Annotated in this window: 54 protein-coding genes and 1 pseudogene (2 of these 55 running past the window's edge); 24 read left to right on the plus strand and 31 right to left on the minus strand. The window is 43.8% G+C overall.

All coding sequences use genetic code 11. The annotated features are described in order from the left end of the window. The 5 genes in view from RIG66_RS25745 to rfbF are tightly spaced (at most 3 nt apart) and all read right to left on the minus strand, a layout consistent with a single transcriptional unit that may run on beyond the window. Window positions 1-99, minus strand: the start of a protein-coding gene (locus RIG66_RS25745) for an NAD-dependent epimerase/dehydratase family protein (protein WP_446381684.1). 738 nt of this gene lie to the left of the window's left edge; 99 of the gene's 837 nt are visible here — the first part of the coding sequence; the start codon lies at window positions 97-99; its stop codon lies off the left edge, out of view. Window positions 100-101: 2 nt separating this feature from the next. Continuing rightward, window positions 102-1,331: a class I SAM-dependent methyltransferase gene (locus RIG66_RS25750; RefSeq protein WP_446381686.1), complete on the minus strand. Its 1,230-nt coding sequence runs from the start codon at window positions 1,329-1,331 to the stop codon at window positions 102-104. Further along, complete coding sequence (gene rfbC / locus RIG66_RS25755; RefSeq protein ID WP_446344997.1) at window positions 1,328-1,894, minus strand: dTDP-4-dehydrorhamnose 3,5-epimerase; 567 nt, start codon at window positions 1,892-1,894, stop codon at window positions 1,328-1,330. The genes RIG66_RS25750 and rfbC overlap by 4 nt, the downstream gene beginning before the upstream one ends. A gap of 3 nt (window positions 1,895-1,897) precedes the next feature. Next, complete coding sequence (rfbG, locus tag RIG66_RS25760) at window positions 1,898-2,980, minus strand: CDP-glucose 4,6-dehydratase (protein ID WP_446381688.1); 1,083 nt, start codon at window positions 2,978-2,980, stop codon at window positions 1,898-1,900. After that, on the minus strand, window positions 2,971-3,744 hold the full coding sequence (gene rfbF, locus RIG66_RS25765) for a glucose-1-phosphate cytidylyltransferase (RefSeq protein ID WP_446381690.1): 774 nt from the start codon (window positions 3,742-3,744) through the stop codon (window positions 2,971-2,973). Before rfbF ends, rfbG begins: the two co-directional genes overlap by 10 nt. Window positions 3,745-4,106: 362 nt before the next feature. On the opposite strand from rfbF, the gene RIG66_RS25770 reads away from it, so the two are divergent. Beyond that, entirely contained in the window at window positions 4,107-4,436 is a 330-nt protein-coding gene (locus RIG66_RS25770; RefSeq protein ID WP_446381692.1) for a hypothetical protein, read from the plus strand. Between the two features lie 59 nt (window positions 4,437-4,495). Here the strand turns inward: RIG66_RS25770 and RIG66_RS25775 are convergent. The 6 genes and pseudogenes from RIG66_RS25775 to RIG66_RS25800 all read right to left on the minus strand — a co-directional run. Further along, window positions 4,496-4,597 (minus strand): annotated as a pseudogene (locus RIG66_RS25775) (Uma2 family endonuclease); the annotation flags it as partial. 43 nt (window positions 4,598-4,640) lie between these two features. After that, window positions 4,641-5,135 (minus strand): DUF3368 domain-containing protein, encoded by a 495-nt coding sequence (locus tag RIG66_RS25780; RefSeq protein ID WP_446381694.1) that lies wholly within the window; start codon window positions 5,133-5,135, stop codon window positions 4,641-4,643. A 2-nt stretch (window positions 5,136-5,137) separates the two neighbouring features. Continuing rightward, the gene (locus RIG66_RS25785) at window positions 5,138-5,413 is read right to left on the minus strand and encodes a UPF0175 family protein (protein ID WP_446381695.1); all 276 of its coding nucleotides are present in this window, start codon (window positions 5,411-5,413) and stop codon (window positions 5,138-5,140) included. 446 nt (window positions 5,414-5,859) lie between these two features. Continuing rightward, window positions 5,860-6,303: a DUF29 domain-containing protein gene (locus tag RIG66_RS25790; protein ID WP_446381871.1), complete on the minus strand. Its 444-nt coding sequence runs from the start codon at window positions 6,301-6,303 to the stop codon at window positions 5,860-5,862. Between the two features lie 363 nt (window positions 6,304-6,666). Continuing rightward, the gene (locus RIG66_RS25795; protein WP_446381697.1) at window positions 6,667-7,458 is read right to left on the minus strand and encodes a DUF4058 family protein; all 792 of its coding nucleotides are present in this window, start codon (window positions 7,456-7,458) and stop codon (window positions 6,667-6,669) included. Window positions 7,459-7,738: 280 nt separating this feature from the next. Beyond that, window positions 7,739-8,170: a DUF29 family protein gene (locus tag RIG66_RS25800; RefSeq protein ID WP_446381699.1), complete on the minus strand. Its 432-nt coding sequence runs from the start codon at window positions 8,168-8,170 to the stop codon at window positions 7,739-7,741. Window positions 8,171-8,695: 525 nt separating this feature from the next. Here RIG66_RS25800 and RIG66_RS25805 point away from each other — a divergent pair. The 4 genes from RIG66_RS25805 to RIG66_RS25820 all read left to right on the plus strand — a co-directional run bounded on the left by RIG66_RS25805 (window position 8,696) and on the right by RIG66_RS25820 (window position 12,502). Next, window positions 8,696-9,550, plus strand: coding sequence for a hypothetical protein (locus RIG66_RS25805; protein WP_446381701.1), 855 nt, complete (start codon window positions 8,696-8,698; stop codon window positions 9,548-9,550). A 105-nt stretch (window positions 9,551-9,655) separates the two neighbouring features. Continuing rightward, a complete protein-coding gene (locus tag RIG66_RS25810; protein WP_446381703.1) occupies window positions 9,656-9,925 on the plus strand; it encodes a hypothetical protein in 270 nt (89 codons plus the stop codon). Next, a complete protein-coding gene (locus tag RIG66_RS25815) occupies window positions 9,925-10,368 on the plus strand; it encodes a type II toxin-antitoxin system VapC family toxin (protein ID WP_446381872.1) in 444 nt (147 codons plus the stop codon). Before RIG66_RS25810 ends, RIG66_RS25815 begins: the two co-directional genes overlap by 1 nt. Before the next feature lie 220 nt (window positions 10,369-10,588). Continuing rightward, window positions 10,589-12,502 carry a polysaccharide biosynthesis protein gene (locus RIG66_RS25820; protein ID WP_446381705.1) on the plus strand — a complete coding sequence of 638 codons (1,914 nt, stop codon included), beginning with the start codon at window positions 10,589-10,591 and terminating at the stop codon, window positions 12,500-12,502. Window positions 12,503-12,559: 57 nt separating this feature from the next. On the opposite strand, the gene RIG66_RS25825 is transcribed toward RIG66_RS25820, so the two are convergent. Next, on the minus strand, window positions 12,560-14,893 hold the full coding sequence (locus RIG66_RS25825) for an O-antigen ligase family protein (RefSeq protein ID WP_446381707.1): 2,334 nt from the start codon (window positions 14,891-14,893) through the stop codon (window positions 12,560-12,562). 404 nt (window positions 14,894-15,297) lie between these two features. Between RIG66_RS25825 and RIG66_RS25830 the strand changes: the two genes are divergently transcribed. The 11 genes from RIG66_RS25830 (at window position 15,298) to RIG66_RS25880 (ending at window position 30,392) form a co-directional block, all read left to right on the plus strand. Then, the gene (locus tag RIG66_RS25830; RefSeq protein WP_446381709.1) at window positions 15,298-16,590 is read left to right on the plus strand and encodes an ABC transporter ATP-binding protein; all 1,293 of its coding nucleotides are present in this window, start codon (window positions 15,298-15,300) and stop codon (window positions 16,588-16,590) included. 48 nt (window positions 16,591-16,638) lie between these two features. Beyond that, window positions 16,639-17,850 carry a methyltransferase domain-containing protein gene (locus tag RIG66_RS25835; RefSeq protein WP_446381711.1) on the plus strand — a complete coding sequence of 404 codons (1,212 nt, stop codon included), beginning with the start codon at window positions 16,639-16,641 and terminating at the stop codon, window positions 17,848-17,850. Then, window positions 17,847-20,186: a glycosyltransferase gene (locus RIG66_RS25840; RefSeq protein ID WP_446381713.1), complete on the plus strand. Its 2,340-nt coding sequence runs from the start codon at window positions 17,847-17,849 to the stop codon at window positions 20,184-20,186. Before RIG66_RS25835 ends, RIG66_RS25840 begins: the two co-directional genes overlap by 4 nt. A gap of 3 nt (window positions 20,187-20,189) precedes the next feature. After that, window positions 20,190-21,128 carry a methyltransferase domain-containing protein gene (locus RIG66_RS25845; RefSeq protein ID WP_446381715.1) on the plus strand — a complete coding sequence of 313 codons (939 nt, stop codon included), beginning with the start codon at window positions 20,190-20,192 and terminating at the stop codon, window positions 21,126-21,128. Further along, window positions 21,128-22,306, plus strand: coding sequence for a glycosyltransferase family 4 protein (locus RIG66_RS25850; protein ID WP_446381717.1), 1,179 nt, complete (start codon window positions 21,128-21,130; stop codon window positions 22,304-22,306). The genes RIG66_RS25845 and RIG66_RS25850 overlap by 1 nt, the downstream gene beginning before the upstream one ends. 86 nt (window positions 22,307-22,392) lie before the next feature. After that, on the plus strand, window positions 22,393-24,735 hold the full coding sequence (locus RIG66_RS25855) for a hypothetical protein (RefSeq protein WP_446381719.1): 2,343 nt from the start codon (window positions 22,393-22,395) through the stop codon (window positions 24,733-24,735). 113 nt (window positions 24,736-24,848) lie between these two features. Next, the gene (locus RIG66_RS25860) at window positions 24,849-25,601 is read left to right on the plus strand and encodes a glycosyltransferase (RefSeq protein WP_446381721.1); all 753 of its coding nucleotides are present in this window, start codon (window positions 24,849-24,851) and stop codon (window positions 25,599-25,601) included. Window positions 25,602-25,619: 18 nt separating this feature from the next. Next, window positions 25,620-26,633 (plus strand): STELLO glycosyltransferase family protein, encoded by a 1,014-nt coding sequence (locus RIG66_RS25865; RefSeq protein WP_446381723.1) that lies wholly within the window; start codon window positions 25,620-25,622, stop codon window positions 26,631-26,633. A gap of 45 nt (window positions 26,634-26,678) precedes the next feature. Further along, a complete protein-coding gene (locus RIG66_RS25870) occupies window positions 26,679-28,043 on the plus strand; it encodes a hypothetical protein (protein WP_446381725.1) in 1,365 nt (454 codons plus the stop codon). A gap of 376 nt (window positions 28,044-28,419) precedes the next feature. Beyond that, complete coding sequence (locus tag RIG66_RS25875; RefSeq protein ID WP_446381727.1) at window positions 28,420-29,220, plus strand: glycosyltransferase family 4 protein; 801 nt, start codon at window positions 28,420-28,422, stop codon at window positions 29,218-29,220. 26 nt (window positions 29,221-29,246) lie between these two features. Then, entirely contained in the window at window positions 29,247-30,392 is a 1,146-nt protein-coding gene (locus RIG66_RS25880) for a glycosyltransferase family 4 protein (protein ID WP_446381731.1), read from the plus strand. Window positions 30,393-30,465: 73 nt separating this feature from the next. On the opposite strand, the gene RIG66_RS25885 is transcribed toward RIG66_RS25880, so the two are convergent. The 5 genes from RIG66_RS25885 to RIG66_RS25905 form a co-directional block, all read right to left on the minus strand. Continuing rightward, window positions 30,466-31,437, minus strand: a complete 972-nt coding sequence (locus RIG66_RS25885) for a 30S ribosomal protein S1 (protein ID WP_446381733.1) — start codon at window positions 31,435-31,437, stop codon at window positions 30,466-30,468. Between the two features lie 262 nt (window positions 31,438-31,699). After that, the gene (nrdR, locus tag RIG66_RS25890) at window positions 31,700-32,272 is read right to left on the minus strand and encodes a transcriptional regulator NrdR (RefSeq protein WP_446381735.1); all 573 of its coding nucleotides are present in this window, start codon (window positions 32,270-32,272) and stop codon (window positions 31,700-31,702) included. 200 nt (window positions 32,273-32,472) lie between these two features. Next, window positions 32,473-32,568 carry a photosystem II reaction center protein T gene (locus RIG66_RS25895; protein ID WP_063712032.1) on the minus strand — a complete coding sequence of 32 codons (96 nt, stop codon included), beginning with the start codon at window positions 32,566-32,568 and terminating at the stop codon, window positions 32,473-32,475. Window positions 32,569-32,716: 148 nt separating this feature from the next. Further along, window positions 32,717-34,246, minus strand: coding sequence for a photosystem II chlorophyll-binding protein CP47 (gene psbB / locus RIG66_RS25900; protein ID WP_446381737.1), 1,530 nt, complete (start codon window positions 34,244-34,246; stop codon window positions 32,717-32,719). 251 nt (window positions 34,247-34,497) lie between these two features. Then, window positions 34,498-34,833, minus strand: coding sequence for a hypothetical protein (locus tag RIG66_RS25905; protein WP_044210415.1), 336 nt, complete (start codon window positions 34,831-34,833; stop codon window positions 34,498-34,500). Between the two features lie 275 nt (window positions 34,834-35,108). On the opposite strand from RIG66_RS25905, the gene RIG66_RS25910 reads away from it, so the two are divergent. Together RIG66_RS25910 and RIG66_RS25915 are read left to right on the plus strand one after the other, a co-directional pair. Then, window positions 35,109-36,287 (plus strand): AI-2E family transporter, encoded by a 1,179-nt coding sequence (locus RIG66_RS25910; RefSeq protein ID WP_446381739.1) that lies wholly within the window; start codon window positions 35,109-35,111, stop codon window positions 36,285-36,287. A gap of 138 nt (window positions 36,288-36,425) precedes the next feature. After that, the gene (locus RIG66_RS25915) at window positions 36,426-37,625 is read left to right on the plus strand and encodes a homocysteine biosynthesis protein (RefSeq protein WP_446381741.1); all 1,200 of its coding nucleotides are present in this window, start codon (window positions 36,426-36,428) and stop codon (window positions 37,623-37,625) included. 181 nt (window positions 37,626-37,806) lie between these two features. Here RIG66_RS25915 and RIG66_RS25920 read toward each other — a convergent pair whose 3' ends face one another. Next, on the minus strand, window positions 37,807-38,793 hold the full coding sequence (locus tag RIG66_RS25920; protein ID WP_446381743.1) for a hypothetical protein: 987 nt from the start codon (window positions 38,791-38,793) through the stop codon (window positions 37,807-37,809). A 323-nt stretch (window positions 38,794-39,116) separates the two neighbouring features. On the opposite strand from RIG66_RS25920, the gene RIG66_RS25925 reads away from it, so the two are divergent. From RIG66_RS25925 to sigC, 5 genes are all read left to right on the plus strand, one after another. After that, the gene (locus RIG66_RS25925) at window positions 39,117-39,587 is read left to right on the plus strand and encodes a tetratricopeptide repeat protein (RefSeq protein WP_446345698.1); all 471 of its coding nucleotides are present in this window, start codon (window positions 39,117-39,119) and stop codon (window positions 39,585-39,587) included. Between the two features lie 389 nt (window positions 39,588-39,976). Further along, on the plus strand, window positions 39,977-40,951 hold the full coding sequence (locus tag RIG66_RS25930) for a S66 peptidase family protein (RefSeq protein ID WP_446381874.1): 975 nt from the start codon (window positions 39,977-39,979) through the stop codon (window positions 40,949-40,951). Between the two features lie 65 nt (window positions 40,952-41,016). Further along, window positions 41,017-42,078, plus strand: a complete 1,062-nt coding sequence (hemE, locus tag RIG66_RS25935; protein ID WP_446381745.1) for a uroporphyrinogen decarboxylase — start codon at window positions 41,017-41,019, stop codon at window positions 42,076-42,078. Between the two features lie 111 nt (window positions 42,079-42,189). After that, window positions 42,190-43,167, plus strand: a complete 978-nt coding sequence (locus tag RIG66_RS25940) for an NAD-dependent epimerase/dehydratase family protein (RefSeq protein WP_446381747.1) — start codon at window positions 42,190-42,192, stop codon at window positions 43,165-43,167. A 987-nt stretch (window positions 43,168-44,154) separates the two neighbouring features. Further along, complete coding sequence (sigC, locus tag RIG66_RS25945) at window positions 44,155-45,405, plus strand: RNA polymerase sigma factor SigC (protein WP_446381749.1); 1,251 nt, start codon at window positions 44,155-44,157, stop codon at window positions 45,403-45,405. A 63-nt stretch (window positions 45,406-45,468) separates the two neighbouring features. Here sigC and vapC read toward each other — a convergent pair whose 3' ends face one another. Beyond that, on the minus strand, window positions 45,469-45,876 hold the full coding sequence (gene vapC, locus RIG66_RS25950) for a type II toxin-antitoxin system tRNA(fMet)-specific endonuclease VapC (protein WP_446381751.1): 408 nt from the start codon (window positions 45,874-45,876) through the stop codon (window positions 45,469-45,471). Further along, window positions 45,873-46,148 (minus strand): ribbon-helix-helix domain-containing protein, encoded by a 276-nt coding sequence (locus RIG66_RS25955; protein WP_446381753.1) that lies wholly within the window; start codon window positions 46,146-46,148, stop codon window positions 45,873-45,875. Before RIG66_RS25955 ends, vapC begins: the two co-directional genes overlap by 4 nt. A gap of 114 nt (window positions 46,149-46,262) precedes the next feature. Here RIG66_RS25955 and RIG66_RS25960 point away from each other — a divergent pair, with 114 nt between their 5' ends. Continuing rightward, entirely contained in the window at window positions 46,263-46,886 is a 624-nt protein-coding gene (locus RIG66_RS25960) for an acyltransferase (protein ID WP_446381755.1), read from the plus strand. A gap of 409 nt (window positions 46,887-47,295) precedes the next feature. Here the strand turns inward: RIG66_RS25960 and RIG66_RS25965 are convergent, their stop codons facing one another. The 11 genes from RIG66_RS25965 to RIG66_RS26015 form a co-directional block, all read right to left on the minus strand. Next, complete coding sequence (locus RIG66_RS25965) at window positions 47,296-48,519, minus strand: glycosyltransferase family 2 protein (RefSeq protein ID WP_446381757.1); 1,224 nt, start codon at window positions 48,517-48,519, stop codon at window positions 47,296-47,298. Window positions 48,520-48,573: 54 nt separating this feature from the next. Next, window positions 48,574-49,134 (minus strand): serine O-acetyltransferase, encoded by a 561-nt coding sequence (locus RIG66_RS25970; RefSeq protein ID WP_446381759.1) that lies wholly within the window; start codon window positions 49,132-49,134, stop codon window positions 48,574-48,576. After that, on the minus strand, window positions 49,127-49,708 hold the full coding sequence (locus tag RIG66_RS25975; protein ID WP_446381761.1) for a serine O-acetyltransferase: 582 nt from the start codon (window positions 49,706-49,708) through the stop codon (window positions 49,127-49,129). Before RIG66_RS25975 ends, RIG66_RS25970 begins: the two co-directional genes overlap by 8 nt. Window positions 49,709-49,778: 70 nt before the next feature. Then, window positions 49,779-50,735, minus strand: coding sequence for a sulfotransferase (locus RIG66_RS25980; RefSeq protein ID WP_446381763.1), 957 nt, complete (start codon window positions 50,733-50,735; stop codon window positions 49,779-49,781). A 78-nt stretch (window positions 50,736-50,813) separates the two neighbouring features. Then, window positions 50,814-51,809: a glycosyltransferase family 2 protein gene (locus tag RIG66_RS25985; protein ID WP_446381765.1), complete on the minus strand. Its 996-nt coding sequence runs from the start codon at window positions 51,807-51,809 to the stop codon at window positions 50,814-50,816. Window positions 51,810-51,889: 80 nt separating this feature from the next. Further along, window positions 51,890-52,360 carry a sulfotransferase family protein gene (locus tag RIG66_RS25990; RefSeq protein WP_446381767.1) on the minus strand — a complete coding sequence of 157 codons (471 nt, stop codon included), beginning with the start codon at window positions 52,358-52,360 and terminating at the stop codon, window positions 51,890-51,892. Between the two features lie 69 nt (window positions 52,361-52,429). Beyond that, on the minus strand, window positions 52,430-53,260 hold the full coding sequence (locus RIG66_RS25995) for a sulfotransferase domain-containing protein (RefSeq protein ID WP_446381769.1): 831 nt from the start codon (window positions 53,258-53,260) through the stop codon (window positions 52,430-52,432). 453 nt (window positions 53,261-53,713) lie between these two features. Further along, entirely contained in the window at window positions 53,714-54,538 is an 825-nt protein-coding gene (locus RIG66_RS26000) for a sulfotransferase domain-containing protein (RefSeq protein WP_446381771.1), read from the minus strand. A gap of 186 nt (window positions 54,539-54,724) precedes the next feature. Then, window positions 54,725-55,579, minus strand: coding sequence for a PEP-CTERM sorting domain-containing protein (locus tag RIG66_RS26005; protein ID WP_446381773.1), 855 nt, complete (start codon window positions 55,577-55,579; stop codon window positions 54,725-54,727). Between the two features lie 527 nt (window positions 55,580-56,106). Beyond that, a complete protein-coding gene (locus RIG66_RS26010) occupies window positions 56,107-56,787 on the minus strand; it encodes a CatB-related O-acetyltransferase (RefSeq protein WP_446381775.1) in 681 nt (226 codons plus the stop codon). Window positions 56,788-56,936: 149 nt separating this feature from the next. After that, a protein-coding gene (locus RIG66_RS26015) for an alkaline phosphatase family protein (protein WP_446381777.1) crosses the window boundary here: on the minus strand, window positions 56,937-57,671 show its end. Its footprint extends 954 nt past the window's final position; only the last 735 of its 1,689 coding nucleotides appear in the window; its start codon lies beyond the right edge, outside the window; the stop codon is at window positions 56,937-56,939.

Below are 57,671 nucleotides of genomic sequence, written 5' to 3' on the forward strand. Positions count from 1 at the left end.
GTTAGAATCACGAACCAGTGCCACAACATCTACTGGATATCGGTACAGTTGGGCAAGAACATGACGACCGATAAAGCCAGTGGCGCCAGTCACAGCCACCTTCACTTTATCACCTCCAGTTGAGGAACTGCCGTTACAAACTGCCCACCCCACTCCCGAATATACCCTAGCTGATTCATGACCTCAGTCTTCAGATTCCACGGCAAAATAACAATATAATCTGGTTTCATTTCTTGAATAGATAATTCTTCCACAATTGGAATTCGACTACCGGGCATAAACTTCCCTTGCTTTACAGGATTACGATCCACCACAAACGATAGTAAATCCGGACGAATTCCTGCATAATTCAACAATGTATTCCCCTTTGCTGCCGCACCATAGCCAGCCACAACCTTTTCCTGACGTTTAGCCTTCAGCAAAAAAGTTAAAAAATCATCCTTTACCCGATTAGCTCGTTTCTGAAAACCCGAGTAAAAATCAGCATTTGATAAACCAACCTTTAACTCCTCATCCAGTAACCCATCAACACGACTTGTCAACGAGTGCGAACCCGAATCCCTATGCTGGGCAAAAACCCTCAAACTGCCTCCGTGGGTTGAATGTTCTTCAACATCAAAAATCCTCAAACCATTCACAGTAAAAATCTGCTGAACTGCTGTTAATGATAAATAAGAAAAATGTTCATGATAGACTGTATCAAACTGATTTCCTTCAATTAATCTCAATAAGTGAGGGAACTCAAACGTGGCTACTCCTTGAGGTTTAAGCAACATAGCAAAACCTGAAACAAAATCGTTAATATCCGGAACGTGGGCTAAAACATTATTAGCCGCTATCAAATCCGCTTGTTTACCACAATTGACTAACTCACGAGCAAGGCGAACGCTAAAGAAATCTTCAACAACCTCAATCCCCTTTCTCCTAGCTGCCGCAGCAGTGCTGGCTGTGGGTTCAACTCCCAAACAAGCAATATTATGATCTTTAAAATATTGCAGCAAATAGCCATCATTAGCTGCAACCTCAACCACATAACTATCACCATTGAGATCAAATCGACTCATCACATCCGCTACATACCGCTCCGCGTGAGCCAACCAAGTCTGAGAAAAAGAGCTGAAGTAAGCATAACTAGCATCGAAAAGTTCCGCCGCATCTGTAAAATCTTCCGTCTGTACGAGCCAGCAATTTGTACACACCAAAACCCGCAGAGGAAACCACTTTTCCGAGGCGTGAAGTTGTTCTGGGGTTAAATAGGCATTGGATGGTGGCGCACTTCCTAAATCAATAAAAGATAGCTTCAATGTCTCATGACAGTGACGACATTTCATAGACACACCCCACCAAACTGAGAGTCATGAATGAATGGATGGGCGCGATCGCGTTGAGATAATTCCATAATGGGTAAAGGCCAAGCAATATTGAGATCGGGGTCTTGAACGTGCAAACCTCCCTCAAACTCAGGTTGATAAGATGACGTATGTAAATATAGCAGTTCACAATCGTCTGTCAAGGTTTGAAACCCGTGAGCAAACCCTTCTGGAATACAAAGGCTTTTGTAGTTATCAGCCGATAAGACCTCCCCATACCAATGCACAAAAGTGGGCGATCCTTTTCGCAGATCCACCGCCACATCAAAAACCTCTCCCTGTAAGCAGCTAACAATCTTTGCCTCAGCATAGGGCGGGTATTGGAAGTGAAGCCCCCGTACAGTTCCCTTCGAGCGAGTCAAGGAATGATTGATTTGAACAATGGTTTTGCCAAAACCGACGCGACTCAATTCATCGATGCAGTACATACGGCTAAATTCCCCTCGATGGTCTGAGTTCGCCTGTCGTTTGGCTACCAAGAGTCCTGATAAGGAAGTCGGTTGAAAGCTAAAGCGATTACTCATACCTTATCGACCCTCTTGATAAGCAAGAATTTGACCTAGGGAATATTGCTGCATATCCTTTTCTTGCTGCCAGACTCGATACCACTCAACGGTCTGTCTAAGAGCTCGATCTAATGACCAATGCGATCGCCACCCTAAGTGAGTCCACGCTTTTGTCGTATCTAGGCGTAGGAGACTCGCTTCATGGGGATGAAAATTCAACTTATCAACTTTAATTTCGCCATATCCCCATAATTCAACCACCTGTCGTGCCACTCTCTCAACGGTTGCTTCATTGGCAGGGTCTAGACCAAAATTCCAACTATCAGCGTAGATTGCAGAAGGTTGGAGCCATAACTGCTGAGTGAGCATTAAGTAACCTGCTAAAGGATCGAGAACGTGCTGCCAAGGGCGTACTGCACTTGGATAACGCAAGAAAATTGGCTGATCTAGCATTAATGCTCGAATACAGTCGGGAATCAAGCGGAATTCAGCCCAATCTCCACCTCCAATTACATTTCCCGCTCGAACGGTGGCGATCGCAGCTTGCTGACTTGCATCCGAGCCAGTTGTAAAAAAACTCGCTCGATAAGACCGTGTGACTATTTCGGCACAAGCTTTACTAGCACTATAGGGGTCATGTCCGCCCAGTGGATCGTTTTCTCGATAAGGATAACACCATTCGCGATTTTCATAACACTTGTCAGTGGTGACGTTAATAACAGCCCGAACGCTAGGATTAGCACGAACCGCCTCTAACAAATTAACTGTTCCAAGTACATTGACAGCATAAGTTTCTACCGGCTCTTTGTAGGAATAACGGACTAACGGCTGTGCTGCCAGATGAAATACAATGTCTGGCTGAACGCACTTCATTGCATCTGCCAACCTTGCTCCGTTACGAATATCACCAAGGGTATTGCTCGCGAGCAAATCTGCAACTTGTGCTACTTCATAAAAACTCGGTTGAGTTGGAGGTTGTAAGGAATAACCATGAACCTCTGCTCCTAGGGACTGAAGCCAAAGCGATAGCCATCCCCCCTTAAAGCCCGTGTGACCTGTTAGAAAGACTTTTTTATTCTGCCAAAAATCAGGATTTATACCCATACTTTCCACGGAGCACAATTCTCTTTCCAGAGTGATTCAAGATAATTTTTATCCCTCAACGTATCCATTGGTTGCCAAAAACCCCTGTGTTTATATGCCAATAATTGACCTTTGCTGGCAATAATTTGTAAGGGTTCCCTTTCCCACGAGGTTTGATCGCCGCTAATCAACTCGAAAACTTGTGGCTCTAACACAAAAAAACCACCATTAATCCAGGCATTATCTCCTTGAGGCTTTTCTTGAAATGCGATGACGGCATCGTCTACAGAAAGTCTAATCGCTCCGTACCGTCCTGGCGGTTGTACAGCCGTTAATGTAGCCCATCGCCCTTTTTTTTGGTGAAGTTGAACTAATGCACGAATGTTAACATCAGCTACCCCATCTCCATAAGTAAAACAGAAGGTTTGATCGCCAATATGCGATTGGATGCGCTTTAGTCGCCCTCCAGTCATCGTATCATCTCCTGTATCAACTAAGGTTACTTTCCATGGTTCTGCTTGTTGACGATGCACTTCCATACGATTTTCATCCATATGAAAAGTTACATCAGACATATGAAGAAAATAATTCGCAAAATATTCTTTAATAATATATCCTTTGTAACCACAACAAATAATAAATTCATTGATTCCATAAAATGAGTAGATTTTAAGGATATGCCATAAGATTGGTTTTCCGCCAATTTCGAGCATGGGTTTTGGTTTAAGATGGGTTTCTTCCGCTAAACGAGTTCCAAACCCACCTGCAAGAATTACAGCTTTCACGAGTGTCTTTAATGTATAATTTTTTTAAACTATTTACTTCAATAAAGGTAGTCCAAATCGACGAAACTGAGGTCAAATCCAACTATAACACCCAAACGCAGCAGATCAACATCACCGTGCGATCGCCCGATACCCTTTTGATCGCTTAAGCCGCCTCCCAAGTCTCTACCCTTCTCCAGCAGCAGTTCCCAGCGCTCTTAGGTCACGCGATCGCTAATAGTCTATGCCCCATCGAGCTAGAAATCAACCAGCCGCAACAACTTCTCGATCAGTGAGACCAACCAATTGCTCAAGTTCGCGACCCCAACAGCATCGATCCCCAACCGATTAGAACCGCTCCCTAGTACAAATAGTAGTACTGGATGCGATCGCCAGTTTTTCTCCAGCCAATAGGGGAGAGGCGGGCGACCCGACAAATTGAGGGGAATGGAGTTTTCATTAGTGCCAGCGGGTCGCCCCTACCTGACCCCAGGTGTTTTGGCTTATCCCTAACGGGTGCGATCGCGTCCGGGGGAGACTCCTATCTGACCAAATTTCATCCTTGCTCGTTTCCCCTTGCCAATACTACGGGCAAATCCATTAATTTTCTTGAGGAACCCGCATCTTTTGTTAACCCGGATTCAATGGTAACTTGGTGGGTTACGGCGGATTTATCATTGAATGGTTCATTTCCTCAATTTAATACCGCCTAACCCACCCTACGGGTCTGGGGAAATATGTATCTTTTTGTAAACAGAACACAACAGTTGCAATTAGGCATCAGATTATAGCGCCGCTCAAACTCAGCACGACTCAAGCGATCGCCATTCTCTAAAGCAGGAATCAATTGTTGGTCAAGACTAGCCGGATTCATGTTCCCTCCCGTAAGCATCACCTTCAGGATACTTTGTCACCAATCAATCCTCTTCTCCAGCCAGTCGTTTAGCCACTTCTATGACTTGATCCGAAAGCCAATATCCCCGCTCTCTCATATCTGACAAAAGCACTCCCACGTTCTCAATTGCTCCTTTTTCTTTCAGGCGTAGTAAAACTCCTATCGATCCTGTCGTGGTCAAACCCAGTTGTTGTGCTACCCGTCTGCCCGCACGATCATCTAACACTAACACAATGTCTTCTGTAAACGTTGCCGCCAGAGCGATCGCTTGTTTCTCCCCTTCATCCAAACCAGCAATGGCTATTTCGACAGCTCGGTCAATCTTCCTTACCTCTGTTACCCGAATAAAATCAGTAACAGCTTGCTCAATCTGCTCCGATTCGGCTCCAAATTTCGCCAATAATTCTCGGTAAACGGTAGGGGGAATAAATACTTCTGGAGCCAGCTCTTTGAGTAAAACCAATTTTCCAATTTTGGCTAAGGCAATAATCGGACCTGTATTGACAACAAGTTTCATCGTTAGCTGGCGTTCCTAAGCCGTCCTAAATCCTGTTCCAGTTCTAATTCCAGCTCTTCTGGTGGATAATTAAAAACACTGACTCGATATCGGCTGCAAGTCTCAAAAAAATCGAGTCTTGACATTCCCGCTAACTCAGCCGCTTTTCCCGCCGAAACCTTTCCCAGTTCAAACATTTTCAGGGCAGCCATTAAACGGATATGCTGCTCCATCTCATCTTTTGTCATTTGCACAGCATTTTCAAATCCGGCTGGGTATTTGATTTTTAGCTCTTCCATTTTCGTGTTTATTCCCCTCTTTCCTCGACTATCTATTTAGATTTCCACAATCAGCGGGCGACCCGACCGTCTGTAGGGGAGACTCCTATCTGACCCAAGTGCCTTTTTATCCTTGTTGGTTCCTCCTTGCTAATACTACGGGCAAATCCATTAATTTTATTGAGGAACCCGAATCTTTTGTTAACCCCGAATCAATGATAACTTGGTGGGTTACGGCGGATTTATTATTGAATGGTTGATTTCCTAAATTTAATACCGCCTAACCCACCCTACGGGTCACGCTTGATTGGGGTCTATAGGACGCACTAACGCGGCGTCTGACAGATCAGTGTAGGTCGTCTGAATACCTCAACTTAGGTATTTTAAGTAGCCAATCGGAGTTTCCATTTACACGCTCTGTTCTAATTTCCATTTTCTCCTCCCCATTATCACAGTAGTTACGAAAACTAACCACAATCCGGCAGAAAATTTTGAGCCAAAATCTCTTCTATCTCAAAAGGACAGGATAAGGGAAATGCCGTCTCAGGAAGACCCGTTTCTCGACAGGCATCTCGCACAGCTTTCGGATACACCCTTGCCAATCCCTGCTCCAACTCGCCTCTTAAACTCGGACTATCTAGCAATAGGGCTTCAATTTCATCGCGCTGATGATCAATCGTCACTAGCCAACTTTTGCTTTGTTTGTCGGGTTGATATTGCCACTTGAGCAGGTGCATGACTAAAACCTGTAAGCGGCTGCGAAGTTGACGGAGGTCACGCTTGCCCATACTTTCTAACTCTTCAGCAATATGCTCCACATCAATTTCGGACAAACAGCCTTGCCGCAGTAATTCTACATTTTTACGAATCCAAGCATAGAAGTCCAGATCGTATTCAGCCTCTAGATTCATCGTTCTCATGCTCCAATCAATATAAATCTATTTTCTAGCCGTCGTCTAATCGACACAATTCAAATTATCGATCAGGCTGTATAAAATACTATTTTAGCTGGTATAAATCCGGCTGGGTATTTGATTTCCCTCTGGAAGCAATGATAATTTAGTGGGGTACGGCGGATTTATTATTGAACGGTTCATTTCCTAAATTTAATACCGCCTAACCCACCCTACGGGTCACGGTTGATTAGCGTCTATAGGACGGTACATTTTCCCATGATATAGATAAAATAATGGCTCTCATCCTTGTAGTGCGAGCATCTTGCTCGCTACCCATTCCCAATTTAAATGTGTGACAGCTTACACTCTTGTTGACAATTATCGCCATCCACTCTCTTGCAACAGGGTAGCTGCCCAAGCGGCGTCATCTGCCTTGAGAGGGGGTACAGGTTCACTCCCATAATCCACAGCTAAGTCAAAGCTGGCTCTGTCATAGACTTGGGTGAATAACTCCTGTAAATCCACGATGGGTTCCACATCAGTTGACGTCAAAGGTAGCGGAAAAACCGGAATTTTCTCACGAACCCCAAACCGATACAACTGAGCTAGGGGTCGTTTGTCGCTACGACTGATTAAGATATTATAGTCACCGCGTGGTCTTTCTCCCCAAATCAGCATCGGCTTTCCCCGCCTCAACAAATCAATTTCGACTAAATGGGTAAAACTGCCTAAAACCTCCAGGCGTTTGCGAGAATAAGCCTGACGCCCCACAACCGCACGCTTATTTTTCGGGGACAGGATTTCTATGGCTGTCACCACCGCCCCCGTGCCAATTTCTCGAATTTCTAAATAACTCTCCTTGACTTCTTCCGGCATCGGTATTCTAACCGTTACAGGTTCATTTTGAGTTAACACGGTCGCCGTTGATGAAGTCGTTGATGAGTTCTGATTTGTAGTTGAACCTCTAGACACAACAGCCACATCAGGAAGCCCCACTAACGCGGCGTCTGACAGATCAGTGTAGGTTCGTTTTTCGACAGCGACTCGGTATTTAGGGCGCAGTTGCGGACCCAAAAAATCGGCTAGGTTCACGATTAACCGACTATGAACCTCCGCCCATAATTCGGAATGTTCTAAATACGGGTCCATGCCCGGAAAGGGAGAAGGCATCTGAATGACCTCAACGTAGGTATTTTAATTTTCATCGGGAATCAATGATAACTTGGTGGGTTACGGCGGATGTATCATTGAACAGTTTATTTCCTAAATTTAATACCGCCTAACCCACCCTACGGGTCACGCTTGATTTGGTTCTATAGGACATATAGGACAGCACATTTTCCCATTATATAAAATTACCTAAAAATCGATAAAAACCCCAGCACTAATTCTATTGTTTTAGCCACGATTACCCATCTGATGTGCCATGAAAACCTGATTTTTGTGTTTCTTAGACTTTGTTAGGTAAAATGAGGGTCATGGCGCTATCAATAATCCTGTTGCGGTCAATCATATTCTCTAACGTTTCTGGAGCATAAAGTCCTTCAGCGACTTCGAGAGATGCGCCATTGAGGGCTTGTTCATAGGCTTCTTCTAGGGCGAGGCGCAATTCCTCCGGTTTAAGATAATAACCACCTGCTTTGCGTCGTTTATTTTTGCTCTGTATCTCTAGGGCACAATTCCGAATAGAGACATCCCAAGAGCGGGTGGTGCGGTTTTCAGCTTGTTGTTTGATTAAATGGACAAGCAAAATCTTGGCGTAGCTACGAATATTATTGATTTTGTCGTCTTTGCTCATTTCCTCCAATTCTTCAACAATGACCAATGCCCCAGAAATATCACCTTTGAGGAGTAAACCTTTCAACTCTAGTAATTCTTCCATTGGCTTGCCTAATCTAGATTTGATGGATTAATCTAAACCTTTGATATACCGTAGGGTGGGCATTGCCCACCATCTTTAAGTCAGTGGCATTTCCCCTAGCCCTCTCCTACAAGGAGAGGGAAAAGGAGAGGGAAGCGGAATATATTTTTTTATTTGAAGGGGCTTTGATGCTCCCCCTTCCGTGCAAAAAAAGCGAAGCATCCTCAAGTTGACACCACCATTTTAGCTGGGTCACGCCAGTAGTGGCGTAGCATACCTTATTTGATGAATTAGAATTACGCCCCGAAACCGTAGGGGCGCAAAGCTTTGCGCCCGATTCAATGGTAAAATCTATTCCACCATTTTAGCTGTGCCAGTCCAGTAGAACCCCATATCCTACCCCATCAACAATGACACCAGGGTTACGGATTTTCCCTTGTCAGTCTAGAAAGGTTTGATTGACATCAGTCATTGAGTTCAATCTCATGACGCTACAGTTTGACGCTGTATGCTAATGGTAATCATGCTTATCGGTGTAGGAGGACTATGGAATTGAGGCAAAACGCAGAACTGAGAACGGTTGAGGATGAAGATGAAATTTCCTTACTCGATATTATTCAGTTTTTCCGCCGCAACTGGAGGTTGATGGCATGGGGAACGCTGGGACTTTCAGCCGTCGCGATCGCGCTCTCCCTACTAATGCCCAAACAATACCAGAAACAGCTCACCCTGTCAGTCACCCCGGTTCCTATCTCCGTGTCCGGTATCCCTGGCGTTGATATTCAACAAGCCAGTCACAAAACGGTGAAACTGTTGGAGAATCACTACGACAAAATCGATGAAACTGAGGTCAGATCCAACTATAACAGCGAAACCCAGCAGATCGACATCACCGTGCGATCGCCCGATACTGGTTTCTTAGCTGAAGCTGGTTCCCAAGTCTCTACCCTGCTCCAGCAGGAGTTTCAAGCCATATTTGGTCAAGCGATCGCCAATAGTCTATTCAGCACTGACATGGAAATCCAGAAACAGCAACAAGTTCTGGAACAGCTCGAACAACAAATTGCTCAAGTTCGTGACTCCAATGGTATCGATCCCGAACGGATTAGAACCGCAGTCCGGCTTGAGGCACTAGAGACACAACGAGCAGAAGTCTTGGCTCAAATTGCCAGCCTAGAATTTGACAAACAGTATCTCGAACCGGCTCAGGAAAATCTAGCCGAGTTTACCTCTCAAATCATCTCCATCCAACTCTTAAGCGAATCCAAAGTTGAACCAACACGCTCCCTAGTACAAATCGCCGTACTGGCTGCGATCGCTAGTTTCATGGTTGCCATCCTCGCTGCCATTATCCGCGATCAAGCCAGACGCCTCAAGGATGAGTTATCCCAGAAAAAGTAGCTCGTGCAAGATGGTGGGAACTAAAGTTCTCACCACGAACCTGCGGTTTTATTTAATGACCTTAAGGCAAAATTAAAATAGCTGTATTGTCTATGCCACTAATCTATGACCACCACCAAAGAACAATTGCTGATTGCGATCGAATCCACCCCAGAACCCATTCTGGAGCAAATTCTTGACTATCTTGAATACCTCAAAACCCGATCTACCCGCCCTGCTACTCGAGCTAGAACCGTTCCGATTCCGGATGGGGAACCCATTTTGCGTGGCTCCAAAGCCAAAGATTTACTAAGATTCGCTGGAACTTGGCAGGGCGAAGACTTCGAGGAATGCCTTCAACGTGTTTACGAGACTCGTTCCCCATCCGAATTCTGATGTATTTGCTCGATACCAACCACTGTAGCCGCATCATCTTCGGCGAACCGACTCTCATTCAACAGCTACAAGTTCACAGTGACGCAGGTGTTGCCACCAGTGTCATCGTCTGTGGAGAACTCTTCTACATGGCAGCTAAATCTGAGCGAACAACAGCTAACCTCCAGCAAGTTAGAGCGTTTCTAGACATGATTGACCTGTACCCCATTAACCTGGCCATTTCTGAAATTTACGGCTCGCTCAAAGGAAAATTAATTACAGCTTTTGGACCCAAAAATAAGACACAGCGACGAAACTTCAACCCCCAAAGCCTTGGCTTTGGAGATAACGATCTTTGGATCGCAGCTACAGCAATTCACTATAATCTTACAGTTGTTTCTACCGACAACGATTTCCAACGTCTTCAACAGGTAGAACCTTTTGCCTTAGAATCGTGGGGTTAGGGAGGGGTCAGATCAAGGTATTACAAATGTTTGAGCTTAAATTGAGACCAATGAATCTGTTCTCTACCGATAGGGGTTCAATTCCCGGAGCGATCGCCACCGAAAACTATTTGATCAACTGATATGCTTATCTGTGGGGAACAAAAGTGATCCTAGCCAGGACGTTAAAGCCAATGTATCATACCTTGTTGCAGCCAGTATTGCCTTAGAGGTGCCGTTCATGCCCCAAAAAAGGCTCTTTCCTTCCGCATATCGATTGGGACAACTCGGACTTGATGGATTTGTAGCTTGGTCAGCTTGTAGCCTTGCTTTTTGGTTCCGCTTTGATGGTCATATTCCCGCTTCTCACCAAACCTTAGCTTGGATGCTTCCCCTCTTGGCGATTCCAGGGCGTTTGTTGTTTCACGCCAGTTTTGGTCTGTATAAGCAAGTCTGGCGTCTGTTTGGACTGAAAGATGCTACTACCCTTTGTCAGTCGATCACCCTCTATTCCTTACTAATTCTAGTCATCACTCGCTTACTGATTCCGCGTTTTACCTCCTTTTCGGGTCTTCCCTTGGGTGTGGCGGTAATTGATTGGAGTTTTTGTGTGATGGGGATGATCGCCCTGCGCTACGCCCGTCGTCGATTGGTTCGGTATCACCCACGCGATCGCATGGCTTCACCTAGAGATCCCCAGCGGGTACTATTAGTGGGTGCAGGGCGGGCTGGATCACAAATTGTCCAGGAAGTCAACCAAAATCGCCAGCTTAACCTGGAAATTCTCGGCTTTCTGGATGATGATCCGACGAAGATTGGACGTAAAGTCGAAGGTATACCGGTTCTCGGTGCGACATCGCAGCTTGTACCCATTGCCAAACGCCTCAACGCCGATGAAGTGCTGATTTCTATGCCCTCGGCTAAGGCATCCCAAATCCGTAAATTGGTGGATCTCGCCCAAGGTAGCGCCTTGAAGCTGAAAGTGTTACCGGGACAAGCCGAACTGCTGTGCGATCGCTCCCTGACTCCCCAAGCTAGACCCATCCAAATTCAGGATATCTTGGGACGCCCGGAGATTAAACTCGACTTTGCCGATGAATTTAATCAGCAATTCCCCTCCGCGCGATCGCAAGTCTATCAGCGCACGGTTCTAGTTACGGGTGCAGGGGGTACAATTGGCTCAGAAATCTGTCGCCAGCTTGCTCGTCTCGAACCCCAACATCTCCTATTACTGGGACGCGGGGAAAATAGTATTTTCAACATTGAGCAAGAACTACGCCGCGACTTCCCCAACCTGAAAGCAACACCAATTATTGCCGATATCCGCCATCAGAGTCGTATCCAGACCATCTTCCAAACCTGGCAACCTCAAATTGTCTTCCATGCGGCGGCTCATAAACATGTCCCCTTAATGCAGCATAACCCTACTGAAGCTCTGGAAAACAATGCTTTGGCGTCGGCTCATCTGGCACAACTAGCGGAACAACAGGGTGTAGATACCTTTGTCCTCATTTCTACCGACAAAGCCGTTGATCCCTGTAACTTTATGGGCTTAAGCAAGCGCTTAGCTGAACTCCTGGTTAAAGCGTGCGCCGCCAAAAGCCAAACCCGCTTTCTTGTGGTGCGCTTTGGCAACGTTTTAGGGAGTCGCGGTAGTGTGATCCCGATTTTCCAGGCACAAATTGCCAGAGGCGGTCCTGTCACCATCACTGACCCCAACATGACTCGTTATTTTATGACCACGCCTGAAGCTTCTCAGCTTGTGATTCAAAGCCTTGCTGTGGGACAATCCGGTCAAACCTTAATCCTGGATATGGGTCAACCTGTGAAAATTTTAGACCTGGCACAACAAATGATCCACCTAGCGGGTTTCATGCCAGAACTGGATATCCCAATTAAGATTACCGGATTGCGTCCCGGCGAGAAACTGCATGAATCGTTAGTGAATTCTCATGAAAAAGTGGCGCCGACCGATCATCCTAAAATTTTGCAAGTATCCAGTACCTTGCCATCAACTGAAGGTTTCCTAACAGTTCTTAAAACCCTCTCAGAGACAAAAAATAATCACCTACCTGCTGATAAATTATGGTTATTGGCACAAGATGTTGTCTCGATTCTAGAATCATCCAAAACATTAATAATTCATAATAAATAAAAAAATATAAATGGAAATAGTCCGTCTTTGCAGCCATCTGTCGTCTGAATTTTTGTATTAGGAACAATCAGCTTCACCAACAAATATGCTCAGATTCCGATCATCTTGGGAAAAGCCTTTTGACTTGGGATTGAACACTGAGTTGGCTTGAATCTGTACCAAAGACCAAACGCTTTGTGGTGTACTGTTGAACTGAAAATGCTGTTCCTCATCCGGCGTCTCTAACTGCGCTTTAACAGTTGCCAGGGGCTTAGGTAAATTCTGTAAAACTTGGGCTGAAAACTCACTTGTGTCTGTCAAACTGTAGACAGATATCTGGAAAGATAGAGGCTGATCCTGAGAATAGTCAGGTCTAGAAGCTTGAACCGTAAAGTCTAAGCGATCGCGCCGTTCACAACTCTTGGCGAGAAATGTACAATTTTTATCACACCACCGTCCAGCCCGCCCTGAATTTGTTTCCCAATCATACATATTTCTCGACCACCCTATACCCAGATTAGATTGTACAGGGGGATAAAAGACTTGGGTACTGATCCAACGAGTGCCATCAGGTTGAGCCGTTGAGAAGGATAGTTTATGTTTCCTAGGCAAATACCGATTCCCATTTGCGAGGGGCAATCCGAGTTCAGTCTTATCATTCACCGTAATCCGGAATTGATTGTCAGACTCCATAAAATCTACGCTTATGGGTTTCTCGACGGGATGCGTGGTAAAAACTGAATAGGTTTTTCCCTCTGGCGTGGCGAAAGCTGCCAGCTTGACAGAGGGGGCTAACCAACGCATTAGACTTGAACTAGGCTGTGTCAAATTAGCTTCAAATGGAAATCCGCCAAAGCTAAAGGTCAACGTACAAAAGAAAATTAAAAACAGGCAAATCCCTGCTAACCCGGAAAAAGTCCCTCTAAAAATAAAACCTGTTTGATTCACCAACCCTTCTTTTTGCCACCAGAATTGATCCAGTCTTTCACGCCACTGATGTTGAGCCTTTTTTGCTAATCTACTCCCTACCTCACCATCAAAGTTAGGTTGAATGATATCGACATAATTTGGGTTTGTAGTCGGCACTTTAGTGCCACCAGCGCTTAAACGCTCATGACAAACATTTAATTCAGAGTGGTGAATCACTGGTAAGTAATTTGATTGGGAGTAATCGGAGCAAAACGGTAAACCAGCTAGAGTTCCCCAGAAAAGAGCGTGCAGGTAAAAAACCGGGCGGATGTAGTCGATTTCTTGTACCAGTGACGGGATAATAAAAGAACTCAGTGCCAAGAGGAACAGTAATTTGCCTCTAGGGAGCCAACGAGAATTTTGCCAGACTGTTACAGCAATCAGACTCAAAATACCCAGAACAAGTAAGCTGTGTAGTAACCCAAGTTCTACCAGCATTTGCATGAATAAGTTGTGAGCCGTATCCAACACATACGTCATGTTGTGTTTTGACCCATAGTCTGAAATCACTTGGAACCAACTCGCGTATCCATGTCCCAAAATCGGTGCTTCTTTGAATATCTCCCACCCCGCTTTCCAGATGTCCAGTCTTGCTGTATCCAAAGATAAAGGATTGGCTCTCCAGTTATAGCCAATGGACTGAGCGATGTCCTGTAAACCCTCCTGATGGTTAAAAAGAGAGTAAAGAACATTGCCTAAAACCGCCAACAAGATTCCCTCAAGTGCCAAGATAGAAAGGCTTCTGCGTTTCAAACCACAAGCTAAACAATAAAAGAGGCAGATGGTCACATAAACCATACAGAGCAACAGTCCGCCCCGTTGCTGAGTAGCCAGAACGCCTAGAACCAATAAAGCAGAGATTCCTGCCCCAATCAGCCGACTTGCCCAAGTCGATGCTGCAATCGTTGCCCATAAAGTAATGGCAAGTCCGGATGCCAAATAGGGCCACACCCAACCGGGATTGCCAAAAATTTGAGTTAGCCGTTCAAACCCATAAGCATTATGTAGTAAGCTCTTGGGCAACGCCTGTTCAATTCCCCACCCAATACACCAAAACCCAACCCCCGTAACCAGCACAGGACCAAAAACTACAGCCCCGAAGAGTAACTGCCAACCCCGACGCACAATCCGGGCAATCAGAAACGCTAGGGTTCCTATCATCGCCGCCGTCAACAGCATAAAAAATGTCCGTAACCCATAGTGCTGAGTGATACTCGCCTGCAACAGACACTCCAGTTTGGTAGCTATACCCGGAACAATTCGACAGGGTATCCAAGATTGATTGGGTGTGTGAAAGATAGACCAAACTGCCCGTAATCCCATCACACCCACTACACTTAGCCACACGAAACTCAAGACAACGCTCTCACCCCGTCGAAATGACCAATCGCGTCGCTGGAGTGTTTTGCCAAAACTCAAGCTACCCGAAAGAATACCACTCAACAGCGCTATTCCTACCAGCTCGGGTATCGCGGGGAGAGTATGGTCGGGATTGATGGGAACAAGCAAATGGAATACGATAACGATTCCTAATATCAATCCCATGCTAAGCGGCTGCCATCGTAATCTAGGCTGACTCACTTGATATACCGTGTATTCGTTAAGACAGTGCTAGTTTAGTTTATCCTACCCTAAGAGAACCTCTGAAACCGGATGTTTTGTTCACTTCGGCAACTCATCTCGCCTTGTCGGAACCTGATATTACCCAGAAAGGTCAATCGGTGAAGCAGTCGCGTGTAGCAACTGTGATTTATTTGGTAGTGTTTTAGTGTGGTGTGTGAATTGAACAGCGACGCGATTAGCGTGAGCTGATGTCCTCTAGAGGTTACTAAAACCCTAATGGTGTGATGAGTGAGATAGCGATTTCATTGACAAATGTCTCCAAGTGCTATAAGCGATATAACCGTCCCCTCGATAGACTCAAAGAAATAGTACTGCCAGGAAAAAGCTGCGTCCCCCAGTTTTGGGCATTGCGTGATATTAACCTGGAAGTTGCTCCAGGGGAGACTTTGGGTATTGTCGGGCAGAATGGTTCAGGGAAAAGTACCCTGTTGCAGATCATCGCCGGAACCCTGACACCAACAACAGGTGAAGTGTGGGTTAATGGTCGAGTTTCCGCTTTGCTAGAACTCGGTAGTGGGTTTAACCCAGAGTTTACCGGACGCCAAAATGTCTTTTTTAATGGTCAAATTCTCGGATTAAGCCGAGAGGAGATAGCCGCAAAGTTTGATAGAATTGCGGCTTTTGCTGACATTGGTGATTTTCTCGACCAACCCGTTAAAACCTATTCTAGTGGTATGGTTGTCCGGCTAGCCTTTGCCGTGGTGGCGAATATCGACCCCACGATATTAATTGTAGATGAAGCCTTAGCCGTCGGTGATGCCAGGTTCCAGGCGCGTTGTATGAAGCGAATTCGCCAGCTTAAAGAGCAAGGCGTAACCATTCTTTTTGTTTCCCACGATTCAGCCAGCGTTAAAATGCTTTGTACTCGTGCTGCCCTGATGGATTATGGCTCAATCATTGAAGTAGGTCAGCCCAAAGAAGTTATTAATCATTATACAGCGCTATTGAGTTCAGACAACCCCCGTAATTATCAAGAGGTTCTTTCGTCGCGTAGAGAAAGGCTAGAGTTCAATCCTTGCCAACCGGAAACTTCATCAAACCGAACCCTATCTAGATTACATGAATACAGACATGGCAACCGAATTGCCGTAATCGATGAGGTCAATATTACCAATAATAATAACCGCAAGGTAGAGACAATAGAAACGGGGTCTCAGTTCAACATTCAGGTCAAGTTAGCCGCTAATGCCAAACTGTCTGATCTAGTTATCGGCATTTCCATTAGGAATTTAATGGGGTTGGTTATCTATGGCACGAATACTCAACTATTGAACTGTAAATTACCCCAGCTTGACAGGGAACAAAAATTGACTGTAGAATTTCAACTTCCCTGTAACTTACATAAGGGTATTTATACTGTAACCATAGGAGTTCATTCCCAAGAAGGATTAAGTTATGATTGGATTGATGATTTAGTCGTGTTTAAAGTAATCAATGGCAGTCATTGTGAAGGTGTTGTTGATTTGCAAGCTGATGTCCAAATCAAAGCTGATGCCGTTTTTTGTCTAACTCCATAAGTTCAAAAAAATCTCCTAAAGACCCCTCAATTTTTCTAGCTCGTAAGTATGATTGAAGCAAATAACCCAGAAATTGATGTTGATGATTTAATGGAGAAAGTTCGGGAAGAGGTAGCCAAACGTCAGACTAAACCGTTCACGAAAGAAAATGCAAATCGGCAACCTAGCATTGGTATTAATCCTCTTCTTGCTCACCAGATACAAGCCTTTCTCAATAACGCCGAATCTAAGTCTCAAGTTCGCACAGAGTTTCCCGAAAAACTGAATCGTTTTCCGTTTACACTCAGTAGACGATTCCAGAAGTTTGTTTTAAGACTATATGCCTTTCTTTTTAAGGAACAACGCGCTGTTAACTTCTCTTTAATTCAAGCGCTAAGAGAGTCTTTTGCACTAAATCAGCAGTTGAGTGAGCAAATCGCGGATCTTCAATCTCAACTCAAGTCGATTGATGAGCGTTATGTCAAAAATCACATCGACATCAAAAATGATTTGGCTCAACAGCAGCAACTTGTTGATTGTATTTTAGATGAGGTTAAATGCCGATTGCCTGAACTCTTGAAGTCAGAGCAACTGCAAAAATTGATCAATCAAAATACAGGATTAGTTGATGCTTTTTATGTTGCCCTAGAAGACAAGTTTCGGGGGAGTCGAGAGGAAATTATTGAACGATTAAAAGTTTACTTGCCACGAATTGCACAAGCTGAAATTGGCATCAAAAACTTGCCTATTCTCGATCTAGGCTGTGGGCGGGGAGAATGGTTGGAGTTGTTGCGAGATGAGGGATATGTGGCACGCGGGTTAGATATTAATCAGCTCATGCTCGATCAGTGTAATACTAAATATTTAGACGTTATTGAAGCTGATGCATTGACTTATCTGAAATCTCAACCTGATGCGAGCCTGGGTGCGGTGACAGGATTTCACTTGATTGAACATTTGCCTTTTTCTGTTTTAATAAACTTGATTGAGGAAAGTGTCAGAGTATTAAAGCAAGGAGGGTTAGTAATCTTTGAAACTCCAAATCCTCAGAATGCCTTAGTGGGAACGCATAATTTTTACATTGATCCCAGCCATCTGAAACCCTTACCTAGTGCATTGGTGAAATTTATGCTAGAACACAGTGGATTCGAGCAAGTAGAAATTATCAATCTTCATCCTTATGACGAATCGTTTAAACTGAGTGGTTCTCCAGTGGCAGAACGTTTTAATGAGTATTTCTATGGTTCACAAGATTATGCAGTGATTGGATACAAACCATGAAACCCCTGAAACCTTTAGCCATCGTAACACCTTGGTTTGGTAAGAATCTAACAGGAGGGGCAGAGCAACAAGCGTGGCAAGTGGCTACCCGTTTGGCGAGTCGTGGTTACAAAGTTGAAGTGCTAACCACCTGCTGTCGTTCCTTTCATGACGACTGGGCTGTGAACCATCTTAAAGCAGGAGTTAGTCGGGAGTCTGGGTTACTCATTCGGCGGTTTCCAGTGACTCGTCGCGATCGCGCGGCGTTTGATCAGGTGAATCGGGTTATGCTAAGTTTACCTGCTTCTGGGCTTAAACCGGGTGTTAATCCGGTTAAATCCTGGGAATCGGCTATTTTCTGCTCAGAAAATATTAGTTCTCCTAAGTTACTGGATTATTTATCCAATAAAGCTAAAAACTATCAGGGCTTTCTATTTATTCCTTACCTTTATGGAATAATTTTAAACGGACTTCCCCTGGTTTCCAGTAAGGCTTATTTGCAGCCCTGTTTACATGATGAAGTTTATGCTTATCTGCCAGAGGTTGCCCAAATTTTTCATCAATGCCAAGGTTTGTTATGGATTAGTGAAGGAGAATATCACCAAGCGATAAAGCTATATGGTTCTGGTATTATTCCTAAAAGTGTTGTCGTCGGTGCGGGTATAGAGGTTACTCGACATGCAGACAACCAAATAGAAGGTGTCCTAAGTTCACAACTTGACCAAGAACCTTATATTCTTTGTTTAGGTCGTCGCGATAGGACTAAAAATACTAATCTATTAGTAGATGCTTATATAAAATTTAAGCAACAGTATCCTGAATCAAAACTTAAGCTGGTTTTAGCGGGTTCTGGTAATCAGTCATTTCATGACTTAGAACAGGGTGTGATTGATTTGGGTTTAGTGGATGAGCAGAAAAAAATAGCATTACTCACAAATTGTATTGCCTTATTTCAACCCAGCCGTAACGAAAGTTTTTCCCGTGTGATCATGGAAGCCTGGTTTTATAGCAAACCTGTGGCGGCTCATCGGGATTGTTTAGCAACAGCAATGGCGGTGGAATCTAGTCAAGGGGGTTGGTTAGCCGGGAGTGAGGTAGAATGGGCAGAATTATTTGCCAAAATTGAGCGGATGGGAGCAGAAGAACTGGTAACCTATGGGACGAGTGGTCAAGCTTATGCAAAAGAACATGCGGTATGGGATAAAGTTATTGAACGGTATGAAGTCGCCCTAGGATTATCTAAACCAGGCAAAAGTTTAAACCCACCAACAAGGCGCGGAAAGCTCAAGGAAATCCATCAACTTCTGCCGAATTTAGCGTATGGGGATGCCATCTCGAATCAGGCACTAGCCATTCGAGATTATTTGCGTCGCTGTGGTTATCACTCGGATATTTTTGTTCGCTATATCGATGAGCGAGTTGCCCATGAAGCCAAAATATTTAAGCAAAATCACATTAGCCCACAAGCTGGGATTCTCTATCACCATTCGATTGGTTCAGAACTTACGGACTACGCAATCGCCCATCCCGGTTCTAAGTGTTTGGTCTATCATAATATCACACCTGCGGAGTTCTTTCGCCCCTATAGACCTGAGTTTGCTCAACTGCTAGAAAAAGGACGTGTTGAATTGAATAAATTGGCTCAACACTTTCCTTTCGCCGTGGGAGATTCTGCCTATAATGCCGCAGAACTAGCCGCCGTTGGGTTTCATCAGCCAGGGGTGTTGCCGATAATCGTAGACCCCAGCAAATGGGATATGCCTGCCGATGCTACATTGATGGATCAATTACAGGATGGAAAATCAAATTTACTCTTTGTTGGTCGTATTGCTCCAAACAAATGCCAGACTCATCTGATAGAAGCATTCTACCATTACCTGACGATGGATCAGGAAGCAAGGTTAATTCTGGCTGGATGGGGAGATGTCAATGATCCCTATTACTGTCACCTCCTGGATAAAATACAAGAACTCGGTTTAAAGGATTATGTTTTAGTGTCAGGACTCGTGAGCGAACCTCAATTGCTTGCCTTTTATCGTACATCACATTTATTCTGGTCAATGAGTGAGCATGAAGGATTTGGTGTTCCATTAGTTGAAGCACTATGGTTTGATATTCCGGTTTTGGCATATAAGAGTAGTGCTGTCCCTGAAACATTGGGCGAAGCAGGTATTCTATTTACCTCTAAGGACGATCTGGTTCAAGTCGCTGCTTTAGCCAAGTTACTGGTCAAAGATTGGAGATTACACAGGACTGTACTTAAAGCTCAACAGAAAAGACGAGATAGTTTTCTACAGACTATAGTTAATAAAAATATACTTAATATCTGTGCCAAATTTGAAAAAAACAAACATTAACCCATGAATATAATTATTAAAGCGGCTAAAAAAATAAAGCATAAACTTAAAAATAAATGGCAGGAAACGCCAAGTTATTTTTTTTCTTTAACCCCAGAATTACCGCTCCCAAAAGGGGTGAGTGAAGATGAAATTCGTAAATATTTAAAATCGGTCTTAGTCGCTGATGCTCCTCCTCAAGAAATGGCGAATTACTGCGACCAAGATTTTCGACGATTTGTCTATACATACGGGTTAGCCCAAGATATATCGGGTAAGTGCTTAGAATTAGGTGCTAATCCCTATTTCACAACTCTACTACTCAAAGAATTTACTCGACTTGAATTAGTTTTAGCTAACTATTTTGGTTCTAATATTACCGATCTTGTTCAAAACGTAAACTACAAAGATTTTTACACGGGCAAACAATGTTCAACAGAACTTAAATCATTTCACTTTAACATAGAAGGAGATTTATTTCCCTTTAAAGATGAAGAATTTGACGTTGTTTTATTTTGTGAAATCATTGAACACTTGCTGATAGACCCTGTCGCCGTTATCCAGGAAATCAAACGAGTCTTAAAGCCAAATGGTGTGCTAATCTTGACAACGCCCAATGTCAGCCGCTTAGAAAACGTTAGTAAAATGATTGCTGGAGCTAACATTTATGATCCCTATTCGGGTTACGGATATTATGGCAGACATAATCGAGAATATAATAAGCACGAGTTACAGTTGTTACTCAATTATATGGGGTTTACAATCGAATCGATGTTTACGGCTGATGTCCATGAAAATCATGCCAATCATTACTGCTCAATCGCTCAGTTAGAATCTTTGTTAAAGCATCGAGAACTCGATTTAGGACAATATATTTTTGTGCGGGCGATCAACCAGCAAAAAGCCCGAACCAAAAAGCCTGCTTTTTTATACCGAAGTTATCCTGACGATCAGCTAGAGTAATGCCTAAAATTGCCTTTGTTGTTCAGCGCTGCGGATTGGAGGTTAATGGGGGTGCAGAATCGCTCTGTCTTCAGATTGCCCAACAGATGTCTAAGTATTGGGATTTAGAAATCCTGACAACTTGTGCTTTGGAGTATATGACTTGGCAGAATTACTATTCACCAGGAGTTTCCGAAATCTTGGGAGTGAAAATTAGGCGTTTTGAGGTGGCACAACCCAGAGATGTCGCCAGTTTCAATAGATTATCGGATAAAATTTATTCTCAGATCAGAACTGTATCTCTCGAAGAACAGGAAGCGTGGATGCAAGTTCAGGGACCTTGGTCACCTGATCTGATAAACTATGTCAAACAGTATCAAGGTGATTATGATGCCTTTATTTTTTTCACGTATTTATACGCGACGACTTACTTTATCTTACCCTGGGTCGCTGAAAAAGCATATTTAGCGCCTTTAGCTCATAATGAGTGGACGCTATATCTGAGTATGTGGGATAGGTTATTTGAGAAACCGCGTGGGTTTATCTTTAATACGCCGGAAGAACGGGATTTGATACAAGCACGCTTTCCCCATATTAATTGTGAAGGACCAATTGTGGGAGTGGCGGTGGAACCCCCCGATGTTTATAGTGCAGCAGTGTTTCGGCAAAAGTATAAGATTGACGAGCCATTTTTGTTGTATATTGGCAGAGTCGATCCGTCTAAGGGATGTGAGGAGTTGTTTCGCTATTTCATAGAGCTGCGATCGCAGGAAACAAAACCAAGAAAGTTAGTCTTACTGGGAAAGCCTACCATGCCGATTCCCCAACATCCAGATATCCTCGCTTTAGGGTTTGTGGATGAGCAAACCAAGTGGAATGCACTAGCTGCTTGTGATATTTTAGTCATGCCATCGCCTTATGAAAGTCTTTCCATGGTATTGTTAGAAGCTTGGGCAGTCGGTAAGCCCGTTTTAGTTAATGGGCGATGTGATGTTTTAGTTGGTCAGTGTAGGCGAGCGCAAGGGGGACTTTGGTATAAGAATAAGGATGAATTTATCGTGGCTGTAGGCAGGCTCCAAAAGTCCGTCAGCTCTCAGTTGGGATTACAAGGGCAACGTTTTGTTAAAAGCCATTATGTTTGGTCAAAAATAGAGCTTGATTATTTAAGTCTATCTTCCAAAAATAATCTATATGTCTAACCATAAAGATAGTAATTTTACGTAAACTTGATTCACTTATTAGAAATTATCTTGGTAAATTTATATTGGGTATTTGGCGCAAATTAATGAATAAAAGTGCATACGGATTAAAAATATCAGCTTTTATTGCTATAACAACTATCATTGGCTTTCTTTTTTCAGTCTTAGTCATTAAAAATTTTTCTGCCCCATTATCAGGAGGTGGAGACTTGGATTATTGGGAATATACGGGATTTTATTTAAGTGAAAATTTTCATATATTCCCGTTTCCTCATTTAGATTTACTCAATAATCAATCATTCTATCCCTATGGAGTTAATCAAGTTTTTCAACCTTGGTCACTTGAAAGAGATTTTATATATGCAATTTCTTATAAACTTTTTGGCTTAGGAGCATGGCTACAGTTTTACTATCTCGCATCAGTTCTCGTAACTGCAATAGGATCATTTATTATTTTAGTGAAAGATTATGGTTTCGTTCGTGCTAGTTGGTTTGGACTTGTAGTCTCTTTTGGTAACTTTTATGCCATACATAAATATCCAGGTCATTTCAGCATTTCTGTAATTCACTGGATGGTTCTTAGTTTGGTGACTGATTTTATTCTAGTCAAGAAAATCGTATATAAAGAAAATGTTTCTCTAAAATTTGTTTTACTAAAAATGGTTTTCTGTATTTTATCATTAGGTCAAGAATTAGCCTATATAGCTAGCTATACTTTAATGTCTTTAAGCGTATGTATTGTGTTTGTTATATTTATTTTAGGGCATAGACATTACAATAATCCGTCCAGGCTTTTTAAGAAGATTTATCATCAAGCCATAACCTACAAACATGAGCTAATAGAACTTCCTCTTATTCATTTAGCGTTACTCGGATTAATTTTTCTATTATCTTATATATACTTACCTTTAGTTATTCAAATTTACCATCAAGCTAAAAGCTTTGATTTTACAGGAATCAATAATGGAGCTTGGTGGGCTCACCCTGTGAGATTACTGATTCCTTATTTACCTTGGATTAACCCAGGACAACCTATATTTGATAAAATCTTAAAGGATTCACCAGAAGGGTTAGGGGCTGGTAGTCCCGGTTTGTTTTTGTTAATATTGGGCATTTTAGGTTTATGGCAAGCTCGTAAACAGCGTATAATCTTTATACCTTTAGTTATAATCTTTATTTCCTGTATTTTATACCACCCAGTTAACTTTCCCATCTTAAAATTATTTCCTTGGTTTACATTAAACAGAGTACAAGGTCGCTGTACTGTTATTTACCCAGTCATTTTAGGTCTTTTGAGTTTGCATATTGAATTTTACAGATTTAAAAAATGGACAAGAAATTTCATTTCTATTCTTTTAGTTTGTCTAGCTTGCATGGAAATATATATAGCTTATTCATTTAAATTTAACTATCAACCTTACTCCTTTGATAAAAATTTTTTTAGTTATATGAACTTGGTTAAACAGCAACCTGGAGAAGCTGTACTTGATTGGCCCTTTTGTATAGTGGGAGGTAACGGTTTAGGGACTGAAGAACTTTGCCCATATTTTTGGAAAAATGCCTCTGTTTTTTCCCTAAGAAGATTTCATAAAAAAAAGGTTATGGGTCAGTTTTTTGCGCGGTTACATCCTGACCAAATTAAACCCTATCTTGATGCGGGCTGGAACAAATTATTCTTGCCGGATAGTCCAGACATTTTCAAAGCCACTGGTCAAACTCGCTGTTTCAATTCAAATGAATGGTCTTTTTTTACGGAATTTTATGCAGTCAATGACTTTTCTGGAATTAATTTATATACAGATTTGTTGCCTGAAAACTGTGTGCAAGATTTTTATGTACGTTTTGGTCAACCGACAATAGAAACTCAGATACCCTGGGCTGGTAAAGTTAAATTTATTCCCAAAAATATAGCTTTAAGGAATCAAGTCAATTTAGCATTAGGTTCCCAGCTTAAATTTGAACCTTTGTTAGACTTAGTTAAATTTAATTTACTTGAGAGTAGAAATCCATATGGATTAACTATTACGGGGTTGAGCGAGATTGAACAAGATCAACAAAATAATAGATGGCGTTGGGGTCTTGGCTCAGAGACTCGACTAAGCTTTAAACTTTCTACTTCTCAAAAAATTGTACTAAGTTTTAGTTTTAATAACCCAATTGATAATCAGGAAGTTTTGCTTAAAGTGAATGGACAAGTGATTCGTAATATTTTAAATATTTCAGAAAATAAAGTCAAAGAAGACTTAATCGAGTTTACGGGCAAAAAAGGAATTAACAACATTGTTTTTAAGTACAAGGATTGGAACCAGAATAATATTTCTTTTGCTCCAAAAGACAAACGCAATATGGCTATTTATTTTACAAAACTTAAATTATTTTCTTTTCTCATGTATAATATGGATAATATTAATCTCATTATTAAGGATTAAATTGATACCTAATGTTACCGAAAACAATCATTAAAGCATTAGTTCACAACTAATAGTGAAACAAGTTAACTCTTACAAACTAGATCCTGATGAAGAAATTGATGAATAGTAGCATGGCAAAACTTAATTTAGGTATAGTTTGTCCAATGGCGAATGAAGCTGATTTAGCGACGACGTTTGTCAAAGAAACCTTAAAACAATGTGAAGGATTTGCTTCTGTTACCTTTTTCGCTGTTATTGATTGTGCTAGTACTGATGATACTCTAGACATTTTACTAACTTTGGCGGAGTCAGAATCTCGATTGAATGTAGTTTGGGCGCCAGAGAATCGTTGTGTTGTTGATGCTTATGTTAGAGGATACAAAGAAGCGATATATGCTGGATGTGATTGGATTTTAGAAATTGATGCTGGCTTTAGTCACCAGCCCTCAGATATCCAAAAATTTTTTCCAAAAATGCTTCAAGGTTTTGACTGTGTTTTTGGAAGTCGATTTTGTCAGGGAGGAAGGATAAAAAACAGTCCCCTAAGTCGTCGTTTGATTAGCCGAGGAGGAACTATCATAACCAACCTACTCCTAGGAACAAAACTTACTGATATGACCAGTGGATTTCAAATGTTTACCCAACAAAGTCTCAAGTATATTCTGAGTCAAGGTATTAAATCTAGATATCATTTCTTTCAAACAGAAATAAAATTTCACTGTCGCCAATTTAAAATTGCTGAAGTGCCTATTCATTACCAAGCTGCTAGTCCCAGCGTCCATAGGGCAGCTATTCATGATGCGTTTAAAAATCTGGGACGCCTCTTTTTAGAAAGGTATTTTAAAGGGGCTAAAAAATTAAAAATTCAATCCAATAAAAATTGAGCAAATAGATCCATGTATATGTCTAATAAAGAAAAAGTAGCTGTTGTTGTTACATCTATTGGAAAACCCAATAAAGTTTTATCCAGACTTGCTTCAGAAAGTACTAAAAATAAATGGGAGTTTCTCCTTCTTGGAGATTTAGATAGCCCATCCGATTTTAACCTTAAAGGATGCGATTTTTATAGCCTCGAACGTCAGCTAGCCAGTGAATTTAAGTTTGCTCAACAATGTCCTACCCGACATTATGCTCGGAAAAACATTGGCTATCTTCTCGCCATAAAAAATAAAGCATCAATCATTATCGAGACAGATGATGATAATATGCCTCGTGAAGAATTCTGGCAAGATCGGACAAGAAAACAAAATGTTATTACCGCGAGCAACATGGGATGGATAAATGCCTACAGTTATTTCACAGAAGCTAATATTTGGCCAAGAGGTTTTCCACTAGATTCTATTCTGGGTAACCAACTTGATTGGGATTCCTTAGAAATTTCACAGGTAGATTGTCCCATCCAACAAGGGCTTGCAGATGGCAATCCTGACGTTGACGCAATCTATCGTTTAACACTACCATTGCCACAATACTTCAGGAAAGATAGACGTTTAGCACTAGCACAGGGTTCGTGGTGTCCATTTAATAGCCAGAATACAACTTGGTGGTTTGATGCCTACCCACTATTATATCTACCAGCATACTGTTCCTTTCGTATGACTGATATTTGGCGTAGTTTCATTGCTCAGGCAATTGCTTGGGTAAATGGTTGGTCAGTTTTATTTCACGAACCAACTGTGTGGCAGGATAGAAATCACCATAACTTAATGAAAGATTTTAGCCAAGAAATAGATGGGTATCTCAAAAATCGTGAAATCTGCAAAACCTTGGCAAAATTGAAATTAGAACCTGGCACAGATAAATTGATGGATAATATGCGGACTTGCTATAAGAGTCTGGTAAATCTTTCTGTCATAGCTCCAGAAGAACTCAATCTCCTTGAGGCTTGGCTAAGTGACTTAGAATCCTTAGCTTAACGACTCACAAAAACCTTTTTGATTCATTTTTAGTTGTATGAGATTATGAAAAAAATTAAAAGCAGAATCATCCGCTATTTGGTATTGGGACTACTTTTATTACTTGTATTTACAGTTTATCTTTACAGCCCTATCAGTCAGGTGGGTGATTCGATTTGGGCTGCTCATACATCAGTAAGTATTATTAAAGAAGGCAATACTAACCTAGATGAGTATAGTGGTGAACTAGCTAGAAGCCAATATGGTGTTCTTGATAATATTAATGGACATTACTACACAATATTTCCGATCGGCACTTCAATTTTATCTGTTCCTGTTATTTTTCCCATAGTTTATTTTTTTGAAAATAAGATAGATTTAACTATAGAATCTCATTTTATTTCTGTATTTTTTCCGTCAATTAAAGCTCACTATGAAGCTCATAATGAGATTATTAATTCAGAAAAATTAGGGATTTTAGCCTTCAATCCCGATCTGCAAAAATTTGTTGCGTCTTTTTTGGTAACGGTTACAGCTCTATTTATTTATTTAATATCCAATTTTTTTCTAGATAGTTGGTCTTCTTTGGCTGTAACTTTTATCTTTGCTTTTTGCACCTCGTCTTGGTCAACAGCTAGTCGCGCTCTTTGGCAACACGGACCATCAATGTTGATGTTATCTATTTGTCTATACCTGCTACTGGTGGCAAAAAATAAACCTTGGATAATTCAATTCGTTGGTATACCTCTAGCATTTTCCTATGTAGTTAGACCGACCAATAGTTTATCTATCATAGCGATCTCAGTTTTTATATTAATTAAGTATAGGCGGTACTTTTTACATTTTGTTGCGTGGGGGTTAACCATCGGTATTCCTTTCCTAATGTACAATTTGTCTATATATCACCACATTCTATCTCCGTATTATCAACCTTCTCGGCTTGCTTCTAGTCCTTATTTTCTGGAAGCGCTCCTTGGAAATCTCATTAGTCCATCTAGAGGGTTATTTATCTTCACTCCCATATTCCTTTTTTCTCTAGGAGGCGTGATTTGGCTTTTTAAAGTCAAGCGAATCAGTGCCTTGGACTATTGCTTACTTGCGATTTTAATTTTACATTGGCTTTCTATTTCTTCTTTTCCTCATTGGTGGGCTGGATATTCATTTGGTCCAAGATTTTTCTCAGATATTATACCTTACTTTATTTATTTTTTAGTACGAATGATGCAAGGAATAGAGACAATTAATTGGAATAGAACTAAACTAGTTATAGTGAGTATTTTTGTATCTTTCACGATGGTCAGCCTCTTTATTCACTACAGAGGAGCTACACATTATCAGGTTCATGACTGGAATGCTATTCCAGTGAGTGTTGACCAATTTCCAGAAAGACTATGGGATTGGCAAGATATTCAATTTATGAGAGGACTTTAAGCAAATTTAAATTCAATTAATGCTAAAAATTTTGATTGATGCAACTCCCCTCGCTCCCAAACCTAGTGGAGTAGGTCTCTATGTAGCGAATTTAATCCACTTTCTTGTTTCCCAACAAACGCGAGAAAGTTTTCAGTTAGGTATAATTTATCAACCCGGCTTTAAAACTTGGCTGCGAGGCAGAGTAGATATTCCTGACTTTCTTGACCAGTATTCTAACTGTCATTTACTCCCTATACCTGTCAGAATATCTAACGTATTACTTGATTATTTTCCTAGTTTACTTCCTATCTATTTAGAGCCTAATGTAAACTCTATCGATATTGTTCATGGAACTAACTATACTGTTTTTCCTTATAGACAGCCTTTAAAGGTAATGACTATCTACGATCTTACCTGTGTTAAGTATCCTCAGTATATTAACTCTGTGGTGAAAACATATTTCAAACGTATTAAACAATGTCTTCAGTGGACAGATCTAGTATTAACTATTTCCGAGAGTGCTAAACAAGATATTGTTGATTACTTGAAAGTCAAGCCTGAGCGCATCTGGATAACACCCTTGGCGAGCCGCTATTCTGGAAAAGATGAGGGAATAGCGTCACTCGAACATCCCCAAATCGCTTATGATTTTTCGCGACCTTATCTGTTGTTTGTAAGTACGCTAGAGCCGCGTAAAAATATTATTGCAATTGTTGAGGCATTTAACTATCTCAAAGCAAAATATAAGATTGAGCATCAATTAGTGTTAATCGGTCAGAAAGGCTGGAAATATAAGCCGATTTTGAGGGCGATCGCGCATTCGCACTGGCACGAGGAAATTTATCATCTAGATTATCTCAGTGACAGTTATGTAGCTTGGTTTTATAAACAGGCGGATGTTTTTGTCTATCCCTCCCACTACGAAGGCTTTGGGCTTCCAGTTCTCGAAGCGATGACTCTAGGCGCACCTGTTGTTACCTCAAATACCTCCTCTCTCCCGGAAGTCGCTGGCGATGCTGCCCTTCTCATTGATCCCAACGACTCCATACAGTTAGCTGAGGCTATCTTAAAAATCATCAGTGACTCTCAATTCCGCCAAGACTTAATTCAAAAGGGCAAAGCAAGAGCTAAACTATTCTCTTGGGAAAGAACGGCGAAAGAAACCCTAAATGCCTATAAATCTCTACTCAGTTAATCAATTCTTCAATCCATCATTTAACCTTGTCTTCTCCCCTTTTAGTCAACCTCTCCATTCTATTTTCCAAACCCACTGGCATCGCTACGTATGCTGCCAACGTATTCCCCTACTTAAAACCCCTGAATCCCACCCTGCTGATTTCACCCATCGCGTCGAACCACTTCCCCCTCGCCTCTGACTTTATCGGTTACCCTGTTCCCGCCAATCTTAGCCCCGCCCACGGAACAAAAGGTCACTTCCGTCGCTTGTTATGGACTCAACTCCAACTTCCCCGCCTCTACCACAGCTTAAACTCTTCCCTCCTCTTTTCTCCCATCCCTGAAGCCTCTCTTTCTAGCAATTGCCGCTATGTGGTAATGGTTCATGATCTGATCCCACTACGCTTTCCCAAACCTAACTCCCCCCTTACCCCCTACTTCCGTTACTATATCCCCCAAGTCCTCACCCAAGCCCAACATATCCTCTGTAACTCCACTGCCACCGCCAGAGACATTACTGACTTTTACCCTATCCCCGCCACCAAAATCACGCCAATTCCCCTAGCTTACGACACCAACCACTTTCGCCCCCTCTGCGCCCCTCTGCGCCCCTCTGCGTTTCTCAAAAAGCCCGATGAAGCAACTCCAGCTAACCATAATCCCTACTTCCTCTACATCGGACGCCATGATCCCTATAAAAACCTACACCGACTGATCGACGCCTTTGCTAATTTGCCTAACTGTGGCGACTATGAACTGTGGATTGCTGGGTCAAGTGACAAACGATACACCCCTAAACTTCAATTCCAAGCCAACCACCTCGGTTTAAGCCATCAGGTTAAATTTCTCAACTATGTTCCCTACAACCAACTGCCCATACTTCTTAATAACGCGATCGCACTTATTTTCCCCAGTCTCTGGGAAGGTTTTGGACTCCCGGTTCTGGAAGCCATGGCGTGTGGGACTCCGGTAATCACCTCCAACCTCTCCGCCCTCCCGGAAGTAGCAGGCGACGCGGCTATCCTGGTGAACCCTTACAACACCCTGGAACTCTCCGCAGCGATGCACTCTATCACCACCGACAGCCAACTGCGATCGCGCCTTAGCACCCTCGGACTCCAACGCGCCCGTCAATTTAGCTGGGCAAAAACTGGACAGAAAACGGTTGAAGTTCTACAAAACTATCTTTAAAAAAAAAGAGGGATTTACCCTCTGTTCAAACCCAAAAAATTTTTGGATGTATAAACCTGTCCTGACACCGGAATTACTCTTCCGTCGCTGACACAAACTCTTCTTCTTCAATCCCCTCTTCTTGAGATTCAGGATTAACGCCTTCCTGTTGTGCCAGCATCTTCTCCCGATACTTCTGAGCCATTTCTTCTGCCTTATCGTAGACTTGATCCCGATTGTTGATCATATCTCCCGGTTCAGGTTCCAACTGCTTCGTTGACAGCGAAATCCGACCGCGTTCGGCATCCAAGTCAATGATCATCACTTTCAATTCATCATTGACATTAAACACACTATGAGGCGTGTCAATATGATCATGAGAAATTTCCGAAATGTGTAGCAATCCGCTCACACCACCAATATCAATGAACGCACCGTAAGGCTTAATACCCCGTACCGAACCAACAACCACTTCACCAACTTCTAAGCGGTTCATCTTGCGCTCAACCAAAGCGCGACGATGAGAGAGAACCAAGCGGTTTCTGTCTTCGTCTACCTCTAAGAATTTCAGGGGCAGTTCTTCGCCGACTAAATCTTCTTTCGGTTTGCGAGTGCTAATGTGGGAACCGGGAATAAAACCTCGTAGCCCTTCAATGCGAACCAACGCCCCACCTCGGTTTGTGGCAAAAACCAAAGAACGAACGGTCGCGTCTTCAGTTTGAAGCTGGCGCACCCGCTCCCAAGCCCGCATATACTCAATACGGCGAATGGAAAGAGTAAGCTGTCCATCTTCATTCTCGTCAGTCAAAATGAAAAATTCTCGCGTTTCATTTGACTGCAATACTTCTTCGGGAGCGTCAACCCGATTAATTGACATCTCCTGTATGGGAATATAAGCGGCGGTTTTAGCACCAATGTCAATCAGAGCGCCTCTTGGCTCCAGACTGAATACTGTACCTGCGACAATATCACCCGGGCTAAAGTGATAATCATACTTGTCGAGGAGGGCGGCAAAATCGTCGTGAGTGAAGCCAATATCTACTGTATTTGTGTTCTGACTGAGCATGCGCGTTGTGTTTCCTTGTTTAATCTCCGTAATGACTATGCCTCCTGTCGATGTACTCGCACGTCGGTATTGTGCCACCTACACCTACATTGCTTTGTCTCAACCTAACCTTATTTTAAAAGATTTAATAAAGTCCAGACAGGTAATTATAACTCAATCTGGATCGCCCTGTTGAGATCGAGTAGTACACAAAAGGTTATAAAATCGGGTGTACTGAATCGTGAAATGATACAATCGCTATCTGATAAGCGTTTAACGCCTCTTATTGTAAAACCTGTTGCTCCTCTGATGCGGGAATGACTAGGGAAGCTGATGTCTCTGCATCATCAGACTTGCTCGGAATAGCGGGTGGTATAGGCGACATTCCGGGGTTGTCTAGTTCAGTATTATTTCTGAGATGCTCTAGGGTTTCGATAAAATCGCGAATGCCCTGAAACTTCCGATAAACTGAGGCAAACCGGACATACGCTACTTCACTCTCGTGTCGTAGGTAGCGCAGGACTAACTCACCCACTTCATCACTGGTAACCTCCCGCCCATAGTGCTGCTGAACTTCAGCTTCAATCTCATCGACTATCGCTTCTAGACGTCGTTGGGAAACTCCTGTTTTCTCACAAGCTCGCACCATTCCCCGTAATAACTTAGAACGGTCGAAGGATTCTCGCTTACCATCCCGCTTCAGGACAGTAATCGGCACAAATTCAATCCGCTCATAAGTCGTGAAGCGATGTTTACAAATCAAACACTCCCGACGACGCCGAACACTTTGTCCTGCTTCTGTTGAACGGGACTCCAAAACGCGGCTGTCGGTGTGCTGACAATAGGGGCATCGCATAATAGCAAGTCTTTTCCGACTGGTTAAATACAGAAAATTGAGCCGATACAAGTCTATCTAATGTCTTCCTGCTCGAATCCCTGTCGGCAAAAGTAATCAGATAGACTCATGTAGGCTCAGAGTATCCTAGAGAGCTGATCAAATTCACGATCAATCTAAACGATGGCGCTCTCCAGGAGAGAAGACAGCGCCACAGGGATCTACTTTTCAATCCGAGGCGGTTCCCGGAACGCGATCGCAAAAAACAGAACGCCTAGAGCGCCAATCAAAACAAAGATATAAATGAGGCTTTCCATGTCACAACTTACCCAATTATCTGCTGTACTACCAGTTTACCTTGCTCAGTCAACCACAATAGCGAAAGAGGCAAAAGAAAAATTAATTTTTCTCTTGCCCTCCATGATTATGGTAGAGACGCGCCATGGCACGTCTCTAGTGCAATATTTAGACCGCTTCTTTTTTCCGAGTGGTCTTATCACCCACTTTCTGGAACAGACCGAATTCGACTTGTTCGTCTAGGTCAGGATCAACCCCAGCAAATACATCTCGGAACAGAGTCCGGGAACCATGCCAGATATGACCAAAGAAGAACAACAGAGCAAATACCGCATGACCGAAGGTGAACCAACCCCGTGGACTTGTACGGAATACCCCGTCGGAGTTTAAGGTTTCACGATCAAATTCAAACGGTTCACCCAGTTGAGCTTTACGGGCATACTGCTTCACAACAGCGGGCTCTTTAATGGTTTGACCATCCAAAAGACCACCGTAGAATGTCGCTGTAACACCAGTTTGCTCAAAGCTATATTTCGACTCAGCCCGTCGGAAGGGGATGTCCGCCCGAACCACACCATTGGCATCGGTTAAGACAACGGGGAAGGTTTCAAAGAAGTTGGGCATACGGCGCACCGTCAATTCTCGACCTTCGCCATCAGTAAATACTGGATGACCTAACCAAGCTTCGGCAATACCATCACCCTTGTCCATGGGACCTGTGCGGAACAAACCGCCCTTAGCCGGAGAGTTGCCAATATAGTCGTAGAACGCCAGCTTCTCTGGAATCTGATTCCACGCCTCTGAGGGGCTGGCTCCGTCTGCCATCGCCATTTCCACACGGCGATCAATTTCTTCATGGAAATAGCCTTGATCCCATTGATACCGGGTTGGACCAAACAGTTCAATCGGCGTAGCCGCAGAACCGTACCACATTGTACCCGCCACCACGAACGCCGCAAAGAATACAGCGGCAATACTGCTAGAGAGTACTGTTTCGATATTCCCCATCCGCAGCGCTTTAAACAGTCGCTCTGGGGGTCGAACCGTCAAGTGGAATAACCCAGCAATAATTCCGACAATACCCGCCGCGATATGATGAGCAACGATACCGCCTGGGTTAAAGGGGTTAAATCCTTCTGGACCCCAGGCTGGGGCTACAGGTTGAACGCTACCCGTTAGACCATAGGGATCAGATACCCACATTCCCGGACCAAAAAGCCCAGTCTGGTGAAACGCCCCAAAGCCAAAGCAGAGAAGACCAGACAAGAACAGGTGAATGCCAAACATTTTTGGCAAATCCAGCGCCGGTTCACCCGTGCGAGGATCTCTAAACAGTTCTAAATCCCAGTAAACCCAATGCCAGCAGGCGGCTAAGAACAACAGACCTGCCAGAACAATGTGAGCAGCGGCGACGCCTTCAAATGACCAAAAGCCGACATCTGTCGCTGTTTCGCCACTAATACTCCAACCCCGCCAGGATTCAGTGACCCCTAAACGCGCCATGAACGGCATCACGAACATCCCTTGACGCCACATGGGATTGAGGACTGGATCACTCGGATCAAATGTGGCTAGTTCGTATAGAGCCATCGAACCAGCCCAGCCTGCCACAAGGGCAGTGTGCATCAAATGCACAGCAATCAGACGCCCTGGATCATTCAGGACGACTGTATGTACTCGATACCACGGTAGTCCCATCGACTACGCTCCTCCTAGAGATAGAGTTTCTACTTTGACGCTTCTTTTGCTAAAGATGTTAGAAATTGAGCTTACCCGCCTAAAAGCGTGAACCGATGACCTTTTCCGGTTATCCTTCATGTTCCAAACAGCTAGGCGGGTTAGTCTTGACTTTAAAGAAGTGTAACTTTTGTTAGAAACGATTGCAAGCACAGGGGACGTTTTGACCCAACGTAGAGACGTACCATGCTACGTCTCTACCCAATCGCTGATCACCCATCGCTAGTTTCTGAGGAGAGATTCAAAACACTCGGCGCTGTGGTCAATCGCTCAACCACTTGTTCTGCACTCATTAAGCGTTTGAGGACAACTTGACCAATAGTTTTGGCGGATTGGGGTGAAGCATCCGGTGTCGGTTTAACTTCTACCATCAATACCGCATCCTCAACCCGATATAGCCATAACTTTTCCCCCTGTTCCAAGATGCAAAGGTTGAGGCGGATGATTTCGGGTTCCCGTCGCCAAGCATTGACATTCCAAAGTCCTCCAAACTCCCAAACTCGTCCCACAGTCCAGCCATCGGATAGAAAAAAGTACTTTACAGACATTTGTATTACATTTAGGGAACTGGTGTTCTAGTGCAGCATGGCAAAAGTTGTTTTGTTGTTTCAGTCTGTATTGATAATAGGGGAGATGGGGAAGATAGGGTAGATGAGAGAGATGGGGAGTCGGGGCGAGTTGAGTCGCATTACTGGTGAGACCACGATAATAGTGAAAATAACCCCTCCATACAACCAGGTTTCCTGGAGCGAACCCCATGGTCAAAACTTTACCTTTCCCATTTTGCAGCAGGATCAAACCCGAGTAGCTTGGAGGCTGGGCAGTGAGTCTGGGTAAATGGATTGGCATACTGGTTTTTATCATTTCACTATTTGTTTTGTGGCAAATTCGGCAGATTCTCATGCTTATATTTGCCGCAATTGTGATATCTAATGCCTTAAATGTTCTGGTAGAACGATTTCAGCGATCTGGAATGCAGCGATTTTTTGCAGTTCTGCTTTCGCTTTTTCTCCTCCTGTGCATTTTGGTCGGATTTTACTTCCTGATCGTCCCTCCTTTTACCGAACAATTTTTACAACTGAGTGAGTTAGTTCCTCAGGGGATTGAACAATTAAGCGAGTGGATAGAAGCTTTAGAAGCAGATTTTTCATCGGGATTGCTCGATCAGTACATCCCCGATATTAACCAGTTGCTGCAACAGCTTCCCCCCTTAATTAATCGGGTGTTGGGGGGTGGATTCATGTTTTTCAATAATGCTTTGGTTGTCCTCCTGAATAGTTTACTTGTCCTGGTATTAACATTGATGCTCCTTGCCGATCCTCACCCTTACCGGAAAAGCTTTGTTCGCCTTTTTCCGTCATTCTATCGGCGTCGAGTAGATGAGATTTTGCAACGGTGTAATGAATCGTTACGAGGATGGCTAGCGGGTATTCTGTTTAATATGGTAGTCATTTTTTTGTTGAGTTTTTTCGGCTTACTGCTGTTGGGAATTCCCCTGGCACTGGCACAAGCTACGTTAGCGGGGATTTTAACATTTATTCCCAATCTTGGACCCGTCGTGAGTGTGATCCCACCCATTGCGATCGCGCTGCTGGATTCGCCCTGGAAAGCCATTGCTGTATTGATTCTCTATATTGTGATTCAGCAGGTTGAAAGTAATTTACTCACACCGTTAGTCATGGCGCAACAGGTATCCCTGTTACCCGCTATAACATTGCTCGCCCAGTTATTTTTCGTCACCTTCTTTGGATTTATAGGATTATTATTAGCCCTTCCCCTAACAGTGGTGGCTCAGGTTTGGCTCAAGGAGGTTCTGGTTAACGATATTCTTGACCAATGGCATCATCCGAGTCACAAGGATGCTCAACCTGTGGCAACAACATTTGCTGTCTCTCCCACTGCTGATATGGTAAGGGATGAGGGAGATGGGGGAGCTGGAGGAGCTGGGGGAGCTGGGGAAGCTGGGGGAGCTGGGGAAGCTGGGGGAGCAAATGACCAATGACCAATGACCAATGACCAATGACCAATGACCAATGACCAATGACCAATGACCAATGACCAATGACCAATGACCAATGACCAATGACCAATGACCAATGACCAATGACCAATGACCAATGACGAATAACAACTGTTTATCGTGCGAACCCTAGCTGAAATCAATGATAAAATTCACCATCGTCGTGCAGTCGTCTGGACGGTCGAGGAATTAAAAGCGCGAGTCGCCGATATCGGTGTCACCCAGGCGGCTAAGAACGTCGATGTGATTACCACAGGTACATTTGAGCCAATGGAGTCATCGGGCGCGATTATTAATTTAGGTCACACAGACCCCCCGATTAAGATTCGTAAATGCTGGTTAGATGGTGTACCTGCTTATGCTGGCTTTGGTGCGGTGGATTTGTATTTAGGCGCGACTCAAGTTGTGGACTCTACCGATATGGGAGATCTGCTAGAGATCGAGGAATCTAGGGAACGGGGTGGTTCTCATGTAATTGAAGACTTGATTGCTGGTAAACCCGTGCAGTTGCGGGCGATTGGACAGATGACTGACTGTTATCCTAGAGCCTCTTGTGATACGACGATTACTCGCGAAACGATTAACCAGTTCTATCTCTACAATCCGCGCAATCTCTATCAAAATTTTATCGTCGGCGTCAATGGGGGCGATCGCCTCTTGTACACTTATCTTGGTCCGCTCCAGCCCAGATTAGGCAATGCAGTCTACTCCAATCCGGGAGCAATTTCCCCGCTACTTAACGATCCCGAACTAAAGCTGATTGGGATTGGTACGCAAATTTTCTTGGGTGGGGGTATTGGGTACATCGCTTGGGAAGGGACTCAACATTTTCCCCTCCAGAAACGCCTACCCAATCATACCCCCATTGGTCCTGCGGCTACATTGGCGTTAATTGGAGATGCCAAGCAGATGAATCCCAAGTGGGTACGGGGTTGCTACTTTAAAAATTATGGTCCGTCTCTGATGTTGGGCGTTGGTGTACCCTTACCTGTTTTGAGTGAAGAGGTGGTTCAGCATTGTGCTGTATCGGATCAGGATATTGTCGCCCCAGTGGTTGATTTCTCAATCCCCCGTCGCGTTCGTCCCACCTTCGGATTAGTCAGCTACGCCCAACTGAAGCAGGGGCGGATTACCATTGACGGCAACTCTGTGCGGACAGCACCTTTGGCAAGTGTATTTCGTTCACGGCAAGTTGCTTTGGAATTAAAGCAATGGATTGAACGGGGCGAGTTTACGCTCACCGAACCCGTAGCATCCATTCCCATGGATCGTTCCTTTCTGCCTCAAGACCGCTGGGGTTCTCAACTGAGTATAGAGTAAGCTAATCCCACAACTTTAGGTCGTGGGATTAGCAGTCATCTGTCATCTGTCATTTGTCCTTTGTTATATTAACACTTTATTGGTAATTCCTCATAGCCGCCCCTAACTACCGCTTCTACCTCATCGGTGAAGCGCAGGATGGGCGGCGGAATCTGGCTCAAGTCCTAATCAAGAATCTCTCTTAGGAATTATCTTTACCCGGCTTGTCCTTACGTTGAACTGGTTTGGATAAGGGTTCTGAACGCTTGGGTGAGGTTCTTTTTCCTGTTGTCGAACGATCTTCGCCCGAACCACGATGGGGAAAACTCTTTTTAGGTCTTGACCCTTTGCGTGGACGAAACTTATTTGATCGCCTTTTGGGTGCATGAACGATACCAATATCATTGCCTTCCTCAATCATCAGGGTATTGGTATGCAGTTTGACGTGCAAATCCCAAAAGTGATTAATCACCTTTTCCCCTAGCAATCCCTTGAGCTGAAGCTTGAAAAATTTGGTTTTCTCTGATTCTCTGCGGGGAGACTGCTTGATTTTGACAATAACGTCTTCATTCTCCCGCGACTGGTAAATGACTTGACCCCGAATTGAAAAATAACCTTCTGGTAATTGCTCTTTTGGTTCAGGTTGAGGATGATCTGGAGACGTTTGTGCCTCAGGGGTTGACTCTTCCGGTGGCGAGTCGGTTGATTCTGAAGCCGTCGTTTGATCTTGATTGAGTGTTTCCGGTTCCCAAACACCGACAATTTGGACGTGCAAATTTCCGTCTTGTTGTCTCGTGCGAGGGTAAACTACCCAAAGATGGGATAGAGCTAAATCGAGATGGTTTTTCACCAAACTCATAACCCGACCCAGTAAGACGGCATCAATTAAGGTACCGTCATCTGCCAGTAGAGTACCCCTTGTCAATTGTTCTTGAGAGGGCATATATTTTCCCCGAATCAGCCCGATTGCTCGGTACTGCATGGGTTCACTGGGCGGAGGAATGGGTTGTTGTCGTTGGACATCTGATGGCATTGTCCCGGTTGAATCTGTTGTAGTAGATGAGTTAGTCACGTTTTGAGAATTGCCATTGGGTGGGGCTGAGTGTGGCGGTTGCACACTGGATGCTTCTGGCAGATTTTCACCAGAAGACTGGGGTGAGTCGGTAGACCGATTCACAGAAGGACTCATATAACCTCCTAGCGGCGGAGACACATTCCCTTGTGGGAGATTTGGACTGACTGCTTGAATTTTAGTTTGTTCAACATCCTTACTGGAGTGGTGCAATAGCTAGAATGACTCTCCTAGCTATGTTTTCACCGAAAATTAACAACGTAAGGAAACTCAGTATCAGTCTGCCCATTTTACAAAATGCAGTCATAAGACTGGTACATCCGCAAAGTTTACGGAATCTTTACTCGCAGCAATCTGCACTCTATTCAAATTTGGCGGGAAAATAGGGGAGTGCCGATAAATCTGAGTAATCCGTTACACAATAGTTAAGAGGACAAGAGATGAGTGAATCATCCATCAATTCCTTACTGGAGAACCTAAAAAACCCTGACGAAAACGTCCGCAAGCAAGCAACCGAAGAATTATGGCGTATCTGGTTCTATCAAAAGGGCATCTCTGGCATGGAACGGCTAGGGCGGACACAGATTTTATTAGAACGTGGGGAAACAGCTCAAGCTGAAGCACTGCTGACCCAGATTATTAGAGAGCAACCTGATTTTGCTGAAGCTTGGAATCGACGAGCCGTTCTTTACTACCTACTTAAACAGTATCAAAAGTCAAGGGACGATTGTCAGCAGGTTGTCCGACTCAATCCCATTCATTTTGGGGCGCTGCATGGTTTGGGATTGTGTTATATGGCGTTAGGAGATTATCAAGCGGCAATTACAGCCTTTCGCAGGGCGTTGGATATTCAACCCTATTCTTTAATTAATCAAAAGTTTATTCTTGAATGCACGGCGCGGTTGAGTTAGGAGGAGATGAGGGAGATGAGGGAGATGAGGGAGATGGGGGAGATGGGGAAGATGGGGGAGCAGGGGAACCAAGGGAACCAAGGAAGGGGATGTAGGGGCGGGTTTTACAGATAACTTATGGCAAAAACTGATAACTTAACTAAACCCGCCCTTCTCCGGTGGCTAAAAATTAGAATGGACAAGGGTTATGGCTTAAGTTGACACTAATGCACGTCGGTGCGCCCCTACAGTGGGATAGATTGTAGGTTGGGTTTCGACTTCGCTCAACCGACTTCGCTCAACCGACTTCGCTCAACCCAACGGAATCTAGGGCTAAGGTTCCTTTACAAAAGCCGGAAATCCATCGAATAAGGTGTCCTACATCACAACAATCAGGTGAGGTCAATTTGCTGAACATCAATCAACCTAGTCCTTTACAAAAAGGTAATTTGTTACGGGTGATTGCTCCGAGTGGGGCGTTACGAGAGGTTGACGCCTTCTATCAGGGAGTTGAAATTTGGCGTCGCCGAGGTTATCGGGTTGAATTGCCAGCCAATTGGGATGCTAGAGAGGGTTACCTGGCGGGTACAGATAACCAACGACGTCAGCAGTTAGCCGCCGCCTGGTGTGACCCAGACTGTCGGGGAATTCTTTGTATTCGAGGCGGCTATGGTAGCGCCCGTCTTCTGGAAGACTGGATGTGGAATTCTCCAGTAATATTGAGCAGGGAAGCTGGGGAAGCTGGGGGAGAGAAAATTAGAGATGATGAAAGGAATCTTGAGCCAAAATCCCATAGTCCCAAATGGCTGATTGGGTTTTCTGATATTACCTGTCTCCTCTGGAGTCTAGCTGGGGTGGGAATTAGCAGTGTTCATGCTCCCGTCTTAACCACATTAGCCAATGAACCGGAATGGTCACTCAATCGCTTATTTGACTGTGTAGAAGGACGCCCTCTGTCCCCCTTAACCGGGAAGGGTTGGGGCGGGGGTAAGGTTAAGGGGTGGCTTTTACCAGGAAATCTAACTGTGGCAACTCATTTACTGGGTACGCCGATTCTACCACCGCTAGATGGGGCAATTCTGGCGTTAGAGGATGTGACAGAAGCGCCTTATCGGATTGACCGCCTGTTGACCCAGTGGCGGATGAGTGGCATGTTGCAAAAAGTTAAGGGTATTGCCTTGGGACGGTTTAGTCGCTGCCATCCTCCCCAGAATGTGCCAAGTTGGACGGTTGAAGAGGTGTTACGCGATCGCTTAACGGATCTTGATATCCCGATTGTATCCGAGTTGCCCTTTGGTCACGATGGGGTCAACGCCACTTTGCCTGTGGGAAGTTGGGTTGAACTAGATGGGGATCAGGGAACATTATGTTGGAAAACTTCATAAATAATTGTCAACTGGGAATGGTAAGCTAACAGAGCGCTGAAAACTTTATATAGGGTAGGTCTAGTATGGCTGGGTTAACCCAGGTTCCTTATTTATTACGAGCCGCTCGTGGTGAAAAATTAGAACGTCCGCCGGTGTGGATGATGCGACAGGCGGGTCGATATATGAAAGCCTATCGGGATTTACGCGATAAGTATCCCAGTTTCCGGGAACGCTCCGAAATTCCCGAAATTGCTATTGAAATTTCTCTCCAACCCTGGAAGGCGTTTCGTCCAGATGGGGTGATTCTATTTTCTGATATCCTCACGCCTCTACCGGGAGTCGGTATTCCCTTTGACATTGTTGAAAGCAAAGGTCCGATTATAGATCCGCCGATTCGCTCTCAAGCACAAATTGACGGGCTTCATCCCTTAGAGTTAGAAAAATTAACATTTGTCGGGGAGATATTACAAGCGCTGCGCCGGGAAGTCGGGAACGAAGCCGCTGTTTTAGGCTTTGTCGGTGCGCCGTGGACGTTAGCCGCTTATGCGATTGAGGGCAAAAGTTCCAAGAATTACTCGATTATTAAAGGGATGGCATTTTCCCAACCCGCCATGCTACATGAGTTTTTGGGGAAAATAGCTGATGCGATCGCGGTTTATGTACGCTATCAAATTGATAATGGCGCCCAAGTCGTGCAATTGTTCGATTCCTGGGCGGGTCAACTGAGTCCCCAAGACTACGATACCTTTGCCTTACCCTATCAGCAGCGTGTGGTTGAGCAAGTAAAAGCCACCCATCCGGATACGCCTCTGATTTTATACATCAGTGGAAGTGCGGGTATCTTAGAGCGCATGGGTAAATCCGGTGTGGATATTATCAGCGTAGACTGGACAGTAGATATGGCAGAAGCGCGACAGCGGTTAGGCTATAAAATGAACGTTCAGGGGAATATGGACCCTGGGGTGCTATTTGGGTCACAGGATTTTATCCGCGATCGCATTTTGGATACAATTCGTAAAGCTGGGAACCGAGGTCATATCTTTAATTTGGGTCATGGTGTCTTACCGGGAACTCCAGAAGATAATGTTAGGTTCTTCTTTGAAACAGCCAAACAGGTTGATCAATTGTTGACTGTTCATGCGTAAGAGATTGGGAATAGGCGATTGGTGATTGGGGAAGAGGAAAAATTTTTACCTATTTCTGCCTCAGGATAAATGACGAATGACAAATGACGAATGACGAATGACAAATAACAAATGACTCCCAAGCGAATCTTCATGACTGGTGCTAGTGGTTGCATCGGTCAGTATGTCGCCGAAAGTTTAATTCAACACACGGATCACGAATTGTATTTATTGGTCAGAAATCCCGATAAATTAGGATTTGACTATCATGCTCGTCCGGGTATTACGATTTGTCAAGCTGATTTACGGCAGATTGATCAGTTTGGTGATTTACTCAAAACGGTAGATGTAGCAATTTTGGCAGCAACAGCTTGGGGAGGAGTCCAGGAAGTTTTTGATATTAATGTGGTCAAAACCCTGCGATTGCTGGATTTGCTGGATACTCAACGTTGTGAACAGGTGATTTACTTTTCCACCGCTAGCATTCTAAATCAACAGAACCAATTACTCAAACAAGCGGGTCAACTGGGAACTGACTATATCCGTTCCAAATATGACTGTTTGCAGCAAATCTCAAAACTCGCGATCGCGCCTAAAATTACTACTGTGTTTCCCACTTTGGTATTGGGGGGAGATGAGCGCAAACCTTACTCCCATATTTCATCAGGGATTAAGGATGTAGTCAAATGGATGGACTTGATTCGTTGGTTCAAAGCCGATGGGAGTTTCCACTTTATGCACGCCCAGGATATCGCACAGGTAGTGCTATATCTGGTTGATCATCCTCCAAGTCAGGAATTGACCACTAAAACGGGTGAAGTATTATCAACCAATCGTTTAGTCTTAGGAAATCCGCGTCTCACTGTTAACCAGGCGGTAGAAGAAGTCTGTGCGTATTTAGGTAAAAAAAATTATGTTCGCGTCCCCTTATCGATTGGACTAGCGAATTTATTAATTATCTTATTCCGGATTCAGATGGCGGCGTGGGATCGATTTTGCCTCAACTATCGCCATTTTACCTATCAAAACCCAGTGAATCCCGATACGTTCGGTTTACCCACGTACTGTCCCACCCTGAGTGACGTGTTGAAAATCAGTGGTCTTCCGTAGGGGCGCACCGACGTGCATTGGTGTCAACTTAAGCTCAACCCCTCACCCCCAGCCCCTCTCCCACGCCAGTCCTCACCCCCAACCCCACTCCCAAGCTTGGGAGAGGGGAGCAAGAGGGGAGCAAGATAATCCGATCCCCCTTCTCCCGTGCAACAAAAGCGAAGCATCCGCTGTCATCCCCCCTCTTGTAGGGGGGAACGAGGGGGGTTGGGAGAAGGGGTTAGGGGATGAGGGGGAAATGTCAATGAGTAGACAGACACAGCTTAAAACCTTGCCAGTCGTGCTTTTCGCCTTAAGTTGACACCAATGACTGACGTGCGCCCTTTACCAACGTGCGCCCTGCACTGACATCCGCCCTTTACCGACATGCATCTGCATCAACTTAAGCCCAAAAAAAGCGATACCTTGATCTAACCCCTCCCTAACCCTCCCCTTGCCAAGGGGAGGGAATTTCAAGGACTTTGGTTTCTCCCGACACCGGACACCCGACAAACTGTTCAAAATGTAAATTGTTACCTACTACCTATTCATTTTTCTATACAATAGAGAGAGATGGAATTAGCAGATGAACCCCTGCTCTCCATCCAGGTTTTACAGGCGATACCCCAGTCAACAAACGGTTTCCTAAACAAATCTCAATAATCTTTCAGGAATCCGTCCGATGGGTGATGTAGATTAATACAGACTTTGACAAAGGTCACTCATTCCCCAAGAGGGTATCGCGTATACTATCTGCTAGAGGAGAAGCCCAGTCATCTAACCTGAGACAGAGTTTAAGCCCAAAACGCTGAACCTTCTGTAAAAACGGAAACTGGGGCGATGCGTTAGCAGTAAATCTCAGTAAGGGTTTCCTGGAAAAACAGGTAACCCTTCTCGGTGAGAAAAACGAAAACGCTGTTATCCGGTCATCAAGGGTGGGAATTCTAGTAATAAGTGATGACACACTTCGATCAAGTGTCGTTATCGGTCGTAATCTAAGAGATCACTATGCCAGCCACTCCTTTTGCCGACACTGAATTCGACCACGACCAGCCTACCTACAGCTTGGATTTGCAGGATACCCACAGCGATGTTGACAATTCTGTGGATGAATTCGTTGATCCAGAGATGGAAGAGGATATCGACACAACTAGCTTTGCTAAAAGTGCCAACCGCCGTACCACCGATTTGGTACGGCTATATCTTCAGGAAATCGGTCGGGTTCGTTTATTGAGACGAGATGAAGAAGTCTCAGAAGCTCAAAAAGTTCAGCGCTATATGCGATTATTGGACTTGCGAGCTAAGTTCGCCACACCAGAGGAGCCAGTTATTGAGCATCTCGTTCATTTAATCGAAACCCATGACCGTTTAGCCTCTCAGTTAGGTCATCGTCCCTCTTTAGAACGCTGGGCGACAACCGCTGGCGTGGATGTGGCTACCCTGAAGCCAAGTCTGGTGGTGGGGAAACGCCGCTGGGCGGAGTTAGCCGAACTAACCGTTAAGGAACTGGAACAGGTTCAAGCCCAAGGGTTGCAGGCGAAAGAACACATGATTAAAGCCAACCTGCGCCTGGTGGTGTCGGTGGCGAAAAAGTATCAAAATCGCGGGTTAGAACTGCTGGATTTGATTCAAGAAGGAACCTTGGGATTAGAACGGGCAGTTGAGAAATTTGACCCGACGAAAGGGTATCGGTTTAGCACTTATGCCTATTGGTGGATTCGTCAGGGAATTACTCGCGCGATCGCGACTCAAAGCCGGACAATTCGCTTACCGGTTCATATTACCGAAAAGCTGAATAAGATTAAGAAAGCCCAGCGGAAGATTTCGCAGGAACAAGGGCGCACCGCCACGATTGAGGATATCGCCAAAGAGTTGGAAATGGATGCGCCGCAGGTACGGGAAGTGCTGATGCGAGTTCCGCGATCGGTTTCCTTGGAGATTAAAGTTGGCAAGGAGAAGGATACAGAACTGGGAGACTTACTGGAAACCGAGGAAACCTCCCCAGAAGATGTGTTGATGCGCGAGGCTTTACAGCGGGATTTACAGCAACTCCTGGCTGATTTAACCAGTCGCGAACGGGATGTGATTTGTATGCGGTTTGGCTTAGGCGATGGACATCCCTACTCCTTAGCTGAGATTGGGCGGGCGCTGGAACTGTCTCGCGAACGAGTACGGCAAATTGAGGCGAAGGCGTTGCAGAAGTTGCGCCAACCAAAGCGGCGGAATCGGGTGCGGGATTATCTGGAAGCGTTGAGTTAAGGGAGTTCCCCACACATTGATTGTAGAGACGTTGCATGCAACGTCTCTACAATGGTATTATTTCTACCTTACCCCTTCCCAATCCTCAATTCGTAGTCCATTCACCCGACTAAATTCGCCCGTATTGTGGGTAACTAAGATTAAATCATTCGCTAGTGCAATAGCTGTAATTTGTACATCATCGGGACCAATCGGTGTACCCAATGCCGCTAATTGAGCGCGAATGTGTCCGGCAACTTGGGCAGCTTGTTCATCTAAAGGTAAGATTGAAAATTGAATGAAAAATCGTTCCAATGTCGCTAAATTTCGTTCAGGATTACTGCTGCGATAGGCTCCATAAACTAGCTCAAGTTGCACGACAGTACACAAATAAATGGTTTCGGGTTTTTCCGCTGCTAGGCGTGTCGTAACCGCTGGACTTGTATTATTTAACAAGCGAATACAAACATTCGTATCAAGCAGGTAGGTCAAAATAGCGTCTCCCTCGTCTCATACTCTCCTTGCGGTTCGCGGACTAGCGGTTCTCCTACCCAACCTCCAATTACTTCTTCAAAAAAACCAGGCATCCATTCTGTTTTGAGTTTTTTTGGTTGTAAGACTTCAACGCTTCCTTGATAGAAACGCTCCATAATAGCTAATAACTGAATACCTCTAATAATCACTTCCTCTGGTGAATTGTATTTTCCCGTATTAACCTGACGTTGAATAAACTGTTCGAGTTCTGGAGTTAAAGACACATTCATTGACTTTTACCCTATATCTTGGTAATTTTCACTAAGGTTGAGCCTTCCTACTCCTGAGCAAGACTTTCGGTAACTCGCTTTTTCCGAAATATTTTTAGTACATTAGTACCATTTATGCTGCTTCTAAAGAAAATTTTACGTGTACTTGCCATGCATTATGGCAAATTTCCTAATCTCTACCGCAGGATTTGCAAGCCTAGAGGAAAAGAATATGCCGAATTTCTCCGCCGCCACGGTAACTTTTACGAGATAGGTCAACATTGCACTATTCTCACATCAACCCATTTCGGCGATCCCCATTACATTCGTATTGGTAATAATGTTCACTTTTCATCCTGCAGTCTAATCGGTCATGATGGCTCGATTGCCATGCTAAACAAAGCCTACAATGTAAAACTCGACTCTGTAGGTAAAATTGATATTAGGGATAATGTATTTATCGGCTATAACGCTATCATTCTTCCTAATGTAACTATTGGACCAAATGCTATAGTCGCTGCTGGAGCAGTTGTTACAAAGGATGTTGCTGAAGGAGATATAGTTGCTGGTGTTCCCGCTAAACCTATTGGTAAAGTTGAAAAGCTTGTAGAAAAATTACATACTAAAACTCAAATGCTTCCTTGGGCTGAACTTATTAATAATCGTGAAGGTGGTTTCGAGCCTGAAATAGAACCCCAACTGATTCAAATGCGTGTTTCTCACTTTTACGGCGATAAATCAACTCAACAAAACAAGTAAGATTTTCAAAATATGGTGGATACAATTCTGGTTCCTTACCCTCTTTTGGGGAAAGATTATCATTCTTGTTTTCCACTAGCCATTTTTGACTACACTCAAGTCAGAAGATTACAGCAGTTTGCTCTGCTATGCGGTACATTGTCGATCCCCCTAAATCCCCCTTAAAAAGGGGGACTTTGATTTACTGTACTTTATTACAGCGCAAAGCGCTGTATATCATGGGTAATCCACCGGACATGAACTCCTAGGTAGATAAAAATCTATCATTAATGTTCCTTGCTTGTCTGAAAAATGAACAAAAAGCGACAGAAATACAAGAATTGTTAGATCTATTAATTTTTTCGAGTTGAAATTTTTATGCCTTTCTAATGCTCTGAGTCAGGATCTGCGGAATGTAGGTTATAAACAATCAAGATTCTGGAACATCCACTGCGTCTCGTTCTGTGCGAATCCACTTATTCTCCGGTTTGACTAGAAACGTTAAATACAGGGGAATCTTCCACAAAATATAAAATGGTACAGTTAAAAGCGTCTGTACAGGTATATCGTCACGGCAAAACTTAGCCCAAGCCATAATAATTGATAGTAGAATTAATAGTCCTTCTAGCCCTACAAAAGTCGCTGGTATCCAGGATATTCCCACAACGGCTGCAAGTAACGTTCCCCCCATCGCCGCTAGCCAAATGATGACTAACAGGGAAAGAGGGGGTACAACTAAATCAAGAGCGATCGCGAACAAATCAACCCGTCGCTGAATCACTGACTGGGTAAAGAGTCGCGGAACTTGGTTAAGTAAGGTTTGTAAATGTCCATGTTCCCAGCGAGTACGTTGGGTTTTGGCTGCTTCCTGCTGCTGGGGAAGACATCCGGTGACTCTAGCATCTAAGCAAAATAGGGGAGAATGTCCAGCTATAGCTAAATCAATGCCAAGCTGCATATCCTCGACTATATTATTACTTGCCAGGGGCGCTTGGTGGATAACTGACCAAGGAAACGCCATCCCGGTACCTGTCAATAAGCAGGGGAATCCCAGTCGATTTAGTCCACAGGGACGGACTAAGTTTTTCACCCGAAACGCTAGAGTGGAAATGGCATCCTTGGGTGTAGAGTTGGGAGGTTGTTCTAATAGGTAAATGGCTTGGGTGGGTCTTTTGAACGTGTTGGCACGTTGAGCAAGTTTGGCGATCGCGCCTTCATGTACGATACAGTCAGCATCTACGAGTACCACGATATCGGGTGGGTCTGTGGCAAGGTGCTTTATACCGTAGTCTAAGGCATATCCTTTACCTTGGCGTTCTGTATCCTGGCGTTCAATTACCGTTGCGCCTAATTGACGTGCGATCGCGGCGGTTTCATCGGTACAATTATCGGCAATAACCACCAGTCTGTCTGGGTCGGTTAGCTGGGGTATTATTGTTTTTAGGGTAGTGCTAATTCCAGAGGCTTCATTGTGGGCGGGAATTAACACGGTGATGCGGGGAGGGGAGGCTGGGGCAGCTTCTGGTTGTTGACGCGGTGGGAAGAGGGCGGCGAAACACTCAATGAACAGCATCCCGATGGGGACAAGAAGGGAGAGTGCGATCGCGAATAGGGCTACTTCCACGATAATAAGCCATGGTGGATTGGTAAACATGACCTGGAAACCTCGCTGTGTCTGGAACTCTGGGGAATAGGGATAGTGCGATCGCTAGGAAGCAGTTTGAGGAATAGACGTTTCACCGTCAGACGTTTTTTGAGGTTCAGACGGGGAATGGGTGATAATTTTAGTTGGGATTCCCACAGCGGTTGCCCCTGCGGGGACATCACCAAGCACGACAGCATTAGCGCCAATTTTGGCATGGTCACCGATACGTACATCGCGAAGAATTTTAGCACCCGCACCAATATCAACATGACCGCCGATTTTAACATTCCTGACCATAGTCACTTGTTGAAAAATCAGGCAATTGGGTCCAATAGAGACGCTGGAGTGAATAACAATTCCATTGGGATGAGGTAAGAGTAGTCCGCCAGCAATCTGGCAATTTATCGGGATATCAGTTCCCGTCACAACACTCCAGAAGCGATGCTGAAGGACATTAACCCGACATAAAAAGCGCCCTACAATACCCCACCTTGCCTGCCACTTTTGATACGCACGGATAGATTTGAGGAGTTGGCGGCTTGGGTCCCACCAACGGCGCAGTTGTTCGCGACTCCAATCGGGTTCTGTGGCAGAAATTTTGGGGACAGTAACGGATTTAACCATTATCCTGAGCGTTTCGGGATTTTACAATCTTAGCAGGTACGCCAACGGCTGTTGCGCCTGCTGGCACGTCAAAAAGCACGACGGCGTTAGCGCCAATATTAGCATCATCACCGATAGTTAGGTTACCAAAGATTTTCGCACCTGCACCAACGTTAACGCGATTCCCTAATTTTGGTGCATCGAATGGATGCTCTACGTAGCGATTGCCCAGGGTAACGCCTTGACGGATAATACAATCATCACCAATTGTACAATCGCCGTGAATTACAATCCCATGTTGATGTTCGATGATCACACGGCGACCCAGTTGAACGCTATAGGGTAATTCTATGCCGTAGGTATTGCGGATTTTGCGATACAATGCTCGGTAGAGAAGACTAAACGGCGCTCGTAAAAGTTTGGGTTGAATTTGCATTCGCCAGACACCAAAGCGCTGAATGGCAACGGCGCGGAATCCTGGTCGAGTCCAGTCGCGATCGTGGGCAATCCAGTCTTCTTGGATTTGTTGCCAGAGTCCTAACTTTTCAGTTTCTTCTGGGTTAACCTTCGTTTGCAATTCTGGTTGTGTAACCATAATCTACTATAATAGTCAAATTAGCTTTAACCGCTAACAATAGCGATGAAAAGTCAGTCACAACAATAAGTTAGTCCTCCCACCAAGCGGAGGTGGGACTTTCAGCTAACATGCGCTTAACTAAATCAATCTGCTCTTGATCAAACTTCTCGTACCAGGCTTTAGCAATTTCCTTTGAACGGGAAGCGCTTTTAGCTATCTCCGCTTCGATATCTTTTGTCCACGGCAGATGGCATTTTTCATAAAGACGTTTTGTTACAGTAACGGTGTTGGCCGCTAAGTCTTCGTAGATGAGTTGCATATAATTGGGTAGTCCCTCTCCTACGGAGTGAATTGTTTTCGTAGCGTAGCCCCAATACCACAATTCCGACTCCTCTACAGACATCGCTTCTATATCTCCAAAACGTTCTGCCCAGTGGGGTTCACTTTTGGTAATTTGCTTTAGTCTTTCTTGGTTATTTTTTTTAACTACGGTAATATCTTGTTCAGACCAGTATCGATTAATCATAGAATTCAAAAATCCTCCAGGGTGTCGCACAATATGAATCACCAGAACATTGGGTCTATTGATTAAAACCCACTCAGCCCAAGCTGGCACCATGGTAAATTTTAAAACCGTCAAGGCTTGTCTAAGCCCATCAATGTCAGCAAACCACCTTGGTACGGGCCAGTCAGGTTGCCTTAAGCTAGGCATTACTGGGGAAATGAGTTGGCTTAGTCGGCGCTTTGATAAAACAAAACTCCCTAACCCACGCATTGACTCATTTAGGTAAAATTTTGGATAAGCACCGATGCGATCGCGTTCACCCATTCTCACCGAAACTGATGCAACAGCTTTGTCCCACTGTTGTCCAAAATCGTCACCGAGGGGATGCCGCACAACAGCTAAAGGTAGTTGAGCCAGAGGAGACGTTGGCAGTTCATTGGGTTCGTTGCGACAATAAGTTTTGGGGCTAATGTCTAGGAGATCGAGCAACCAGTTTGTTCCGGAGCGTCCTTGTCCTACAATTAAAATATGATTCCACACCGTAGCATCCTCTCCCGTGCTTTCAAAGTCTATAAATTTAGAAAATACTAGGACTTACACTAATAAAGTTTGATTACTTCACGATGATATACTACTATTGAGCCACACGCTATTGCGGAGAAAATCTACCAACAGTTGGGGCGGCTCATTATCCGGTTTACGTTGAATCACCCGACGCAAGCGCCACAGGGCAAAACCTGAAGCCCAAAATATATCAGCGAAGGAGGCGTACAGCCAGCCGTAGTTTTTGATAAAGTACCGTCGCCGGGAATTAAACCAGTATTGGGGACGGCGTTTTTGTGGACGTTTAGTGTCAGTGATGCCGGAACTTTGTCCCACCAGGTGGACAACCCGGCTCTCAGGCACATACCAGCAACTCCAACCTGCTTTTTTTGCCTGTAGGCAAAAGTCCATTTCTTCGTAGTACATGAAGTAGTCTTCATCCAGTAAGCCTACTTGATCGAATACTTCCCTCCGAATAATCATACTAGCACCCGCAACCCAGTCGGTAGGACAAGCTTGTTCGGGAACGGGGGGCCATACCACCCATTTTGTCAATAGTTTCGAGACTAAACCTAGACGTAAACCGCTATCGAGTTCACTTAGGGCAGTGTGAAAGCGAAAGGCTGAACATTGGGGGGTGCCATCGGGATCTTCTAAACGACTTCCGGCGATTCCCACATGGGGATGTTCGTTCATGAAGTTGACTAAGGTTTTGATGGCATTAGGGCGTGCTATCGTGTCGGGGTTAAGGAGTAGGATATAGGGAGGGGGATTGGTTGATTCCAGGGCTGGACGAATTGCGGCGTTGTTGCCGAAAGCGTAACCGCCGTTGTGATCCAATGGCATAACCGATGCCCAGTCACCCCAACCTTCAGTTTCTATGGCGGTGGTGATTTGCTCGACTGAACCGTCGCCAGAGGCGTTGTCGGTAACAACAACGCGAGTACCGGGTAAGGATTTGACTTCATCGACTAGGGAACGGAGACAGTCGATAGTCATACTGGGGGTGCGGTAGTTGAGGATGACGACGAGTAGGGAATAGGGGTGGTGAGGTTGGGTGGTATTAGGCATGGCGGAGTTGCCTTTTTGGGTGAAGCCGATCTAATGGTACTTTTATTTTAATAAATGCTTCTTTCATTTTAGAGATCGCGTTAGAAAAGCATTAATTTTGGGTCGGGTAAACTATAGGGGGTTGTTTGAGGATAACTGAGCATCGCTTGATCATAGGGTACATGGATGAAACGGGCATTGGGCCAAATTTGTAGTAATCGATCAAAATGGCGGTGAACCGTAGCACCAACTAGGGGTTTTCCCGTGCGATCGAGCCTTTGGCATCTTTGGCACAAAAAACTGTTGGCGAGTTGGGGATAGCTCAAGCTACGATCAATCTCGAAGCCTGTACTCTGGAAGATACGATGAGTTTCTAGCCATTCATAATACGCCTCAAGTTGAGGAAAGTCGCCATTATCCGATATCTGATCAACGACGTATTCAAATTCATAGCACCAAGCAATCTGAGGATGGTGATCCAGCATCAGTCTCAGAACTGTTGTGCCAGAACGCTCAGCACCAACGAGAAAAATTGGTTTATCTACACAATAGGATGGATTATCTGTATTCATGACGGCTGTTAGGTATTAAACTTTAGAATATAGTAATTTATCTATTACAAGAGTATATACGGTCTATTTTTACCAGTCATATCGATGTCCTAATAAGGTGTACAGTTTTTCATTATACTGAGCAAAATAATCTTTCAGTCGCTCCAAGACTTGATCGTCATCAGAACTTCTCACATACTTCGCCGCTGCATATTTTTCTTGCTGGAACTGCTGAATAGCTTCCTGCGAAAAATGCTTGATGTTTAAGAAATCACAGATTTGATTCAGACTTGAACCTAAATCATCGCCAAATGCGGCAAAGTTCAGAACCAAAATCTTCTCCTTATCAAAGTAGTTATAGTAATTTTCTAGTTGCTGAACGTACTTACCTCGGTTAATATAATTATATGGATATTTAGCTGCGTTAGATTCCGGATTCAATTCTTGCTCAATCGCCTCAGCAAAACTCCTTTCATCGGCTCTCTCTCGCAAATGTTTGAGAGGAAGATTATCATAGCTATGATACATCTGCCACGCTGAGTATGCCCGATCCACAGGATTTCTGAGTATGGCAATCATTTTGATAGTGCCTAAATCCTGTTTGAGCAGCTTAGGAATTTGGCTATAGTAGATATAGCTGGGTGATGCTTCAAAGGTTAGCTTCTTGTTTTTGCCAAGCTTAGAGGGGAAGTGACTCAGATACCAGCCAAAACCTTTACTGTAATTTTCGGGGTTGTCAAAATAGTACGTTTCTCTAAACTTGTGAGTGACTAATATCTGAGGATGCTTAGTTAAATAGTGATAGAGTGATGTCGTTGCGGCGCGTTGGACTCCAATAAGTAAAAAATCTGGCGACGAATTAAAAATGGGGTATAGTGGATAGACGAGTTTTTTTATCGATTGTTTGATCGGTTTTATCATTGCACCACTGTTTTCCAAAAGAATTTGACTAGAGTATATAGCGGTTTCCCCCTGTATGAGGTGAAACAAAATGTAGAGGCGCCAGGCTTGCCCTTAGTATCAACTTAAGGTGAAAATTAATACTGGCAAGGTTTTAAGCTGTGTCTATCTACTCTTCGACATTTTCCCCCTCATCCCCTAACCCCTTCTCCCTCCGTGGATACTGCTGGCGAATTTAACATTTCGCCCTGGAATGACTGAAATACGTTAGAGCCGCTAACGATTTTATTGGCTTTGAGCGTTCTTTTGTAACATTCGCCAGCAAAGTCCTCCGTGGGGAGAAGGGGCACAGGATTCTATTGCTCCCCTCTCCCCTGCGTTGGGGGTGAGGGGTTGAGCTTAAGTTGACACCGATGAATGCTTGCCCCCATCAACCAATGTACTCCATCAGACCTACAATTGCCACAACTGGCTTCACCAGGTATAACGCTCACCGAGGAGTTCATACAGCTTCTGATTAAATGGAGTAAAATAACTCTTGAGAAATTCCAGTTTTTCCTCATCTTCGGGGGTTTTCTGAAATTCATACTTTCCCTTATTATGTTTTTTTTGCTGTAATTTTTGAAGCGTTTCCTGAGGAAACTCGTCAATCCCAAGAAAATTATATACACAATTGAGGACTGAACCCAAATCCTGACGAAACCAGTCCATATTCAACACTAGAATATTGTCTTTGTTAAAGTAGTTATAGTAATTTTCTAATTGATAGACATACTTGCCTCGACCTACATAATCATAGCGAAAAGGGTACTTGGTATGATCAAAGTCGGATTCAAATTCTTCTTCAATCGCCTCAGCAAAGGTTCTTTTATCGTAAAATCGTCTCAAATGGTCGTTATCAATATCCGAGAAGCTATGAAACATTTGCCATGCTGAATAGGCACGAGAAACAGGTTCCCTCAACACGGCTATCATTTTAAGAGTTCCCAAATGTTTTTTGATGCGTTCAGGAACAAATTCGTAGTAAAGATAGTTGGGTGAGGCATCGCAGGTTAGCTTGTTACCTTTCTTAAGTTTAGACGGGAAATTGCCCAAATACCAGCCAAAGCCTAGATTATAATGCTCTGGGCGATCAAAGTAACGAATTTCTTTCCAGCCAGTATTGCCAAAGATTTGGGGATGCTGGGTTAAGTAGTTATACAGGGAGGTTGTTCCGGCTTTCTGCGCTCCAATAATTAGGAAGTCTGGCCTGGACTTAATGATGGGATAAGTAACATCCTTAAGCAATCGTTTAATCATTTGATAATTTCAGATGTATGAGATTAATCCTATAACCTTGATTATTAAATTAGTATAGTATAAGATTAAGATAAAAGCAGAAAAAAATCCAATCTAATAGGTTCAAAGGAGCCTTTTCGGCTCCCGGCAATGTCCCCAGTAACTTTGAAAAATAGGAAAACAAAACGTCAAAAAGGTAGATCTGAATCAGTCTTTTCCCTTTGCCTTATTCTTTTTTGAATAGGCTCGTTTGAACAGAGGAATAAATCCTAAAGCTGTACCTGTACCTAGAAGAGTGAGAGGTTCGGGAACTGAAGGAATTACTGGGTTTCCAGAGGTAATCACCCGAAATGGCTCCAGCCCTGATTTAGACGATACATCGAATGTTAAAACATTGTTTTCAAAACTTATGACTTCATCCCTTGGGTCTATAGCACTTGCAAACACATATTCAGTATTGTCTAAACCTACAACATTGGTAGTGTGAGGCCAGTGGACTCTGAAGCCGCCGACCAGACCAAGGACTGTTGCGTCAAATGTGATTTGCCCCGACCAATCAAAACGGGGTTCGTCTCCACCTGGTGGGTTGAAATAAAAGAGGTAGCTACTGACAAGAGTACCTTTTGTGATTATGCTATTGGGGCGGTCTTTTTGCTCATTGAATCCATCCAAGACAGAGATATCCCTAGGAAGGAGAACTGATTGTTTCTCAATAATACCTAAAACATCTCTATTCGGATCTGGGTTAGGGCGGACAAAAATATTTCCGTTTTCATCTCTTGTCTCAAAAGTATTCCTAATGATAATACCTTCAGGAGGGGGTACAACAATTTTGAGTTCTAAAGGTGTCTGAGGTTGATTGATAAATCCTCCCTGAATTTTACTCCCAATAATTGCTGCATCTGACGGATTCGCGGCTAGAACAGTTACGCCAACAGCACTTGCCTGTAAACTCCTAGTGAGGATTGTCATTGTCCTTACGGGTTTCATTTTAAAGTCTTTTGCCTTATGTAAATTCTGATTTGGCAATTTGTAACCTTGAAAGCTCTCTAGTTTGTTCATTTCCTTATTTGTTGACTATTACTATGGTTATCGTGCCTCGCGGATACGGATAAATGATTGCCATAACCACTAGACTCTTAGGATATTGTGGCTAATGTTTCACGGCAAATTCCTCTATCTAGGGGAGGAACTTATGATCAATATTAACAGTTTAAACCAGATGGGATATAAAGCTTGTATAAAAGATGTATGAAGATTGTGTAAAGTTTAGTTAGTAAGTTAGGTTGTGGCTTGGAATCACAATCTACTAAGAGCAATTTTTGGCGATAATTCGAGGATATCGCTATTCATAACCAGAGTCTATAGCAATTCTAAATAGGATGCAACCAGTGAACGGCTTGAAATTTAGGTCAGGTATAGTAAGGATCTCATTTTTGGAAATTGCCACAACCTAAAATAGGATTGCTATATTTGAGTTTAATGAACTCTAGAAAAAGGCGTAAGGGTAAATATTAACACACTAAGGGTTCATATTAAGGTAAGTACCGCTATTTTAGTCTAAACTCCAGACAGCGATACAAGCAAACTTAATCAACAATTATTGATTGAAGAGCTACATCGCTGTTCAGCTTTAAATCTAATTCAAAAAATTTTCTATTCCTGGTAATTTTTTCGTCTGCCCAATCCCACCAATTAATACCAATTAACTGGTGAATTACTTTATCGTTAAATCTTTTTTTGATAACTTTTGCAGGATTGCCTGCTGCGATCGAATACGCAGGTATATCTTTAGTCACGATTGAACCTGCTCCAATTACTGCTCCATCTCCAATTTTTACACCTCCAAGGATAATAACATTATCAGCAATCCAGCAATTATTACCTATATTAACTTCACCTTTAAATGAAGAAAGATCTGGAAAATTATATCGATTTTGAAACTTATCATTCATGTTAACAAACCCAGTATAGTGATTTCTGGGTCTGATGCGTAGATTATTTCCTATTGCACAAAACTTGCCAATATAGCAAGGGGCTTCTATGGAACTAGCTATTAACGCAGGTCCATTTATATTAGTCCCTTTACCAATCATCGTAAAATTGCCAAGCTTCGATGCTGGATGAATATAAACATCGTTTTTACAATACTCTGGATACTTGAGTTTCATACATAGCTTAAGACTTATATTATCTAAAATAGATAAACTATTTCTGATAAACGTGGCAAGCTTAATTCTGATGGAAAACAATATTTTTTCAGAACCCATATTATTTTGTTCTACTGAATCTAATATATTGAATTGACATTGAGTGGATTACAAGTTCGGAGTATTCCCTTATCTTTTGGACTAAGGAATAATTTGAGAAGAGCCGAAACAAAAATAAAAAATAAAGTCGCTAACGGGTACTTACTATCTCAGGTTTTTGATCCATCAAAAACTACCTCACTCCTTCCCAGAGGTAAAGGTTTTCCCTGCAACCGTTCCGGAATTGGCGCTCCCATCAACTCCAGAATCGTTGGTCCGAGATCCATGACATGACCTTCTGATAAACTCGACCCAGCCTCAATACCTGAACCCAACGCCATAATAAACCCTTCCGGACGATGACTGCCTCCCCGATAAGGCGGTAGAGGACCAAACCGCCCATAATCAGGACTATCCATCACATCCGTAGGATACTCTTCCTGCCATACCACAATTAAATCAGCATCGGGTAACTTTGGATCGCGCTCATTGGGATCATTTCGTGTCCGCACAATGCGCTTAACCATCGGTATCCCCTTGCGAGCATCTTTAAGCGCATAAAGCTTCTCACACAGCTCATCACACAGAGCATGATACTCCGACGGCGGCACAATCCCTTGCGGTTCTCGTCCCTGAAGGTTAATCCGGATATACCCTTCCGCAAAACTAGGCAGAGCAAATGCCTTCATCGAAGACCATAACGGTTTATACCATTGAGCTGGATTCCAAGGAACCACCCGTTCCCCTTGTCGTACCAGTTGGAAGGGTGAGATTAAATCTCCCGCCTCAGTCTTATCCAGAAATGGTTCAATTAACTTAAATAGTTGAGAAGGGGTTTGCCGTCTGAGAAAATGGCGCAGGGGATTCGGGTCATACTTAGTTCCCCAGACATGACGCTCCCACCA

This window comes from Coleofasciculus sp. E2-BRE-01 (assembly GCF_040221695.1).
Classification (GTDB): domain Bacteria; phylum Cyanobacteriota; class Cyanobacteriia; order Cyanobacteriales; family Coleofasciculaceae; genus Coleofasciculus.

Bases quoted from the DNA above. Each gene is read 5' to 3' on its own strand.
- RIG66_RS25750 (WP_446381686.1), bottom strand. From the start codon at position 1,331: ATGAAATGTCGTCACTGTCATGAGACATTGAAGCTATCTTTTATTGAT.
- rfbC (WP_446344997.1), bottom strand. From the start codon at position 1,894: ATGAGTAATCGCTTTAGCTTTCAACCGACTTCCTTATCAGGACTCTTG.
- rfbG (WP_446381688.1), bottom strand. From the start codon at position 2,980: ATGGGTATAAATCCTGATTTTTGGCAGAATAAAAAAGTCTTTCTAACA.
- RIG66_RS25770 (WP_446381692.1), top strand. From the start codon at position 4,107: ATGCGATCGCCAGTTTTTCTCCAGCCAATAGGGGAGAGGCGGGCGACC.
- RIG66_RS25780 (WP_446381694.1), bottom strand. From the start codon at position 5,135: ATGAAACTTGTTGTCAATACAGGTCCGATTATTGCCTTAGCCAAAATT.
- RIG66_RS25785 (WP_446381695.1), bottom strand. From the start codon at position 5,413: ATGGAAGAGCTAAAAATCAAATACCCAGCCGGATTTGAAAATGCTGTG.
- RIG66_RS25790 (WP_446381871.1), bottom strand. From the start codon at position 6,303: ATGAATCTAGAGGCTGAATACGATCTGGACTTCTATGCTTGGATTCGT.
- RIG66_RS25795 (WP_446381697.1), bottom strand. From the start codon at position 7,458: ATGCCTTCTCCCTTTCCGGGCATGGACCCGTATTTAGAACATTCCGAA.
- RIG66_RS25800 (WP_446381699.1), bottom strand. From the start codon at position 8,170: ATGGAAGAATTACTAGAGTTGAAAGGTTTACTCCTCAAAGGTGATATT.
- RIG66_RS25805 (WP_446381701.1), top strand. From the start codon at position 8,696: ATGGAATTGAGGCAAAACGCAGAACTGAGAACGGTTGAGGATGAAGAT.
- RIG66_RS25810 (WP_446381703.1), top strand. From the start codon at position 9,656: ATGACCACCACCAAAGAACAATTGCTGATTGCGATCGAATCCACCCCA.
- RIG66_RS25815 (WP_446381872.1), top strand. From the start codon at position 9,925: ATGTATTTGCTCGATACCAACCACTGTAGCCGCATCATCTTCGGCGAA.
- RIG66_RS25820 (WP_446381705.1), top strand. From the start codon at position 10,589: ATGCCCCAAAAAAGGCTCTTTCCTTCCGCATATCGATTGGGACAACTC.
- RIG66_RS25830 (WP_446381709.1), top strand. From the start codon at position 15,298: ATGAGTGAGATAGCGATTTCATTGACAAATGTCTCCAAGTGCTATAAG.
- RIG66_RS25835 (WP_446381711.1), top strand. From the start codon at position 16,639: ATGATTGAAGCAAATAACCCAGAAATTGATGTTGATGATTTAATGGAG.
- RIG66_RS25840 (WP_446381713.1), top strand. From the start codon at position 17,847: ATGAAACCCCTGAAACCTTTAGCCATCGTAACACCTTGGTTTGGTAAG.
- RIG66_RS25845 (WP_446381715.1), top strand. From the start codon at position 20,190: ATGAATATAATTATTAAAGCGGCTAAAAAAATAAAGCATAAACTTAAA.
- RIG66_RS25850 (WP_446381717.1), top strand. From the start codon at position 21,128: ATGCCTAAAATTGCCTTTGTTGTTCAGCGCTGCGGATTGGAGGTTAAT.
- RIG66_RS25855 (WP_446381719.1), top strand. From the start codon at position 22,393: ATGAATAAAAGTGCATACGGATTAAAAATATCAGCTTTTATTGCTATA.
- RIG66_RS25860 (WP_446381721.1), top strand. From the start codon at position 24,849: ATGGCAAAACTTAATTTAGGTATAGTTTGTCCAATGGCGAATGAAGCT.
- RIG66_RS25865 (WP_446381723.1), top strand. From the start codon at position 25,620: ATGTCTAATAAAGAAAAAGTAGCTGTTGTTGTTACATCTATTGGAAAA.
- RIG66_RS25870 (WP_446381725.1), top strand. From the start codon at position 26,679: ATGAAAAAAATTAAAAGCAGAATCATCCGCTATTTGGTATTGGGACTA.
- RIG66_RS25875 (WP_446381727.1), top strand. From the start codon at position 28,420: ATGACTATCTACGATCTTACCTGTGTTAAGTATCCTCAGTATATTAAC.
- RIG66_RS25885 (WP_446381733.1), bottom strand. From the start codon at position 31,437: ATGCTCAGTCAGAACACAAATACAGTAGATATTGGCTTCACTCACGAC.
- nrdR (WP_446381735.1), bottom strand. From the start codon at position 32,272: ATGCGATGCCCCTATTGTCAGCACACCGACAGCCGCGTTTTGGAGTCC.
- RIG66_RS25895 (WP_063712032.1), bottom strand. From the start codon at position 32,568: ATGGAAAGCCTCATTTATATCTTTGTTTTGATTGGCGCTCTAGGCGTT.
- psbB (WP_446381737.1), bottom strand. From the start codon at position 34,246: ATGGGACTACCGTGGTATCGAGTACATACAGTCGTCCTGAATGATCCA.
- RIG66_RS25905 (WP_044210415.1), bottom strand. From the start codon at position 34,833: ATGTCTGTAAAGTACTTTTTTCTATCCGATGGCTGGACTGTGGGACGA.
- RIG66_RS25920 (WP_446381743.1), bottom strand. From the start codon at position 38,793: ATGAGTCCTTCTGTGAATCGGTCTACCGACTCACCCCAGTCTTCTGGT.
- RIG66_RS25925 (WP_446345698.1), top strand. From the start codon at position 39,117: ATGAGTGAATCATCCATCAATTCCTTACTGGAGAACCTAAAAAACCCT.
- hemE (WP_446381745.1), top strand. From the start codon at position 41,017: ATGGCTGGGTTAACCCAGGTTCCTTATTTATTACGAGCCGCTCGTGGT.
- RIG66_RS25940 (WP_446381747.1), top strand. From the start codon at position 42,190: ATGACTCCCAAGCGAATCTTCATGACTGGTGCTAGTGGTTGCATCGGT.
- sigC (WP_446381749.1), top strand. From the start codon at position 44,155: ATGCCAGCCACTCCTTTTGCCGACACTGAATTCGACCACGACCAGCCT.
- RIG66_RS25955 (WP_446381753.1), bottom strand. From the start codon at position 46,148: ATGAATGTGTCTTTAACTCCAGAACTCGAACAGTTTATTCAACGTCAG.
- RIG66_RS25960 (WP_446381755.1), top strand. From the start codon at position 46,263: ATGCTGCTTCTAAAGAAAATTTTACGTGTACTTGCCATGCATTATGGC.
- RIG66_RS25965 (WP_446381757.1), bottom strand. From the start codon at position 48,519: ATGTTTACCAATCCACCATGGCTTATTATCGTGGAAGTAGCCCTATTC.
- RIG66_RS25970 (WP_446381759.1), bottom strand. From the start codon at position 49,134: ATGGTTAAATCCGTTACTGTCCCCAAAATTTCTGCCACAGAACCCGAT.
- RIG66_RS25975 (WP_446381761.1), bottom strand. From the start codon at position 49,708: ATGGTTACACAACCAGAATTGCAAACGAAGGTTAACCCAGAAGAAACT.
- RIG66_RS25985 (WP_446381765.1), bottom strand. From the start codon at position 51,809: ATGCCTAATACCACCCAACCTCACCACCCCTATTCCCTACTCGTCGTC.
- RIG66_RS25990 (WP_446381767.1), bottom strand. From the start codon at position 52,360: ATGAATACAGATAATCCATCCTATTGTGTAGATAAACCAATTTTTCTC.
- RIG66_RS25995 (WP_446381769.1), bottom strand. From the start codon at position 53,260: ATGATAAAACCGATCAAACAATCGATAAAAAAACTCGTCTATCCACTA.
- RIG66_RS26000 (WP_446381771.1), bottom strand. From the start codon at position 54,538: ATGATTAAACGATTGCTTAAGGATGTTACTTATCCCATCATTAAGTCC.
- RIG66_RS26005 (WP_446381773.1), bottom strand. From the start codon at position 55,579: ATGAACAAACTAGAGAGCTTTCAAGGTTACAAATTGCCAAATCAGAAT.
- RIG66_RS26010 (WP_446381775.1), bottom strand. From the start codon at position 56,787: ATGGGTTCTGAAAAAATATTGTTTTCCATCAGAATTAAGCTTGCCACG.